This window comes from Polaromonas sp. AER18D-145, from assembly GCF_002379095.1.
GTDB lineage: Bacteria > Pseudomonadota > Gammaproteobacteria > Burkholderiales > Burkholderiaceae_C > Polaromonas.
This window is the reverse complement of the sequence record NZ_NBZV01000026.1, coordinates 1-54,689: the sequence shown is the minus strand read 5'-3', so window position 1 is coordinate 54,689 and position 54,689 is coordinate 1. Positions and strand designations below refer to the sequence as shown.

At 63.0% G+C, this 54,689-nt stretch carries 58 protein-coding genes, 1 tRNA gene and 1 pseudogene; 41 read left to right on the top strand and 19 right to left on the bottom strand.

Annotated elements, in window-relative coordinates:
* Nucleotides 1-4: 4 nt before the first annotated feature.
* Nucleotides 5-544, top strand: coding sequence for a polymer-forming cytoskeletal protein (locus B7G52_RS13955; RefSeq protein ID WP_096698160.1), 540 nt, complete (start codon nt 5-7; stop codon nt 542-544).
* Nucleotides 545-601: 57 nt separating this feature from the next.
* Nucleotides 602-2,443 (top strand): annotated as a pseudogene (locus B7G52_RS13950) (carboxyl transferase domain-containing protein); the annotation flags it as partial.
* Nucleotides 2,444-2,561: 118 nt separating this feature from the next.
* On the opposite strand, the gene B7G52_RS13945 reads toward B7G52_RS13950, so the two are convergent.
* From B7G52_RS13945 to purU, 5 genes are all read right to left on the bottom strand, one after another.
* Nucleotides 2,562-3,290, bottom strand: coding sequence for an LrgB family protein (locus B7G52_RS13945; protein ID WP_096698158.1), 729 nt, complete (start codon nt 3,288-3,290; stop codon nt 2,562-2,564).
* A complete protein-coding gene (locus tag B7G52_RS13940; RefSeq protein ID WP_096698157.1) occupies nt 3,274-3,627 on the bottom strand; it encodes a CidA/LrgA family protein in 354 nt (117 codons plus the stop codon). The genes B7G52_RS13945 and B7G52_RS13940 overlap by 17 nt, the downstream gene beginning before the upstream one ends.
* Before the next feature lie 2 nt (nt 3,628-3,629).
* Nucleotides 3,630-5,132, bottom strand: a complete 1,503-nt coding sequence (locus tag B7G52_RS13935; RefSeq protein ID WP_096698156.1) for an FAD-linked oxidase C-terminal domain-containing protein — start codon at nt 5,130-5,132, stop codon at nt 3,630-3,632.
* A 187-nt stretch (nt 5,133-5,319) separates the two neighbouring features.
* Nucleotides 5,320-6,204 (bottom strand): LysR substrate-binding domain-containing protein, encoded by an 885-nt coding sequence (locus tag B7G52_RS13930; RefSeq protein WP_096698155.1) that lies wholly within the window; start codon nt 6,202-6,204, stop codon nt 5,320-5,322.
* Nucleotides 6,205-6,349: 145 nt separating this feature from the next.
* Entirely contained in the window at nt 6,350-7,222 is an 873-nt protein-coding gene (gene purU, locus B7G52_RS13925; protein ID WP_096669256.1) for a formyltetrahydrofolate deformylase, read from the bottom strand.
* Between the two features lie 128 nt (nt 7,223-7,350).
* Here purU and B7G52_RS13920 point away from each other — a divergent pair, with 128 nt between their 5' ends.
* On the top strand, nt 7,351-8,691 hold the full coding sequence (locus tag B7G52_RS13920) for an aminotransferase class III-fold pyridoxal phosphate-dependent enzyme (RefSeq protein WP_096698154.1): 1,341 nt from the start codon (nt 7,351-7,353) through the stop codon (nt 8,689-8,691).
* Between the two features lie 22 nt (nt 8,692-8,713).
* On the opposite strand, the gene B7G52_RS13915 is transcribed toward B7G52_RS13920, so the two are convergent.
* On the bottom strand, nt 8,714-9,604 hold the full coding sequence (locus B7G52_RS13915; RefSeq protein ID WP_096698153.1) for a ChaN family lipoprotein: 891 nt from the start codon (nt 9,602-9,604) through the stop codon (nt 8,714-8,716).
* A gap of 107 nt (nt 9,605-9,711) precedes the next feature.
* Between B7G52_RS13915 and B7G52_RS13910 the strand changes: the two genes are divergently transcribed.
* Entirely contained in the window at nt 9,712-10,770 is a 1,059-nt protein-coding gene (locus B7G52_RS13910; protein ID WP_096698152.1) for an AbrB family transcriptional regulator, read from the top strand.
* A gap of 84 nt (nt 10,771-10,854) precedes the next feature.
* Here the strand turns inward: B7G52_RS13910 and B7G52_RS13905 are convergent, their stop codons facing one another.
* The 3 genes from B7G52_RS13905 to B7G52_RS13895 form a co-directional block, all read right to left on the bottom strand.
* Nucleotides 10,855-11,136 carry a DUF3567 domain-containing protein gene (locus B7G52_RS13905; protein ID WP_096698151.1) on the bottom strand — a complete coding sequence of 94 codons (282 nt, stop codon included), beginning with the start codon at nt 11,134-11,136 and terminating at the stop codon, nt 10,855-10,857.
* A 136-nt stretch (nt 11,137-11,272) separates the two neighbouring features.
* Complete coding sequence (locus B7G52_RS13900) at nt 11,273-12,349, bottom strand: DUF3108 domain-containing protein (RefSeq protein ID WP_096698150.1); 1,077 nt, start codon at nt 12,347-12,349, stop codon at nt 11,273-11,275.
* Nucleotides 12,346-13,179, bottom strand: coding sequence for an IclR family transcriptional regulator (locus B7G52_RS13895; RefSeq protein WP_096698177.1), 834 nt, complete (start codon nt 13,177-13,179; stop codon nt 12,346-12,348). Before B7G52_RS13895 ends, B7G52_RS13900 begins: the two co-directional genes overlap by 4 nt.
* Nucleotides 13,180-13,344: 165 nt before the next feature.
* On the opposite strand from B7G52_RS13895, the gene B7G52_RS13890 reads away from it, so the two are divergent.
* Nucleotides 13,345-14,361, top strand: a complete 1,017-nt coding sequence (locus B7G52_RS13890) for a fumarylacetoacetate hydrolase family protein (protein WP_096698149.1) — start codon at nt 13,345-13,347, stop codon at nt 14,359-14,361.
* 21 nt (nt 14,362-14,382) lie between these two features.
* On the opposite strand, the gene B7G52_RS13885 is transcribed toward B7G52_RS13890, so the two are convergent.
* From B7G52_RS13885 to B7G52_RS13870, 4 genes are read right to left on the bottom strand one after another with little or no spacing between them, the layout of a single operon-like run.
* Nucleotides 14,383-14,988 carry a MarC family protein gene (locus B7G52_RS13885; RefSeq protein ID WP_096698148.1) on the bottom strand — a complete coding sequence of 202 codons (606 nt, stop codon included), beginning with the start codon at nt 14,986-14,988 and terminating at the stop codon, nt 14,383-14,385.
* Between the two features lie 27 nt (nt 14,989-15,015).
* A complete protein-coding gene (locus B7G52_RS13880; protein WP_096698147.1) occupies nt 15,016-15,429 on the bottom strand; it encodes a VOC family protein in 414 nt (137 codons plus the stop codon).
* 60 nt (nt 15,430-15,489) lie between these two features.
* Nucleotides 15,490-15,864 carry a hypothetical protein gene (locus tag B7G52_RS13875; protein ID WP_096698146.1) on the bottom strand — a complete coding sequence of 125 codons (375 nt, stop codon included), beginning with the start codon at nt 15,862-15,864 and terminating at the stop codon, nt 15,490-15,492.
* Nucleotides 15,865-15,907: 43 nt separating this feature from the next.
* Complete coding sequence (locus tag B7G52_RS13870) at nt 15,908-16,276, bottom strand: TraR/DksA family transcriptional regulator (RefSeq protein WP_096698145.1); 369 nt, start codon at nt 16,274-16,276, stop codon at nt 15,908-15,910.
* A gap of 149 nt (nt 16,277-16,425) precedes the next feature.
* Here B7G52_RS13870 and B7G52_RS13865 point away from each other — a divergent pair, with 149 nt between their 5' ends.
* The 7 genes from B7G52_RS13865 to B7G52_RS13835 all read left to right on the top strand — a co-directional run bounded on the left by B7G52_RS13865 (nt 16,426) and on the right by B7G52_RS13835 (nt 25,214).
* On the top strand, nt 16,426-17,232 hold the full coding sequence (locus tag B7G52_RS13865; protein ID WP_096698176.1) for an enoyl-CoA hydratase/isomerase family protein: 807 nt from the start codon (nt 16,426-16,428) through the stop codon (nt 17,230-17,232).
* A 220-nt stretch (nt 17,233-17,452) separates the two neighbouring features.
* Entirely contained in the window at nt 17,453-18,310 is an 858-nt protein-coding gene (locus tag B7G52_RS13860) for a PhaM family polyhydroxyalkanoate granule multifunctional regulatory protein (protein WP_096698144.1), read from the top strand.
* A 52-nt stretch (nt 18,311-18,362) separates the two neighbouring features.
* Complete coding sequence (locus tag B7G52_RS13855) at nt 18,363-19,004, top strand: glutathione S-transferase family protein (protein ID WP_096698143.1); 642 nt, start codon at nt 18,363-18,365, stop codon at nt 19,002-19,004.
* Between the two features lie 36 nt (nt 19,005-19,040).
* Nucleotides 19,041-20,324: an FIST N-terminal domain-containing protein gene (locus B7G52_RS13850; protein WP_096698142.1), complete on the top strand. Its 1,284-nt coding sequence runs from the start codon at nt 19,041-19,043 to the stop codon at nt 20,322-20,324.
* A gap of 305 nt (nt 20,325-20,629) precedes the next feature.
* The gene (locus B7G52_RS13845) at nt 20,630-22,579 is read left to right on the top strand and encodes an MFS transporter (RefSeq protein WP_096698141.1); all 1,950 of its coding nucleotides are present in this window, start codon (nt 20,630-20,632) and stop codon (nt 22,577-22,579) included.
* Nucleotides 22,580-22,650: 71 nt separating this feature from the next.
* On the top strand, nt 22,651-23,751 hold the full coding sequence (locus B7G52_RS13840) for a zinc ribbon domain-containing protein (RefSeq protein ID WP_096698140.1): 1,101 nt from the start codon (nt 22,651-22,653) through the stop codon (nt 23,749-23,751).
* Nucleotides 23,752-23,870: 119 nt separating this feature from the next.
* Nucleotides 23,871-25,214: an Ig-like domain-containing protein gene (locus B7G52_RS13835; protein WP_096698139.1), complete on the top strand. Its 1,344-nt coding sequence runs from the start codon at nt 23,871-23,873 to the stop codon at nt 25,212-25,214.
* An 82-nt stretch (nt 25,215-25,296) separates the two neighbouring features.
* Here B7G52_RS13835 and B7G52_RS13830 read toward each other — a convergent pair whose 3' ends face one another.
* The 3 genes from B7G52_RS13830 to queA are packed head-to-tail and all read right to left on the bottom strand — an operon-like array spanning nt 25,297 to nt 28,551.
* Complete coding sequence (locus tag B7G52_RS13830) at nt 25,297-26,298, bottom strand: aldo/keto reductase (RefSeq protein WP_096698138.1); 1,002 nt, start codon at nt 26,296-26,298, stop codon at nt 25,297-25,299.
* A gap of 30 nt (nt 26,299-26,328) precedes the next feature.
* The gene (gene tgt / locus B7G52_RS13825; protein ID WP_096698137.1) at nt 26,329-27,492 is read right to left on the bottom strand and encodes a tRNA guanosine(34) transglycosylase Tgt; all 1,164 of its coding nucleotides are present in this window, start codon (nt 27,490-27,492) and stop codon (nt 26,329-26,331) included.
* Nucleotides 27,493-27,504: 12 nt separating this feature from the next.
* Nucleotides 27,505-28,551, bottom strand: a complete 1,047-nt coding sequence (gene queA / locus B7G52_RS13820; RefSeq protein ID WP_096698136.1) for a tRNA preQ1(34) S-adenosylmethionine ribosyltransferase-isomerase QueA — start codon at nt 28,549-28,551, stop codon at nt 27,505-27,507.
* 17 nt (nt 28,552-28,568) lie between these two features.
* Here queA and recG point away from each other — a divergent pair, with 17 nt between their 5' ends.
* The 5 genes from recG to ubiA all read left to right on the top strand — a co-directional run bounded on the left by recG (nt 28,569) and on the right by ubiA (nt 34,098).
* Nucleotides 28,569-30,800: an ATP-dependent DNA helicase RecG gene (recG, locus tag B7G52_RS13815; RefSeq protein ID WP_096698135.1), complete on the top strand. Its 2,232-nt coding sequence runs from the start codon at nt 28,569-28,571 to the stop codon at nt 30,798-30,800.
* 51 nt (nt 30,801-30,851) lie between these two features.
* The gene (locus tag B7G52_RS13810) at nt 30,852-31,355 is read left to right on the top strand and encodes a hypothetical protein (protein ID WP_096698175.1); all 504 of its coding nucleotides are present in this window, start codon (nt 30,852-30,854) and stop codon (nt 31,353-31,355) included.
* A gap of 220 nt (nt 31,356-31,575) precedes the next feature.
* Nucleotides 31,576-32,559 carry a LysR substrate-binding domain-containing protein gene (locus B7G52_RS13805; RefSeq protein WP_096698134.1) on the top strand — a complete coding sequence of 328 codons (984 nt, stop codon included), beginning with the start codon at nt 31,576-31,578 and terminating at the stop codon, nt 32,557-32,559.
* 113 nt (nt 32,560-32,672) lie between these two features.
* Nucleotides 32,673-33,191, top strand: coding sequence for a Dps family protein (locus B7G52_RS13800; RefSeq protein WP_096698133.1), 519 nt, complete (start codon nt 32,673-32,675; stop codon nt 33,189-33,191).
* Nucleotides 33,192-33,234: 43 nt separating this feature from the next.
* On the top strand, nt 33,235-34,098 hold the full coding sequence (gene ubiA, locus B7G52_RS13795; RefSeq protein ID WP_096698132.1) for a 4-hydroxybenzoate octaprenyltransferase: 864 nt from the start codon (nt 33,235-33,237) through the stop codon (nt 34,096-34,098).
* Nucleotides 34,099-34,182: 84 nt separating this feature from the next.
* Here ubiA and proC read toward each other — a convergent pair whose 3' ends face one another.
* The 3 genes from proC to glpK all read right to left on the bottom strand — a co-directional run bounded on the left by proC (nt 34,183) and on the right by glpK (nt 37,778).
* Nucleotides 34,183-35,019, bottom strand: coding sequence for a pyrroline-5-carboxylate reductase (proC, locus tag B7G52_RS13790; protein WP_096698131.1), 837 nt, complete (start codon nt 35,017-35,019; stop codon nt 34,183-34,185).
* Between the two features lie 6 nt (nt 35,020-35,025).
* Nucleotides 35,026-36,219, bottom strand: coding sequence for an esterase-like activity of phytase family protein (locus B7G52_RS13785; protein WP_096698130.1), 1,194 nt, complete (start codon nt 36,217-36,219; stop codon nt 35,026-35,028).
* A gap of 65 nt (nt 36,220-36,284) precedes the next feature.
* Nucleotides 36,285-37,778 carry a glycerol kinase GlpK gene (gene glpK, locus B7G52_RS13780; protein WP_096698129.1) on the bottom strand — a complete coding sequence of 498 codons (1,494 nt, stop codon included), beginning with the start codon at nt 37,776-37,778 and terminating at the stop codon, nt 36,285-36,287.
* Between the two features lie 287 nt (nt 37,779-38,065).
* Here glpK and B7G52_RS13775 point away from each other — a divergent pair, with 287 nt between their 5' ends.
* From B7G52_RS13775 to B7G52_RS13660, 24 genes are all read left to right on the top strand, one after another.
* Entirely contained in the window at nt 38,066-39,652 is a 1,587-nt protein-coding gene (locus B7G52_RS13775) for a glycerol-3-phosphate dehydrogenase/oxidase (RefSeq protein ID WP_096698174.1), read from the top strand.
* Between the two features lie 324 nt (nt 39,653-39,976).
* On the top strand, nt 39,977-40,345 hold the full coding sequence (gene rplN, locus B7G52_RS13770; RefSeq protein ID WP_007869247.1) for a 50S ribosomal protein L14: 369 nt from the start codon (nt 39,977-39,979) through the stop codon (nt 40,343-40,345).
* Between the two features lie 9 nt (nt 40,346-40,354).
* Nucleotides 40,355-40,675, top strand: a complete 321-nt coding sequence (gene rplX / locus B7G52_RS13765) for a 50S ribosomal protein L24 (RefSeq protein ID WP_096669198.1) — start codon at nt 40,355-40,357, stop codon at nt 40,673-40,675.
* Between the two features lie 2 nt (nt 40,676-40,677).
* Nucleotides 40,678-41,253, top strand: a complete 576-nt coding sequence (gene rplE, locus B7G52_RS13760) for a 50S ribosomal protein L5 (protein ID WP_096669196.1) — start codon at nt 40,678-40,680, stop codon at nt 41,251-41,253.
* A 7-nt stretch (nt 41,254-41,260) separates the two neighbouring features.
* Entirely contained in the window at nt 41,261-41,566 is a 306-nt protein-coding gene (gene rpsN, locus B7G52_RS13755; RefSeq protein WP_077592484.1) for a 30S ribosomal protein S14, read from the top strand.
* Nucleotides 41,567-41,584: 18 nt separating this feature from the next.
* Nucleotides 41,585-41,980: a 30S ribosomal protein S8 gene (gene rpsH / locus B7G52_RS13750; RefSeq protein ID WP_096669194.1), complete on the top strand. Its 396-nt coding sequence runs from the start codon at nt 41,585-41,587 to the stop codon at nt 41,978-41,980.
* A gap of 22 nt (nt 41,981-42,002) precedes the next feature.
* Nucleotides 42,003-42,536, top strand: a complete 534-nt coding sequence (rplF, locus tag B7G52_RS13745) for a 50S ribosomal protein L6 (protein WP_096698128.1) — start codon at nt 42,003-42,005, stop codon at nt 42,534-42,536.
* A gap of 11 nt (nt 42,537-42,547) precedes the next feature.
* Nucleotides 42,548-42,913: a 50S ribosomal protein L18 gene (gene rplR, locus B7G52_RS13740; protein ID WP_077592481.1), complete on the top strand. Its 366-nt coding sequence runs from the start codon at nt 42,548-42,550 to the stop codon at nt 42,911-42,913.
* 17 nt (nt 42,914-42,930) lie between these two features.
* The gene (gene rpsE, locus B7G52_RS13735) at nt 42,931-43,449 is read left to right on the top strand and encodes a 30S ribosomal protein S5 (protein ID WP_096669190.1); all 519 of its coding nucleotides are present in this window, start codon (nt 42,931-42,933) and stop codon (nt 43,447-43,449) included.
* An 11-nt stretch (nt 43,450-43,460) separates the two neighbouring features.
* A complete protein-coding gene (rpmD, locus tag B7G52_RS13730) occupies nt 43,461-43,643 on the top strand; it encodes a 50S ribosomal protein L30 (RefSeq protein WP_077592479.1) in 183 nt (60 codons plus the stop codon).
* Nucleotides 43,644-43,655: 12 nt separating this feature from the next.
* Nucleotides 43,656-44,087 carry a 50S ribosomal protein L15 gene (rplO, locus tag B7G52_RS13725; RefSeq protein ID WP_096698173.1) on the top strand — a complete coding sequence of 144 codons (432 nt, stop codon included), beginning with the start codon at nt 43,656-43,658 and terminating at the stop codon, nt 44,085-44,087.
* A 23-nt stretch (nt 44,088-44,110) separates the two neighbouring features.
* The gene (gene secY, locus B7G52_RS13720) at nt 44,111-45,430 is read left to right on the top strand and encodes a preprotein translocase subunit SecY (RefSeq protein ID WP_096698127.1); all 1,320 of its coding nucleotides are present in this window, start codon (nt 44,111-44,113) and stop codon (nt 45,428-45,430) included.
* Between the two features lie 5 nt (nt 45,431-45,435).
* Complete coding sequence (infA, locus tag B7G52_RS13715; RefSeq protein WP_077563621.1) at nt 45,436-45,654, top strand: translation initiation factor IF-1; 219 nt, start codon at nt 45,436-45,438, stop codon at nt 45,652-45,654.
* A gap of 28 nt (nt 45,655-45,682) precedes the next feature.
* A complete protein-coding gene (gene rpmJ / locus B7G52_RS13710) occupies nt 45,683-45,796 on the top strand; it encodes a 50S ribosomal protein L36 (protein ID WP_011481465.1) in 114 nt (37 codons plus the stop codon).
* A gap of 24 nt (nt 45,797-45,820) precedes the next feature.
* Entirely contained in the window at nt 45,821-46,186 is a 366-nt protein-coding gene (gene rpsM, locus B7G52_RS13705) for a 30S ribosomal protein S13 (RefSeq protein WP_096669186.1), read from the top strand.
* A gap of 17 nt (nt 46,187-46,203) precedes the next feature.
* Nucleotides 46,204-46,608 (top strand): 30S ribosomal protein S11, encoded by a 405-nt coding sequence (gene rpsK, locus B7G52_RS13700; RefSeq protein WP_077592475.1) that lies wholly within the window; start codon nt 46,204-46,206, stop codon nt 46,606-46,608.
* 129 nt (nt 46,609-46,737) lie between these two features.
* Nucleotides 46,738-47,361, top strand: a complete 624-nt coding sequence (gene rpsD, locus B7G52_RS13695; protein WP_096669184.1) for a 30S ribosomal protein S4 — start codon at nt 46,738-46,740, stop codon at nt 47,359-47,361.
* A gap of 95 nt (nt 47,362-47,456) precedes the next feature.
* Nucleotides 47,457-48,446, top strand: a complete 990-nt coding sequence (gene rpoA, locus B7G52_RS13690; protein WP_096698126.1) for a DNA-directed RNA polymerase subunit alpha — start codon at nt 47,457-47,459, stop codon at nt 48,444-48,446.
* Between the two features lie 83 nt (nt 48,447-48,529).
* Nucleotides 48,530-48,931 carry a 50S ribosomal protein L17 gene (rplQ, locus tag B7G52_RS13685; protein ID WP_096698125.1) on the top strand — a complete coding sequence of 134 codons (402 nt, stop codon included), beginning with the start codon at nt 48,530-48,532 and terminating at the stop codon, nt 48,929-48,931.
* An 18-nt stretch (nt 48,932-48,949) separates the two neighbouring features.
* Nucleotides 48,950-49,026, top strand: a tRNA-Met gene (locus B7G52_RS13680).
* A 509-nt stretch (nt 49,027-49,535) separates the two neighbouring features.
* Nucleotides 49,536-51,725 (top strand): type I secretion system permease/ATPase, encoded by a 2,190-nt coding sequence (locus B7G52_RS13675; RefSeq protein WP_096698172.1) that lies wholly within the window; start codon nt 49,536-49,538, stop codon nt 51,723-51,725.
* Complete coding sequence (locus B7G52_RS13670; protein WP_096698124.1) at nt 51,722-53,137, top strand: HlyD family type I secretion periplasmic adaptor subunit; 1,416 nt, start codon at nt 51,722-51,724, stop codon at nt 53,135-53,137. The genes B7G52_RS13675 and B7G52_RS13670 overlap by 4 nt, the downstream gene beginning before the upstream one ends.
* A gap of 177 nt (nt 53,138-53,314) precedes the next feature.
* Nucleotides 53,315-53,821 carry a response regulator transcription factor gene (locus B7G52_RS24390; RefSeq protein ID WP_305790842.1) on the top strand — a complete coding sequence of 169 codons (507 nt, stop codon included), beginning with the start codon at nt 53,315-53,317 and terminating at the stop codon, nt 53,819-53,821.
* A 77-nt stretch (nt 53,822-53,898) separates the two neighbouring features.
* A partial coding sequence (locus B7G52_RS13660; protein WP_141397467.1) for a retention module-containing protein occupies nt 53,899-54,689 on the top strand: 791 nt, incomplete at its 3' end.

The following is a 54,689-nucleotide window of genomic DNA, read 5'->3' as shown; positions in this document are numbered from 1 at the left end:
CCAGATGGCACTGCAATCACCGTTCTTTGGCAAGCGCGACAACGAACCTTCCAGCCTGCGTCATGGCAGCCCCAACCCCAATCCTTACGCGAACACTCCTGCTGCAACGAATGTGTCGAACAGCGCGCCCGCTGCGGCCGCGCCCAGCGCGCCGTCTGCCGCCCCGCGCGAGGGCGGCGGCAGCAAGCTGACCGTGGGTCCCAACATCAAGCTCAAAGGCGTCGAGATCACCGACTGCGACACCCTGGTGGTGGAAGGGCTGGTGGAGGCCACGATGGACTCGCGCGTGATGCAGATCTCCGAGCATGGCGAGTTCAAGGGCTCGGCCGAGATCGATATCGCCGAGATCCACGGCGCGTTTGACGGCAACCTGACGGTGCGCCAGAAGCTGGTGATTTATGCGACCGGCAAGGTCACCGGCAAGATCCGTTATGGCAAGCTGGTGATTGAAGAGGGTGGCCAACTCGCTGGCGAGATCCTGTTCGGCGCCGTGGGCAATTCGAAACCCGCACTGGCTGGAAAGCCGGGCCTGCAAGTCGCCTGAGTTTTACAGACGCGCACGCTGTCGCCGAGTTGACGACAGGGGTGCGCCGGGCGGGCGCAAAATGCGCCGATGTCCGCGGTTCATTCTCCCCTTCAGGCCCAGGTTGTTCAATGGCAGGTTGAGCCCGGCGCTGCCGTGCAGGCCGGCGACCTGCTGGTGATTCTCGAAGCCATGAAGATGGAGCACGAGGTGCGTGCGGCCATCGGCGGCCGTCTCGGCGACGTGTTTTTTGCCGCGGGCGAACTGGTGGAGTCGGGCGCGCTGCTCGCGCGCATCGAGCCCTTGGGGGCGACGGTGGCGCAGCCTGCTGCCACTGCGCCGACCGAAGCATCAGCCCCCGCGTCCGGCAGCTTGCGCGCCGACCTGCAGCGCACGCTGGATCGCCATGCGCCCACGCACGACGCCAGCCGCCCCGAAGCGGTGGCCCGGCGCCACGCCTTGGGCTTGCGCACTGCGCGCGAGAACATCACCGACTTGTGCGACGCGGGCTCCTTCATGGAGTACGGCGCGCTGGCCGTCGCGGCGCAGCGCAGCCGCCGCAGCGAAGAAGACCTGGTCAGGAACACCCCGGCCGACGGCATGGTCACCGGCATCGGCAGCATCAACGGCGCCCAGTTTGGCCCGCAAGCGAGCCGGGCCGTGGTGATGGCCTACGACGCCACCGTGCTGGCCGGCACACAGGGCATGCGCAACCATCAGAAAACCGACCGCATGCTGGGCATCGCGCTGCAGAACAAGCTGCCGGTGGTGCTGTTTGCCGAAGGCGGTGGCGGCCGGCCCGGGGACACCGACATGCCCATCGTTGCCGGCCTGCATGTCGGCACCTTTGCGAGTTTTGCCCGCCTCAATGGCCGGGTACCGGTGATCGGCGTTGTGGCGGGCCGCTGTTTTGCCGGCAATGCGGCGCTGCTGGGCTGCTGCGACGTGATCATTGCCGCCCGGGGCAGCAACATCGGCATGGGCGGCCCGGCGATGGTGGAGGGCGGTGGCCTCGGCGTGTTCAAACCCGAACAGATCGGGCCGGCCGGCGTGCAGCACGGCAACGGCGTCATCGACGTGCTGGTGGACGACGAAGTCCAGGCGGTGGTGGCGGCTCGGCACTATCTGTCTTTTTTTCAGGGTGCCACCACAGACTTCGCTGCGCCGGATGCCCTGGCCCTGCGCGCAGTGGTGCCCGAGAACCGCTTGCGCGTTTATGACACGCGCGCGGCGATCGGCGGCATCGCCGACGCCGGCAGCGTGCTGGCGCTGCGCGCCGGCTTTGGGCAAGGCATTCACACCGCGCTGGCGCGTATCGAGGGGCGGCCCGTGGGCATTCTGGCCAACAACCCGCTGCACCTGGGTGGCGCCATCGATGCCGATGCGGCCGACAAGGCCGCGCGTTTCATGCAGCTGTGCAACGCGCATGGCCTGCCGCTGGTCAGCCTGGTGGACACCCCGGGTTTCATGGTCGGCCCGGAGACCGAAGCGCAGGCGCAGGTGCGCCACGTGAGTCGCCTGTTCATTGCCGCCGCGCATCTGCGCGTGCCGTTTTTCAGCGTGGTGCTGCGCAAGGGTTACGGCCTGGGCGCCATGGCCATGACGGCCGGCAGTTTTCATGCGCCGGCCTTCAACGTGGCCTGGCCCACCGGCGAGTTCGGGGCCATGGGGCTGGAAGGGGCGGTGAAACTCGGCTACCGCAAGGAGCTGGAGGCGCAGCCCGCGGGTCCGCAGCGCGAGGCCTTGTACGAGACCCTGGTGGCGCAGCAGTATGACAAGGGCAGTGCGCTCAACATGGCGACCACGCTGGAAATCGACGCGGTGATCGACCCGGCGCAGACGCGCGACTGGCTGGTGCGCGGCCTGCAGTCGTCGCCCATCCGGCCCGCGGATGGCGCACTGGCCATCGATACCTGGTGAACGCTTATTGAGCGTTTCAAAACTCGAGACAGTCGGAACGCTCAATCCCTCACCCCGCCCCTCTCCCGGAGGGCGAGGGTGAGAGCAGTCCAATTCACGGTCGTGTATTTGGAAAAGATCAATAAAAAATGCGGAACAACAGGGGCAGCAGCAGCGAGGCCAGCACCACCTGCAGCCCCAGCGCCAGGCCGGCGTAGGCCCCGGCGTCGGCATTGACCTGCAGCGCGCGGGCCGCGCCTATGCCATGCGAGGCGGTGCCGAGCGCAAAGCCGCGCGCCGTCCAGCCGGCCGCATCCAGCGGGATCCCGAAGGCATCAAACAGGTATTTGCCGCTCAGCGCGCCGACCAGCCCGGTGATGACCGCAAACACGGCCGCCAGCGCCGGGATGCCGCCTATCTTTTCGGCAATGCCCATGGCCACCGGCGCGGTGACGGACTTGGGCGCCAGCGACAGCACCACCTCCAGGGGCAAACCGACGGCCCAGCCCAGCGCCAGCGCCGAGCCGCTGGCGGCAAAACCACCGGCCAATGCGGCCAGCAACAGGTGGCCCCAGCGCAGCCGCAGCTCGGCGCGGCGCTGCCACAGCGGCCAGGCCAGCGCCACCACGGCCGGACCCAGCAGGAAGTGGACGAACTGCGCGCCGGCGAAATAGGTCGGGTAGGACACGCCGGTGGCCAGCAGCACCGCGGCAATCACCAGCACGGTCCAGAGCACCGGGTTGGCCCAGGGTGCCTGCTGCAGGCGGGCGTAGACCGCCTGGGCCACGACGTACACCACCAGCGTGGCCGTCAGGCCGAACAGCGGCGTGGCGGAAAGGTAGACCCAGAGCTCAACGAATTTCGGCATGTTTGCGCCACAGGACATGCAGGGTCAGCACCGTCACGGCCAGTCCGATCAGCGTCGACAGAACAATCACCAGCAACATGCGGCCGCCGTATTGGCTGACCAGGCTCAGATGGGTCATGACACCGACACCGACCGGCACAAACAGCAGCGACAGGTGCGCCAGCAGAAAGTCGGCGCAGGCCGCCACCGGCTCGCGCACCACCGGCCAGCGCAGCGCGAGCAGCAGCAGCAGCATGCCGATGACCGGGCCGGGAAAGGGCAGGGACAGGCCGCGCGAGAGCAGCTCGCCGATGGACTGCAGCAGCAGCAACCAGGCCAGGCCGCGCAGACCTTGCATGGCTAGAACCGCGGGAGGTCGGGATGCGACATCTTGCCGCCGCGCACCAGCATTTTTCCGTACTCGGCGCAGCGCTGCAGCGTCGGGATCACCTTGCCGGGGTTGAGCAGGCCCAACGGGTCAAACGCGCGCTTGACGCCGAACATCTGCTCGTTTTCCGCGGCCGAGAACTGCACACACATGGAGTTGAGTTTTTCCACGCCGACGCCGTGTTCGCCGGTCACCGTGCCGCCCATGGCCACACTGGTTTCCAGGATGTCGGCGCCGAACAGCTCGCAGCGGTGCAACTGGTCGGCGTCGTTGGCGTCGAACAAAATCAGCGGGTGCAGGTTGCCGTCGCCGGCGTGGAACACATTGGCACAGCGCAGACCGTACTTGATCTCCATCTGCTGGATGGCCAGCAGGATGTCGGCCAGGCGCTTGCGCGGAATCGTCGAGTCCATGCACATGTAGTCGGGGCTGATGCGGCCGCTGGCCGGAAAGGCGTTCTTGCGCCCGCTCCAGAAGCGCAGGCGTTCGGCCTCGTTCTGGCTGACCGCAATCGCCGTGGCGCCGTGGTTGCGCAACACGGCGCTCATGCGGCCGATTTCTTCCTCGACCTCTTCCGGCGTGCCGTCGCTTTCGCACAGCAAAATCGCCTCGGCCGTCAAATCGTAACCGGCGTGCACGAAGTCCTCGACCGCCGCAGTCATGGGTTTGTCCATCATCTCCAGCCCGGCCGGAATGATGCCGGCAGCAATCACGGCCGCCACCGCGTCACCGGCCTTGCGCAGGTCGTCGAAGCTGGCCATGATGCAGCGCGCCAGCACCGGCCTGGGCACGAGCTTGACGGTGACCTCGGTGGTGACGGCCAGCATGCCTTCGCTGCCGATGACCACCGACAGCAGGTCGTAGCCGGCGCAGTCCAGCGCGTCGCTGCCGAACTCCACCACTTCGCCTTCAATCGTGAAGCCCTTGACCTTGAGCACGTTGTGCAGGGTCAGGCCGTACTTGAGGCAATGCACACCGCCCGAGTTTTCAGCCACGTTGCCGCCTATGGTGCAGGCGATCTGGCTGGACGGGTCGGGCGCGTAATACAGGCCCAGCGGGGCGGCGGCTTCGCTGATGGCGAGGTTGCGCACACCGCCCTGGACCACGGCCGTGCGGCTGGCCGCGTCCATCTTCAGGATCTTGTTGAACTTGGCCAGCGACAGGGTCACGCCCAGCTTGTGCGGCATGGCGCCGCCGGACAGGCCAGTGCCGGCGCCGCGAGCCACCACGGGTACTTCCAGCGCGTGGCAGGTTTTCAGCACGGCTTGCACCTGGTCATAGGTTTCGGGCAGGGCGACCACCAGCGGCCGCTCGCGGTAGGCGGTCAGGCCGTCGCATTCATAAGGCGTGGTGTCTTCGCTGTTCCAGAGCAGCGCATGGGCCGGAAGCACGGCCTGCAGAGCCGCGACGACCTGGGCCTGGCGTTCGGAGCGTTTCAGCAGCTGCTGCTGCCGGGAGTCAAGAGGAGCATTCATGGGCGGCCTTCAGGATGAAACACGGCTTGGCGCCGGGATGAAAGCACTTTAATGCAAAGCGCGCGCGGCCGGCGTGAAGAAAATGGCGGTCTTGTGTGAAAACCGAAATGCTATCAATTTTGCAGCTGTTTGCGCCCACCTTTCAAGGGCTGGAGCCATAAAATGCATCAAGAAGCGGGCGAGACGGCTACGCGACCGATTTTTTCAGCCAGTCGGCAAAGGCGGCACACTCCCAGCGGTCCATCATGCCGGTGCGCCAGCACAGGTAGTGGGCGTGCGGGCTGGGCACATTGCGCTCGTACAAACGCACCAGGGAGCCGTGTTCCAGCCATGGTGCGCCCAGCTTGAGGCGCACCAGTGCCACACCCATGCCGGCGGCGGCGGCGTCGCACATCAGGCCGATGTCATTGAACTGCGAGCCATCGACCGGCTCGGCCCAGTCCAGGCTGTGTGCCGCAAACCAGGTGCGCCAGGGCTCCAGCGGCGAGCGCAGCAGCGCTTCCCCGTCCAGATCCTCGGGAGCTTCAAAAGGCCCGTGCTCTCGCACATAGGCCGGCGACGCCAGCGGCGTGACTTCGTCCTTCATCAGGCAGACGTGTTCGACGTCGGCATAACGGCCGGTGCCGAAACGCACGATCAGGTCGGCGTCCTCGGCCACCACGTCGAGCAGGGGGATGGACACCTGCAGCGTCAGGTCGATCTCGGGGTAGGCATCGGTGAACTGGCGCAGGCGCGGGATCAGGATGGAGCGGGCAAAGGTGGGGGTGACCGCCAGGCGCAGCTTGCGCTTGCCGGGGCTGCCGCTCTGGCCGGCCGTGCCCGGGAACTTCTGCAGCGTCGCCAGGCCTTCGCGCACATGCGCCAGGTATTCGCTGCCTTCGGTGGTCAGTGAAAAGTCGGCCCGGCCGAACAGCTTGGTGCCGATGATCTGTTCGAGCTGCTTGACGCGGTGGCTCACCGCGCTGGGGGTGACGTTGAGTTCCTCGGCCGCCTGCGTGACGCTGCGCAGCCGCGCCAGCGTCTCAAAGGTGAGCAGGCATTGGATGGGAGGAATCCGGCTGGCTGTCCCCATTCCTAGACTGCTTCCAGAAATTCGAGCACCGGGATGCAGGGCAAGGCGCACGGAGCGCAGGACACCGGAATGCACTTCGGTGCATGAGGATTCCGAGCACCGCGCAACGCAGCCATGCGCCCGGCGATCGGATTTATGGAGGCAGTCACTTGAAGATCACGGTTTTGTGGCCATTGAGCAGCACGCGGTGTTCGCTGTGCCAGAGCACGGCACGCGCCAGCACCTGGCTTTCGGTGTCCCGGCCCATGGCGGTCAGGGCTTCCACGGTCTTGCTGTGGTCGGCCCGGGCCACATCCTGCTCGATGATCGGGCCTTCGTCGAGGTCGGCCGTCACGTAGTGCGCGGTCGCGCCTATCAGTTTCACGCCGCGGGCGTGGGCCTGGTAATAAGGCTTGGCGCCCTTGAAGCTGGGCAGAAACGAGTGGTGGATGTTGATGGCCCGGCCGGCCAGCTTTTTGCACAGGTCGTTGCTCAGTATCTGCATGTAACGCGCCAGCACCACCAGTTCGGCGCCTTCGGCCTCGATGATGTCGTACTGCTTCTTTTCAGCCTTGTCCTTGGTCGCGGCCGTGACCGGAATGTGGTGGAAGGGCACGTTGTAGCTGGCCGCCAGCTGGTAAAAATCGCGGTGGTTGGAGACGATGGCGCGGATGTCCAGCGGCAGCAGCCCCGACTTCCAGCGAAACAGCAGGTCGTTCAGGCAATGCCCTTCCTTGCTGACCATGAGCACCGTGCGCATGGGCTCGGCGGTCTGGTGCAGGCCCCAGCGCATGTCGAACAGCACCCCCAGCGTGCCGACCTGTTCCTTGAGATTTTCATAGGAGAGTTGATCACAGGCAAAACTGACACGCATGAAAAACAGGCCGGTGGCGTCGGCCGCCGGGTCGTCGCGCTTGTCGTCGCTGAACTGCGCCGCTTCCAGGATGTTGCCGCCGCGTTCGAACAAAAAACCGGAAACCGCATGAACAATGCCCGGGCGGTCGGGGCAGGACAGGGTGAGGATATAAGTAGGACTCATGGGGGATGAATTGTCGCAGGTGGCCGGCCGCCAGGTGCTTGCCGGAAGCACATTGTCGCCGGGAGTGCCAGAATGCATGACCTACCGCCAAAACCCGGCTGCCCCTTTTTTTAGCAGGAGATTTCGCCATGGCCTATCAAGACTTCAACATGGACCACCAGTGGTTGCCCTTCACACCGAACCGCAGCTTCAAGAAGGACCCGCGGGTTTTTGTGAAAGCCGATGGCATGTTTTTCACGACGCACGACGGCAAGCAGGTGCTCGACGGCATTTCCAGCCTGTGGTGCGTGGGCGCCGGCCATAACCGCAAGCCGATCAACGAAGCCATCAAGAAGCAGCTCGACACGCTGGACTACGCGACCGCCTTCCAGGCCAGCAACGACCAGGCCTTCAAGGCCGCCGACCTGATTGCCGGCATGGCACCCGGCGACCTGAACCAGGTGCTGTTCTGCAATTCCGGCTCGGAAGCGGCCGACACCTCGCTCAAGGTGGCGCTGGCCTACCACCGCGCGCGCGGCGAGGGCCACCGCAATGTCTTCATCGGCCGTGAAAAGGGCTACCACGGCGTCGGTTTCGGCGGCATGAGCGTGGGCGGCATTCCGGCCAACCGCAAGGTCTACGGCTCGGCCTTCCTGCCGCGCGTGGACCACATGCGTTTCATCCACGATCCGGTCAAACACGCTTACATTCACGGCGCCGAACCGGTGTGGGAAGAGGATATTCTGCTGGAACTCGAGCAGCGCATTTTGCCGCTGCACGATGCCAGCAACATCGCGGCCGTGATCGTCGAGCCGGTGGCCGGCAGCGCCGGCTGGTACCTGCCGCCCAAGGGTTACCTCAAGCGCCTGCGCGAGATCTGCGACAAACACGGCATCCTGCTGATTTTTGACGAGGTCATCACCGGCTTCGGCCGCATGGGCACCAACTTCGGCGCCGACTATTACGGCGTGGTGCCCGACATGCTGAACTTCGCCAAATGCGTGACCAACGGCGTGATCCCGCTGGGCGGCGTGATCTGCTCCGACCGCATCTACAACACCATGATGGACGCCAATGCCGACAGCCCGGCCCATGCGGTGGAGTTTTTCCACGGCTATACCTACTCGGGCCACCCGGTGGCCTGCGCCGCGGCGATCGCCACGCTGGGCCTGTTCAAGGAAGAAAAGCTGTTTGAACGCGCCGGACAGATGGGCACCGTGCTCGGCGATGCCATGCACAGCGGTTTCAAGGGCCTGCCCAATGTGGTCGGCATCCGCAGCCTCGGCCTGGCCGGTGCGGTGGAACTGGCGTCCATCGCCGGTGCACCGGGCAAACGCGCTTACGACATCTTCATGGACTGCTTCAAACACGGCGTGCTGGTGCGCCCGGCGGCCGACAACATCGTGATCTGCCCGCCCTACATCGTGGAAAAAGAGCACATCGAGCGCATCGTCAGTGTGGTGGCGGACTCCATCAAGAAGAACGCCTGAGCGCCTGACCGTGGCCCCGGGGCTACTTCCCGCCGAATTTGTCTTTCAGCGTTTCGCAGTAGTCCTGCGCCGGTATGGCCGGTGTCGGCCAGACGGCATCAAACGCCGGCCTGCTTTCGGCCTCCCGGCGCGCATCCGGCGCGCTTGTGGCCGGACCGGCGCGTAGCTGTACGGCCTTGGCATGGAGGCCGGGCGGCAGGTGCTGGGGCACGCCCAGCATGCGGTTGACATGGCCGCTGCCGGCCAGCAACACCACTGTTTTTCCGGGCAAGGCTGCCTGCTGCAGCGTGTTCGCCATGCGGATGTCGCGCGCGATCTGGATGCGTGTCATCGGGGAGATGCGGTCCTCCGGCAACAACCCGCAGTGGCCGATGCGTATCAGTTGCTGCTGGGCCTTGAGCGCCGGGCCGGGCAGGGGTTGGTCCAGCCGGCCGTCGGCCATGGCTTCGCGCATCTGCGCCGCCGGCAGGTTGGCCCCCAGCACCGGCACACCGGCCTTGACGGCAGCCATCACCGCCGGACCGTACGCGGCCCAGGGCCAGCTCTTGTTGTTCCAGCCCAGGGCGGCCTGCACCTGCAGCTGGGTGCTGTTCGATTTCAGGGCCGCGGTGCTGGTGCCGGCTTCGGCCATCTCCAGCGCCACGGCGGCCAGCCGGCCGCGCACCGCCAGGTACTCGATGACCTGACGCTGAATGTCCTGGTGTTCGGGCGCATCGTGCTGTTCGCCGAGCAGGATCACGTCGGCAGGCAGCAGGGCCTCGGTGCGTGCGGTGATGTCATTGGGCGCATGCGGAAACAGCCGGGGCTCGGGCACCCTGGCGCAGGCGGCCAGCAGTACGAGCAGCAGCGGGACCAGGACGGCAATGCGCCGGCGTGTGTTCTGAAGGGAGGGTGGGGTGGTGTTGATGGCCATGCTCAGGGCGATACTAGCCCCATCTGGAAACCGGCGGCTGTCTGCCGGCCGATGCCCCGCACTTCTTCCCTCTCCCCTCTTGCCTCTCACCCTTTTTTTTGCCCCGGATGCGTCTCAAGCCGTTTCATGTTGTTTTCACCCTGCTGCTGGCGCTGGCCGGCGCCTGGCTCTGCGTCTGGATCGGCACCCCTCTGCCGTGGATGATTGGCCCGCTGCTGGCCACGGCCTGCACCTCGATCGCTGGCCTGCCGACCGCCAGCTGGCGGCCGCTGAACAACACCGGCCAGTGGGTGATCGGCACGGCGCTGGGCCTGTACTTCACGCCGCAGGTGACCGCGCTGGTGGGCAGCCTGTGGTGGGCCATCGCGCTGGCGATTGTCTGGGCGCTGGGGCTGGGCCTGGCCTTTGGCGGCTGGTTGCACCGTGTCAACGCACCGCGCATGCCCGGTGTGCCGGCGCCGGCGATGCGTGCCACCAGTTATTTCGCGGGTGCCATAGGCGGCGCTTCCGAGATGACCCTGCTGGCCGAACGTGCCCATGCACGCACCGACCTGGTGGCCGCCTCGCACAGCCTGCGCCTGTTGCTGGTTACGGTGACCATTCCGTTTGCGATGCAATTCAGCGGGCTGCATGGCCTGGACCTGAACCCGCCGGTGCTGCGTGCGGTGAACGCGCCGGGCCTGGCCGCGCTGGGCCTGGCCACCGCCGCCGGCGCCTGGCTGATGCTGCGCCTGGGCCGGGCCAACCCGTGGTTCATGGGGCCGCTGCTGGTGACCATGGGCCTGACCATGGCCAGCCTGCATCTGTCGGGTATTCCGCCCTGGCTGACCAACGCCGCGCAACTGCTGATTGCCGTGGGGCTGGGCGTGCGGTTTTCCCCGACCTTCCTGCACGCCGCGCCGCGCTGGATGGCGTCGGTGGTGCTGGGCACCCTGGGCATGCTGGTGCTGTGCAGCGGCTTCGCCGCGCTGCTGGCGTGGACCACCGGCTTGCCGCTGGCCACGCTGATTCTGGGGACCTCACCGGGCGGCATTGCCGAAATGGCCATCACCGCCAAGGTGCTGCAGCTCGGGGTGCCGGTGGTTACGGCGTTTCAGGTGTGCCGGCTCGTGGCCGTGCTCATTCTGGTGGCGCCGCTGTACCGCTGGCTTTATCCGGCGGACTGAGTCCGCGCCTTCACGGCTGGCATTTGCCGGCGTTGTGCGGGCATGCCGCACCACGACAAGCGGGGCATGGCCCCTCAGGTCGCTTCAGTGCAGGCCCACCGGCGTGTGCGCCAGTTCGGCATAACTTTCGAGCATGTCCTCGACTTCTTCCTGCGTCGGCGTGTTTTTCTGCCAGACGTTCAGGCGCTGCTGGAACAGTTCGGCCCAGGAGCCGTCCAGGTAGACCTCCTTGCCGGAGCGTTTGTCGACAATTTCAAAGCCGTTGCGGGCCAACTGGGGCACGGCCGGGGCGGGCGCAGACGCCTCCGGGGCATTGGCATGAATCTGTACCACCGCAAAGGATTCGGAGTCGTAGAGCATTTGCATGGTGTGGTTTCCTTCTTGTACCTATATATCAACGGCCGGGCGGAGTTCAAGAGCCACAGGGTTAATCCCTGAAATGCCCCGAAATGCCAAAAAAATCACAGCGTGAAGGAAAGAGACGCGGTGGCGCCTGCGGATGTCAGGGTTTCTCGACCACGCGCAGTTGCTGGTCGATGAAGTCGCCGTTCTGCTGGGTGATGCGGCTGCGCACCGGCAGGTAGTCCATGGCGGGCGCGAACCAGATTTCAACGGTCTGGTCGTAGTCGCGCTGCGGCTTGCGCGTGAGCTTGAGCGTGGCGGCTTCGCCGGCGGGCAGCCTGAGGGTTTCCTCGGACTCGACCGTGAAGGTCCAGGTGTCGGCCTCGCGCGGGCCGGCGGTGTACAGCGACACGCTGCTGCCGACCGGGTAGCTGGCCGGGGCACCCGCCAGCAGGCTGCCCAGTTGCAAAAAAACGCTCAGGCGGTCCTGCGCGCCGCGCAGCCAGGGGGCGTCGGGCGTGTTGGCACTGAAGCTGATCTTGCCCTTGTCGGCCTGGAAATGGGCAGCGCGTTCGCTGCGGGACTTGTCCAGGAAACGCGTCGGCGCCAGGCCGTCGGCGGTGATGCGCCCGCTGCTGGTCATGCTGCGCGATCCCAGGAACAGGGCGCTGACCACCATTTTGGCGTCGTAGGTCTGGCCGTCCTGCAGCCAGTCGAGCTGGGCAAAGGCGCTGTAGTCCATGTTTTTTGATCGCCCCGTCATCGCGTATTTCAGGCGCACCGAGCCGGGGATGGTCAGGGCCGTGCTGGCGCCTGGCAAGGAAGGCGCCGCTGCTTCCACGGGTGCGGGCGCGACCGGTTCGGTGGTGGTCGCGGTAATTTCGGCCGGCGGGGTCGTGCTGTCACTGGCTGGTGGTGCTATGGATTCGATAGCTGGTGGCGCTTTCAGATCGGGGGCTGGAGCCCGATTTTCTTGTGAAACCGGGGCGCGGCGCCGGACCGGGCGCGGGCGCACCGGCGTGGCTGCGGGCGCACTGACCACGACCGGTTCGGGCTTGATTTCCAGCGTTCGCGTGATGAAGGGGCGTGGCGCCGTCGCCTGCGGGTCGGGCACCGGCCCCCATGCCAGCGGCGCCGCCTGCAGCAGCAGCACATGGGCCAGTGCCACCAGCGAGGTCAGGGCGATCAGGGGTCGCGCCGGCAGCGCTGGGGCCTGCCGGGCGGTCGGGGTGTTCATGCCCCTGTGAATCCCAGATCGGCGGAAAGTTGCCGCGCCGCCGTTGCCAGCGGCCGGGCCACGGCGCCGTCCCAGGCCGGGTCGAAGTTGGCCAGCGAGCCCATCGCCACCATGCCCAGCACCAGGTGGCCGTCGGCGTCGAACACCGGCGCGCAGAAGCCGGCCACGCCGGGCAGCAGGGTGTCCACCACGCGGGCCAGGCCACGCCGGCGCACCTCTTCCAGCAGCGCGGTGACCTCGGCCATGGTCTTGGGCACGTCCTTGCGGGCGAGTTTGTGCATGCGCGCGAGTTCGTCCCTGAGCAGCGGCGTCAGGCGATCTTGGGCGGGCGGCCGGGTTGTCGGGCTTTTTTCGCTGCGGCTGCCGGCGGGCTGCGCCATGAAGGCGGAGAAACACAGGCCGGTGGCCGAGGACAGCAGGGGCATCACATCGCCGAGGCGCAAATTGACGGTCACCGCCTGCGGCGACTCTTCCCAGTGCACGATGGTCGGCCCCTGGTTGCCCCACACCGCCAGCGCCAGGGTCTGGCCGATCTGCTCCATCAGTGGCCCCAGGCGCTGGCGCGCGAGCTTGACGCTGTCCAGCCGTGACAGCGAGGCCAGGCCCAGCTTGAGCGCCGCCGGACCGAGGTCGTAACGCGTGGTGCCCGGGTCCTGGGTCACTAGCTCCAGCCGCTGGAAACTCACGAGGTAGCGGTGCGCCTTGGCGGCACTCATGCCGGCAGCAAAGGCCAGGTCGCGCAGCATCAGCGCGCCCGGCGAGGCGCTGAGCACCTGCAGCAGGCTGAAACCCACTTCCACCGACTGGATGCCCGCTCGTTGCGCGGGCAGTGCGGGCAGGTCGTCCGCCAGAAGGTGTTGTCGCTCTTTCATGGAATTCGATTAAAATTAAAAATTACATTTAGGTAAACTGATTTCACTTATCGTAACTGTAATGCCGTGGGTCCGCCGTGTGCAATCAGGCGGACCCAGCCGCCCCCAGAACAGAGGAAACTGATGAAACTTGCTACCTACAAAGACGGCTCACGCGACGGCCAGCTCGTGGTTGTCTCGCGCGACCTGTCGACGGCCCATTATGCGACGGGCATCGCCACCAAATTGCAGCAGGTGCTCGACGACTGGAACTTCCTCGCCCCGCAATTGCAGGACCTGTACGAGACGCTGAACAACGGCAAGGCGCGCCACGCGTTTCCGTTTGAACCGGCGCGCTGCATGGCGCCGCTGCCGCGCGCCTACCAGTGGGCCGACGGCTCGGCCTACATCAACCATGTGGAGCTGGTGCGCAAGGCGCGCGACTCCGAGGTGCCCGACAGTTTCTACAAGGACCCGCTGATGTACCAGGGCGGCAGCGACGACTTCATCGGCCCCTGCGACGACGTGGTCTGCCCCAGCGAGGACTACGGCATCGACTTTGAAGCCGAAGTCGCTGTCATTACCGGCGACGTGCCCATGACCAGCACGCCCGAGCAGGCGCTCGAAGGCATACGCCTGGTGATGCTGGCCAACGACGTGAGCCTGCGCAACCTGATCCCCAACGAGCTGGCCAAGGGTTTTGGGTTTTTCCAGAGCAAGCCGGCCACGGCTTTCAGCCCGGTGGCTGTCACGCTGGACGAACTCGGCGAGGCTTGGGACCACGGCCGCCTGAACCTGACCGTGCAAAGCACCTGGAACGGCCGCAAGGTCGGCATGTGTGACGCCGGGCCGGAGATGACCTTCCACTTCGGCCAGCTGATTGCCCACATCTGCAAGACTCGCAATGTGCGCGCCGGCTCCATCATCGGCTCCGGCACCGTCAGCAACAAGGGTGTCGAGGTCAAGGGCAAGACCGACTGGCCCAAGGGCTACAGCTGCATCGCCGAAAAGCGCGCGATCGAGACCATTCAGGACGGCAAGCCCTCGACGGCCTTCATGAAATACGGCGACACCATCCGCATCGAAATGAAGGGCAAGGACGGCGAGCTGATTTTCGGCGCGATTGACCAGAAGATCGTGCCGGCCGCACCGGTCAAATAAGAGGCGGGGGCCGCGCGCCCCTCAGCCCGCAGCGCGCGTCTGGACGATGAACAGCTGGATGCCGCGCAGCAGCATCTCGACCGAAATCGCCACCAGGATCAGGCCCATCAGGCGCTCGAAGGCCGTCACCAGACGGTCGCCCAGCACCCGCTGGATGCGTTCGGCCAGCACCAGCACCACGGCGCACACGGCCATGGTGACGCACAGCGCCGCCACCCACTCCATGCGCCGGGCCGGTGCCTGCGACACCAGCAGCAGCACCGTGGCCAGCGCCGAAGGCCCGGCCAGCGCGGGAATGGCCAGCGGCACGATCAGGGGCTCGCCCTGCAGCGGCTCCGCCACCGGATGGTCGCCCGGAAAAATCATGCGCAAGGCGATCAAAAACAGGATGAGCGCGCCGGCGATTTGCAGCGACAGTTCGCTGAGGTTCATCACGCGCAGGAAACGGTCGCCGACGAACATGAAGGCCAGCAGCAGCAAAAAGGCGATCAGCACCTCGCGCAGGATCACGAAGGCGCGCCGCTCGGGCGCGACATGGCGCAGCGCATTGGCAAAAATCGGGATGTTGCCCAGCGGATCGGTGATCAGCAGCAGCAGGATGGTGGCAGAGGCAAAGGTGTAAGTCATCTGGCCAGCCACTGTGAAGGATGTGCCTCAGGCTGCGTAAACAGCGTCCAGCTCGCGGAAGCCCTTGATCTCCAGCGGGTTGCCAAAGGGGTCGCAAAAAAACATGGTCCACTGCTCGCCCGGCTGGTCTTCAAACCGCACCTGCGGCGCAAACAGGAAGTCGGTGCCGGCGGCCTGCAGGCGCTGCGCCATGGCCTGCCAGTCAGGCAGCGCCAGGACCAGCCCGAAATGCGGCATGGGCACCAGCGTGTCGCCGACATGGCCGGTGCGTTCGGTTTTGAAGGGCGGACCCAGGTGCAGCGAAAGCTGGTGGCCCATGAAGTCGAAATCGACCCAGGTCTCGGTGCTGCGGCCTTCGGCGCAGCCGAGCACGCCGCCGTAGAAACGGCGGGCCTCGTTGAGATCGGTGACGTTGAAGGCGAAATGAAACAGGCTGCGCATCCGGTCAAGGATAGCAGCCTGTGCGCCGTCGGGTGCTGCCCCGGCGAAAAAATCCGGAGCTCAGACGGTCGAAGGATCGGCCGCCATGTTGTCGAACTTCTTGAAGTACTGGCGGGCCAGCGCGACCAGCTGGGCGTCGCTCGGGTGGTCGGTGACCACCGAGTCCACCACGGCGTCGGCCACGGCCGGCAGGTGGCTGCTGCACCAGTCGCGGAACTGGTTGCGCACCAGGCCGGGGCCGGTGAGCAGCACTTCATGCGTGCCGTTCAGTGCCCGGGCGACGTCGGAAAAAAAGGCGGCGCTGTCGTCAACCTTGCCCTGGTGTTTATGGTGCGTGCGCGACTTGATGCGCTGCGCTTCCACGTGTTCGCGGTCAAACATCACCACATGGGCTTCGGACTGGTCAATCCAGACAACGGCGTGAAAAGTGCTCATGAAATCCTTTGTAGAAAAAGAGAGAAAAAGAAAGAAAAGGGGGTCAGGCAGGACGTGTTTGCTCGGCCTTTTCCTGGCAGGCGATGCAGCGCCACGCTTCGGGGCTGGCCTGCAGCCTGGCGGCGGGAATGGTGACGCCGCAATCGGTGCATAACCCGTAGGTCCCGGCTTCGATGCGGGCCAGTGCTGCGTCGATCGCGGCGAGTTCGGCTGTCTCGCGTTCGCCCAGGGCGAACTCGAGTTCACGTTCGGAGGCCACCTGGGCGCGCGAGTCCTCCGGCTGGCCGAAATGGTCGGCGGCGGCGTCAGCGCGGCTGACGGTTCCACCACGCTGCGCCGAGATCTGTGCGAGCAGGGCGGTGCGCATGGCCAGCAATTGCTGTTGGTAGGGCGCGCTGTGTTGTTTGTCCATGGGTCATTCCTTCTTGTGTTCGTTTTCATCATGCGCCATGGCGCCATGGCCCCGGTTGATGAAGGTCAAGCGGGCGGCCCCTGATCTGCGCAGGGCACAATTCGGGCATTCCTTTGCCAGCTGACGGAGACACCATGACTGCCCAGACGATGGACTACAGCGCCTACCAGACCTTGAACATCACGCGCCGCGGTGTCGGCGGGGCGGTGCTGGACATCCAGATGAAGGCCCTCAACGGCAAGTTGCCGACAGCCGGGCACGCTGGCCATCGCGAGCTCGCGCAGATCTGGCGTGACGTGGGGAGCGACGACTCGGTGCGCTGCGCCGTGTTGCGCGGCGAAGGCCTGGGTTTTTCCGGCGGCGGCGACTTGGCGCTGGTGCAGGACATGGCCGAGGATTTTGAAACGCGCACCCGCGTCTGGAAGGAAGCGCGCGATCTGGTCTACAACGTGATCAACTGCGACAAGCCGATTGTCAGCGCCCTGCATGGCCCGGCAGTCGGCGCCGGGCTGGTGGCGGGCTTGCTGGCCGATATCTCGATTGCCGCCAAAAGCGCCAAGATCGTGGACGGCCACACGCGCCTGGGCGTGGCCGCCGGCGACCACGCGGCCATCGTCTGGCCGCTGCTGTGCGGCATGGCGAAGGCCAAGTATTACCTGATGCTGTGCGAACCGATCAGCGGCGAGGAAGCCGAGCGCATCGGCCTGGTCTCGCTGGCGGTGGACGACGAACAGCTGTTGCCCAAGGCCTATGAGGTGGCCGACCGCCTGGCCTCCGGCTCGAAAACCGCCATCAGCTGGACCAAATACGCGCTCAACAACTGGCTGCGTCAGGCCGGGCCGGCCTTCGACGCCTCGCTGGCGCTGGAGTTCATGGGGTTTGCCGGCCCCGACGTGCGCGAAGGTGTGGCCAGCCTGCGCGAGCGTCGTCCGCCTTCTTACGCTCCCAAAGCCTGATTTGCTATTGAATCAATAGCTGGTGACGCCTGTCAGTCAAGGGCTGTCAGCTGATTTTCCTTGAAAATTCGCTGGTGAGGGCGAAGCGGCTAGTGAGCGGCCTTGCGTAAAAAAACGGGTTGACGCGCCGCCACGACCCTGCACAATGAAAGCACTGTGAACCGCAGATGAGTGCAGTGCACCAGGGCTTCGGACACTTCCTACAACACCAGGAGACAGCATGAGCGACGCAGACAACCCCTCTTTTGCCGGGTTCGGCAAACTGGTCCCGGGCTTTGACTTTTTGCAGAACCTTGCCAAGCAGGCTGCCGGCAGCGCGTCGCAAAGCATTCCCCAACTGCCCAACCTGGGCAGCTGGGTCGCACCGACGCTCAATGTCGAGGAGCTCGACAAACGCATCGAGGAGCTCAAGGCCGTCCAGTTCTGGCTGGACCAGAACGCCATGGCGCTCAAGGCCACCATTCAGGCGCTGGAAGTCCAGAAGATGACCCTGGCCACGCTCAAAGGCATGAACTTCAACATGGGCGACGTCGCCAACGCTTTCAAGCTCAAGGTGGCCGACACGGTGGCGGGCGGCGTACAGAAAGTCACCGACAAGGCCAAGACTTTCTCGGGGCTGGAGGTACCGCCCACCAGTTACCAGAATGAGAACAGCGAGACGCCCGCGAAGGCCAAAACCACCCGGCCCAAGGTTGAAAAAGCCGCCGAAGCTTCGCCCGGCGTCGTTGACCCCATGCAGTGGTGGGGCGCGCTGACGCAGCAGTTCCAGAACATCGCCACCACGGCCATGCAGGACGCCGCCAAAAAAACCGCCATGAGCACGACCAATAACATGGCCACCGGCCTGGCCAAGGATGCGATGAAAACCGCCACCGGCATGGCCACGGACCTCGCCAAGGGCATGGCCAACTCCGCCGGCAAGACCGTGGCCCGTGGCGCCCGCTCGGCAATAGACAGCGCCTTGCGCAGCAGCCAGGCCTGGCCCACCCCGGCGGTGGCCAAAACCGCGGCACAGGCTAAACCGAAGCCGAAAGCCAAGGCGCCGGTGCGCCGGGCGGCGCGCAAGACCGCGCGTTGAAACCCTGCCGCACCGGTGGCCGGCCGGCGGTCACCTGAAAGAAAGCGTCAACATGTACCGTCTTCATGGTTTCTGCCAGTCGGGCCCCACCTTCAAGGCGGCCTTTTTGCTGCGCGCCCTGGGCCAGCCCTGGGAGCCCGTCTTCGTGGACTTCATGAAAGGTGTCACGCGCACCGAATCCTGGCGCGAGCAGACCAACGAGATGGGCGAGGCGCCGGTGCTGGAAGACGGCGCGCGCCGCCTCACGCAGTCGGGCGTCATCCTGGGCTACCTCGCGAAGAAACATGGCGCGTATGAAGGGGCCACGGAAGACGACAGGCTGGAGGTGCTGCGCTGGCTGTTTTTCGACAACCACAAGTTCACCAGCTACTTCGCGACCTACCGTTTCATGAAGGCCTTCGGCCCCAGCGCACCCGACCCGGCCGTGATGGCCTGGCTGCGCGCGCGGATGGACGCCGCGTTTGCCATCGTCGACAAACATCTGGCCGCGCGCGAGTGGATGGTCGGCGGGGCGGCCACCATCGCCGACTTCTCGCTGTCCGGTTACCTGTTTTACCCGTCGGAGGAAAGCGGCTACGAGGTCGCCGGGCGATACCCCCACATCGAGGCGTGGCTTGCGCGCCTGCGTGGGTTGCCCGGCTGGGCCTCGCCGTACGATGTGCTTCCCGGAGAGCGATTGCTGCCCAAGTGGTGAGGCAGTGTGTCGGCGCCAACCTACCCTGACAACACCATGAAACTTTTCCCCTACGGCCATGCCACCCACCCGCAATGGCGCATGGCGGCCGGCCTGGTGCTGGCCCAGCTGCGCGCGCAGATGGCCCTGCACGGTTATGCCAGCTCGCCGGGCCTGGGCCTGCTTTACATCACCGACCACTACACCGCGCAGGCGCAGGACATCCTGGATTTCCTGGGTGCCGAGCTGCCTGAAATCACCGACTGGGCGGGCACGGTCGGCATCGGCATCGCGTCGAACAACGTCGAGTATTTCGACGAGCCCGCGCTGGCGGTGATGTTGTGCGAGTTGCCGTCAGACCAGTACCGCGTGTTTTCCGGCGTGTCGCCCCTGCCGCCGCCCGGCGCCAGCCATTTCCAGGCGCACACCGCGCTGGTGCATGCCGACGCCGGCACCCCCGACGTGGCCGAGCTGATCGCCGAGATGGCCCAGCGCACCAGCAGCGGCTATGTGTTTGGCGGGCTGGCGTCGAGCCGCAGCAAGGCGGTCCAGTTCGCGCTCAGCGGCAGCGGCAATGTGAAGGGGCAGGGCGCCGCCGGCGGGGTGTTCAGCGGCGGCCTGAGCGGGGTGGCTTTTGCCCAGGGCGCCGGCCTGATGTCGCGTGTGACACAAGGCTGCCAGCCAGTTTCGCGGGAGCACGAGATCACCGCCTGCGACGCCAATGTGGTGACGGAACTGGACGGCCAGAGCGCGCTCGACGTGATGCTGGCCGACCTCGGCGTGTCACTCGATGCGCCCCGTGAGGCGCTCGAAAAAGTGCGGACCACGCTGGTCGGCCTGCGCAGCGCCGACGCCGCCCTGCAGGACGGCCGGATCCGGCGTCCGGGCCAGTTCGGGGCCGATGTGCTGGTGCGACACATCATCGGCCTGGACCCGGTGCGCCAGGGCGTGGCCATTGCCGAGGTGCCCAGCCAGGGCATGAAGCTGGCTTTTTGCGAACGCAATGCCGAAGCGGCGCGCGCCGACCTGGTGCGCGTCTGCGCCGAAATCCGCGAGGAGCTGGAGCCGGAGGAGTTGACGCTGGAAGTCGCCAGTGCGCTGAGCGCGTCCGAGGCCGAATCGGCGCCGCACCCGGCCCGGCGCATCGCCGGTGCGATCTACATCAGCTGCGCCGGGCGCGGCGGCCCGCACTTCGGCGCGCCCAGCGCGGAGCTGCAGATTGTGCGGCGCGCCCTCGGCGACGTGCCGCTGGTCGGGTTTTTTGCCGGCGGCGAAATAGCGCGCCACAACCTCTATGGCTACACCGGCGTGCTGACGGTGTTTACCGCAGCGGCCGGCTAGAGATGTTTTCATCATTCATGACACCACACCGTTCGGGCTGAGCCTGTCGAAGCCTGCCCTGAGCCAGACGAAGGGCCCTTCGACAGGCTCAGGGCGAACGGAGTTTGGCCTGTCATGATTTATTGAAGTCTCAATAGTCTGCGCCGGACACAGTCCGCGCATTCCCTGCCGGCGGCCCGGGGCCCGGGCCAGCGTTGCAGCGGGACTGTCATGAAAATCAAGGCAGAATCCGCATCACCCTTGCGGGCGCAGACGGGCAACCGGGCGCGGGTCGCATCACCAGCTGAAAACAAGAGGAGTCCATCATGCGTGCCGAAACAGTTGTTCCGCTGCCCCCGCCGACGGTACATGGGCATCCGAACCAGTTCGCCCTCCTGAGGCAGCGCCGCTTCGCCCCCTTTTTCTGGACGCAGTTCTCGGGTGCTGCCAACGACAACCTGTTCAAGTTCGCCTTTACCGTGATGGTGACCTACCAGCTCAGCGTGAGCTGGTTGCCGCCCGCCTTGGCGGGGCTGGTCATAGGTGCGCTGTTCATCCTGCCCTTTTTGCTGTTTTCGGCGACCAGCGGGCAGCTCACCGACAAATACGAAAAGACGCGCGTGATCCGCTTCGTGAAGAACCTGGAAATCGTGATCATGGCCGTGGCGGCCGCCGGCTTTCTCAGCAGCGACGTGAACCTGCAGGTGCCGCTGCTGCTGGCCTGCACCTTTTTGATGGGGCTGCATTCCACGCTTTTCGGCCCGGTCAAGTTCGCCTACCTGCCGCAGGCCCTGAACGAGCGCGAACTGACCGGTGGTAATGGCATGGTCGAGATGGGCACTTTTGTCGCGATCCTGCTGGGCAACATCGTCGGCGGGCTGATGGTGGCCGTGCCGGGTGTCGGTCCGCTCTATGTGGCGCTGTCCTGCGTGTTGCTGGCCGTGGCGGGGCGGGTGGTGGCGCAATTCATTCCTTCTGCGCCCGCCACCGATCCTGGCCTGAAGATCAACTGGAACCCGGTCACGGAGACCTGGCACAACCTGCGGCTCGCGTACGGCAACATCGTGGTGTTCCGTTCCATGCTGGGCATCAGCTGGATGTGGTTTTTCGGTGCGGTCTTCCTGAGCCAGTTTCCGAGTTTTGCCAAGGAGGTGATGCACGGCAACGAGCAGGTGGCCTCCCTGCTGCTGGTGGTTTTTTCGATCGGCATTGCCACCGGTTCGCTGCTGTGCGAGGTGTTGAGCCGGCGCCATGTCGAGATCGGCCTGGTGCCGCTGGGCGCCATCGGCATGAGCGTGTTTGCGATCGACCTGTATTTCTCCTCGCGCGGACTGCCGCCGGCGCCCGTCATGAGCCTGGCCAGTTTTTTGGCGCAGCCCGCCCATTGGCGTGTGATGGCCGACCTGGCGCTGCTGAGCCTGTTTGCCGGCCTGTACAGCGTGCCCATGTATGCCCTGATCCAGCTGCGCAGCCAGCCTACCCACCGCGCCCGCATCATCGCTTCCAACAACATTCTCAATGCGCTGTTCATGATCGTCAGCGCCATCCTTGCGGGCGCCCTGCTCAAGGCCGACTTCAGCATTCCGCAGGTCTTTCTGTTCGTCGGTCTGGCCAATGCGGTGGTGGCGTTTTACATCTTCATGCTGGTGCCGGAGTACCTGCTGCGTTTTATCGCGCTGATCGCCTCGCGCTGCATTTACCGCTTCAGGGTCCAGGGCGACGACAACATCCCGGCGCAGGGGGCGGCCGTGCTGGCCTGCAACCACGTGAGTTTTATCGACCCCCTCCTGCTGATGGCGGCCAGTCCGCGGCCGATTTATTTCCTGATGGACCACCGCATTTTCAAAATGCCGGTGCTCGGCTGGCTGTTCCGCCTCGCCAGGGCGATCCCGATCGCGCCGCGCGCCGAAGACCCGGTGGCTTATGAAGGGGCTTTCGAGGCGGCCGCCAGGGTGCTGCGCAACGGCGACCTGCTGGCGATCTTTCCGGAGGGCGGCATCACCCGGGATGGCGAGCTCCAGCCCTTCAAGGGCGGCATCATGAAGATCCTGGAGAACGCCAAACGTGATGGCCTGAACGTGCCGGTGGTTCCGATGGCGTTGACGAATCTCTGGGGTTCCTTTTTCAGCCGCATCGAGCAGGGCGGCGCCATGGTGCGGCCGTTCCGGCGCGGCCTGCTGAGCCGGGTGGGCCTGAACGCCGGGCCTGCCATGGCGGCCGCCCAGGTGCAGCCCGACAGCCTGCGCGCCCGCGTGATGGCGCTGCAGAAGGCCTGAAGCGGCCGGCCTGCCCTCGTCCGATTGCCACCACCCCCGTTACTTATTTTTTTCCAGGAAATGGAGCCTCCGTGAGCAAAGCATTACGCCTGTCCGAAAAATGGTTTCAGCGCGGCCTCTGGCTGGTTGCCTTTGTCTTTGCCGCCTTCCTCATCGGGCTGGGCAGCACGATCGTGGGCGACCTGCCGCAGGTCGAGAAAACCCTGTCTCTGGACGATTTCATCGAGCAGCCCGCCGCTACCCAGGCGCGCGAGAACCTCAAGACGGCGGAACGCCAGGGTCGCCAGGCGCAGGAAGCGCTGGATCAGGCCAGGCTCAAGCTGCGCGTGGCGCAGGCCAATTCGCGCTCGGCCAGCGAGACCTTCAGCAACTGGCTGGCGACGCGGCGGGCGACCGAACGGGCCGAACAGGACCCGGAGCTGATCGAACGGACACGCGCGCTGGATGGCCTGAAGGCGGCCGAGCGGCAGGCGCTGGCCGCGATGGAGGCCGAGCAGCAGAAGGCACTGGACGCCAGCCAGGGCGCCACGCGCACGCGTGAACGCATCGCTGAGCTGGAGCGCGCGGCGCAGGACAAGTGGCAGAGCGCGCGGCGCGCCCAGGAGCTGCGCGTGTTTTTGTACCGGCTGGCCCTGACCCTGCCGCTGCTGGTGGCGGCCGGCTGGCTGTTTGCCAAAAAGCGCAAAAGCACCTACTGGCCCTTTGTCTGGGGCTTCATCTTTTTTGCACTGTTCGCTTTTTTTGTGGAGCTCGTGCCCTACCTGCCCAGTTACGGCGGTTATGTGCGCTACATCGTCGGCATCCTCATCACGGTGCTGGTCGGGCGGCAGGCGATTGTTTCGCTGAACCGCTACCTGGAAAAGCAGAAACTCGCCGAGCAGCTGCCCGATGCGCAGCGCCGTGAGGAGTTGAGCTATGACACGGCGCTCACCCGCCTGTCCAAGGGGGTGTGCCCCGGCTGCGAGCGGGCGGTGGACCTGAAAAACCCGGAGATCGACTTCTGCCCGCACTGCGGCATCGGCCTGTTCGACCATTGCCCGCAGTGCACCGCGCGCAAGAGTGCGTTTGCCAAGTTCTGCCACGCTTGCGGTGCCGATGGCAAGCGGCCGAGGCCGCTTCCCGAGCCTGCCCCCGGCGCTGCCGCGCAGGCAGGCCCGATACCCATGGGCTGACGGCGTCTTGTCCTTGGTGCTTCCCGCTGGCCGCCTACGGCCGGCGATCCCCGGCGCCTACAGGTTTCGCGCTGCGCTGCCATCACAGTGGGCAAACCCATTTACAAGGTTTGAACATCATGAAAAAACAGATACGCAACCAGGTGGCAGCCTTTTTCCTGCTGCTTCCCGCCGCCACGGCCCTGCTCGCCCTGCCGGGCACCGCCATGGCGCAACCAGCCGCGCCCGAGTTGCGGTCGCTGGAGGTGGACTCTGATGGTGGCCTCACTGCCGGGGCCGATCTGGAGTTCACTGTGGAAGCAACGCCGCGTGGGAAAGTCAGTGTCAGCGTGCGCGGCGTTCCGCGCACAATTGTGCTGAAGGAAACCTCCCGCGGCGTTTATACGGGAAGCTACACCATCCGGCGCCAGGACCGGATTGCCGAAAACAGTCCCATCCGCGCCACGCTGCGCGTGCGCAACCGCAGCGTCGTGGCCAACTACAGTTTCCCGGCCGGCATTGCAGGCTCGAACGCTCCCGTGGCTCCGCCGGTTGCTGTAGCCCCGCCCCCCGGCCTGAAAATCGACCGCTTCTCGGTGGCGCCGGTCGACAAGCTCGAGCCTGGCGCTGAACTGCGCTTCACGCTGAACGGCGCGCCGGGCGGTACGGCGGAGTTCGACATTCCCGGTGTCATCAACAATGTCGCGATGCGCGAAGTGCGACCCGGTGTTTATGAGGGCGCCTACACCATCCGTCGCCTGGACAACCTGGCGCCGTCACGGCCTGTCGTCGCCACCCTGCGTGTCGGCGACCGCGCGGTCACCTCGACCCTGACCCAGCCGCTGATGGCCGATGCGAAGCCGCCGGTGATCCGCAACCTGTCGCCACGCGACGGTGAGTCGATCACGCGCAGCGCCAACACCTCGGTGTCCGGCACCTTTGACGATGCAGGCGGCGTGGGCGTGGACCCGAAAAGCGTGCGCCTCATGTTGGCGGGGCGCGATGTCACCGCCGCCACCCAGATCACGCCGCAGTTCTTCACCTACCGCGCAGACCTGCCCGCTGGCCGCTACGCGGTGGACGTGACGGCCAAGGACATGGTTGGCAATGCCGTGCGCCAGACCTGGACCTTCGACGTGGCTGCCGCCGTGAGCGCCGCGCCTGCCACCGTGCTGTTGCAGGTGACCAGCCACGCCAACAACGCTTCGGTGGAAGGCAGCCCGGTGGTGGTGCGCGGCCGCACCGCCCCAGGCGCGGTGGTGGATGTCAAGGTCAGCGCCGTCGGAACGCTCGCCGGCCTGTTTGGCATGAACCAGGATTTGCTGACGCAGCGGGTTCAGGCCGATGGCAACGGCAACTTCTCGTTCAGCTTCTCGCCGCAGTTTCCGCTGCCCGGCACGCGTTACGAGGTGTCGATGACGGCCGGCAAGGACGGCATGGTCGCCACCCAGACCAAGCTGGTGCTGTTCCAGAAGCAGGGTTAAGCCGGAAATTCTCAGTAAAAACTGCCTGCAGCCCTTATGCAATGGGCGCAGGCAGCTACTGATTCAATAGCGGTCTTCCGGCTCAGACCGGGCGACCGTAAAAGGGGTAGCTCGGGTCGTTGTAGCCGTGGCTGGAGGCGTGGCCCGGAATCACCAGCTCATCGATGAAGGCCTCGTCGTCGCTGTCCAGCACCAAGTCGGTCGCGCCATAGACATCTTCCAGGTGCGAGAGCAGGCGTGGCCCGGCAATCACCGAACTGACCAGCGGATTGGCCAGCACCCAGGCGGCGGCAAACTGCCCCGGCACCCAGCCTTTGGCTTCGCAGCGCGCCTTGATCTTCTGGGCGATCACCAGTGACTCTTCGCGAAACTCGGTTTCCAGGATGCGTTTGTCGCCGCTGCCGGCGCGTGTGCCCTGGGCCGGCGGCTGGCCCGGCGGGTACTTGCCGGTGAGCACGCCGCGCGCCAGCGGACTGTAGGGCACGACGCCCAGGCCGTAGTGGCCGCAGGCCGGCAGGATTTCGACTTCGGGGCCACGGTTGAGCAGGTTGTAATAGGGCTGGCAGACCACCGGCTGCGGCACGCCGGTTTTCTCGCAGATGCGCATGATCTCGGCAATGCGCCAGCCGCGGAAGTTGGACAGGCCAAAGCTGCGAATTTTCCCGGCGCGTATCAGGTCGCCCAGCGCGCGCACCGCCTCGTCGAGGTTTTCGCCGTGGAAGTCGCGGTGCAGGTACAGGATGTCGAGGTAGTCGGTGCCCAGCCGCGCCAGGATGGCATCGGTCTGCTGCATGATCCAGCTGCGCGAATAGTGTCCCTGGTTCACGCCTTGGCCGGCCTGGTTGCCCAGCTTGCTGGCCAACACCCAGTGCGGGCGCTGTCCGGCCAGCAGTTTGCCCAGCAGGGTTTCGGACTTGCCTTCGTTGTAAACGTCGGCCGTGTCGATGAAATTGATGCCGTGCTCCTTCGCCGAAGCGACGATGCGCGCCGCCTCGCCGTCCGGTGTCTGCTCGCCGAACATCATGGTGCCCAGGCACAGGACGGACACCTTCAGGTTGCTGTTTCCAAGGCGGCGGTATTTCATGGGAGTTCCTTGTCTTTGATGGACAGCGGGCTAGACGCCGCGTTGCCGGTCCTGTTTGAATTGCAGCACAAAGGCGCCGAAGCGGCCGGCGTCGAGCGCGTCGCGCACTTCCTGCATCAGGTTCAGGTAGTAGTGCAGGTTGTGGATGCTGCTGAGCATGGGGCCCAGCATCTCGCCGCAGCGGTCCAGGTGGTGCATGTAGGCACGGCTGAAATTTTTGCAGGTGTAGCAGCTGCAGGTGCTGTCCACCGGCTGCTCGTCGGTCTTGTAGCGCGCGTTGCGTATCTTCAGGTCGCCGAAACGCGTGAACATGTGGCCGTTGCGCGCATTGCGCGTCGGCATCACGCAGTCGAACATGTCGACGCCAGCGCCCACGCCTTCGACCAGGTCTTCCGGCGTGCCGACACCCATCAGGTAACGCGGCTTGTTGGCGGGCAGGCGGTGCGGCGTGTGCGCCATGATGCGCTGCATTTCCTCCTTGGGCTCGCCGACGCTGACGCCGCCGACGGCATAGCCGGGAAAGTCCATTTCGACCAGCGCATCGAGCGACTCCTGGCGCAGGTTTTCAAACATGCCGCCCTGCACGATGCCGAACAGCGCGTTGGGGTTCTCCAGCCGGGCAAACTCATCCTCGCAGCGCTGGGCCCAGCGCCGGCTCAGCTCCATCGAAAAACGCGCCTCGTCCTCGGTCGTGATGTGGCCCTTGGTGTCGTAAGGCGTGCATTCGTCGAACTGCATGACGATGTCGCTGTTGAGCACGGTCTGGATCTGCATCGAGATCTCGGGCGTCAGGAACAGCTTGTCGCCGTTGACGGGCGAGGCGAACTTCACGCCTTCCTCGGAGATCTTGCGCATCTCACCGAGCGACCAGACCTGGAAGCCACCGCTGTCGGTGAGGATGGGCTTGTGCCAGTTCTCGAATTTGTGCAGGCCGCCGAACTGGCGCAACACGTCCAGCCCCGGGCGCATCCACAGGTGAAATGTGTTGCCCAGAATGATCTGCGCGCCCATCTCGTGCAGCGACTGCGGCATCACGCCCTTGACCGTGCCGTAGGTGCCGACCGGCATGAAGATGGGGGTCTGCACCACGCCGTGGTTCAGGGTGAGGGTGCCGCGGCGGGCAAAGGAGCCGAGGTAGGGGCCCTCGGGGCCGGTGGTGGCCGTGTCGGTGGTCAGGACTTCAAATTTCAGCATGGGGTGATTGTCTCAGGGGCGTCGTTGCAGCAGCATGGCGTCGCCATAACTGAAAAAGCGGTAACGCTGGGCGATGGCGTGGCGGTACAGCGCCATGATGTGTTCGTAGCCGGCAAAGGCGCTGACCAGCATCATCAGCGTGCTTTTGGGCAGGTGGAAATTGGTCAGCAGCAGGTCCACCACCTGGAACTCGAAGCCCGGGGTGATGAAGATGTTGGTGTCCTTGCAGTCGGGTCCGAATCTGGCCGCCGACTCGAGGGCGCGCACGCTGGTGGTGCCGACCGCGACCACGCGGCCGCCGCGCGCCTTGCACTCCCGGATGGCCTGCAGCGTCGCTGGCAGCACTTCGAAGCGCTCGAAATGCATCTGGTGATCGGCGATGTTCTCGGTCTTGACGGGTTGGAAGGTGCCGGCACCGACGTGCAGGGTCACGCTGGCGCGCTGGATGCCGCGGGCTTCCAGCCGGGCCAGCACCGCGTCATCGAAATGCAGCGCGGCGGTTGGTGCGGCGACCGCGCCCGGATTTTTGGCAAACACCGTCTGGTAACGCTGCTCGTCCACGGCCGAGTCGGTGTGGGTGATGTAGGGCGGCAGCGGCACATGGCCGTGGCTGGCCATCAGCGCATACGGATCGCTGCTCAGGGCGAAGCGGTACAGCGGCCCGTCCTCGTGGGGCCAGCGGCCCAGCAGCGTGGCGGTGAAGCCACCGTCCATCTGCAGCACCGCGCCCGGCAGCGGCTTCTTGCTGACCTTCATGTGGGCGGCGACTTCATGGCCGGCCTGCGGCGTGGGCGAGAGCACCCGCTCGATCAGTAGTTCCAGCCGGCCGCCGCTGCTTTTCTGCCCGAACAGCCGCGCCTTGACGACCTGGGTGTCGTTGAGCACCAGCAGGTCGCCGGGCTGCAGCAGGTCCGGCAGATCGGTAAAACGCCGGTCCACAGGGGTGTCGCCCCGGCCGTCCAGCAGGCGCGAGGCGCTGCGTTCGGCGGCCGGGTGCTGGGCGATCAGTTCGTCGGGGAGTGTGAAATCAAAATCACTGAGCTTGAAAGGCGTGTTCATGAAGGCACAATTGTCCCATGCCCACCCGGTCTGTCCCCGCTGCTTCTCCACCCAAGGCGCCGCCGGCCGTGGCTGGCACGGGCAGCGCGGTTGCGCCCAAGTCCCAGCCGCAGAAAGCCCTGGAAAAGCTGGGTCTGCGCCGTGACATCGACCTGGCACTGCACTTGCCGCTGCGCTACGAGGACGAAACCCGCATCACCCGGCTGGCCGATGCACGCGACGGTGACATGGTGCAGATCGAGGCCCAGGTCACCCATAGCGAAATTGCGTTCCGCCCGCGCCGGCAGCTGCGCGTGACGGTGGACGACGGCAGCGACACCTGCGTGCTGCGTTTCATCAATTTTTACCCGGCGCACCAGAAGACCCTGAGCGTGGGGGCGCGCGTGCGGGTGCGCGGCGAGATCCGCGGCGGGTTTGTGGGCCGCGAAATGGTGCACCCGAGTTTTCGCGCCGCCGGCGGTGAACTCGCGACTGCCCTGACGCCGGTGTATCCCACGGTGGCCGGTTTGCCGCAGGCCTATCTGCGCAAGGCCGTGCTCGGCGGGCTCGCGCGGGCCGACCTGGCGGAAACCCTGCCGGCCGAATTTTTAAGCAAAAATCTGCCTCAGCCCTTGTCCAGCCTGCGTGAGGCGCTACAGTTTTTGCACCACCCGACGCCGGACGTGATGCTGGCCACGCTGGAGGACCGCAGCCACCCGGCCTGGCAGCGCCTGAAGGCCGAGGAGCTGCTGGCCCAGCAACTGTCGCAGCTGCAGGCGCGCCGTGTGCGTGCGGCCATGCGCGCGCCGGCGCTGGCGCCGCCCGCGATGCGCGGCCCCCAGTGCACGCTGCAGGAGCAACTGTTGGAGCGCCTGCCCTTTCGCCTGACGGCCGCGCAGCAGCGCGTCGGCACCGAGATCGCCGCCGACCTGACCAGGCATGTGCCCATGCACCGCCTGCTGCAGGGTGACGTGGGTTCCGGCAAAACCGTGGTGGCGGCGCTGGCCGCGGCGCGCTGCATGGACGCCGGCTGGCAGTGTGCGCTGATGGCGCCAACGGAAATCCTGGCCGAGCAGCACTTTCGCAAGCTGATCGGCTGGCTCGAACCGCTGGGCATCCAGACCGCCTGGCTCACCGGCAGCCAGAAGGCGAAAGAGCGGCGCGAAGCCCTGGCCATGATCGAAAGCGGCGCGGCCGGCCTGGTGGTCGGCACCCATGCGGTGATCCAGGACAAGGTGATTTTCAAAAACCTGGCGCTGGCCATCATCGACGAGCAGCACCGCTTTGGCGTGGCCCAGCGGCTGGCCCTGCGCAGCAAGATGACCCAGCATGCCGTTCGGGCTGAGCTCGTCGAAGCCTCGGGCTCCCCTTCGACCCTTCGACAAGCTCAGGACAGGCCAAGCTCAGGGCGAACGGGAGAGGGGGCGCGAGGCGAAGAGCCGCATCTTTTGATGATGACCGCCACGCCGATCCCGCGCACCTTGGCCATGAGTTATTACGCCGACCTCGATGTGTCGACGATTGACGAACTGCCACCGGGCCGCACGCCCATCGTCACCAGGGTCGTCAGCGAGGCACGGCGCGATGAGGTGGTCGAGCGCATACGCAGCCAGCTCGCCGAGGGACGGCAGGTCTACTGGGTCTGCCCGCTGATCGAGGAAAGCGAGTCGGTGGACCTGATCAACGCCACGCAGACGCACGAGGCCCTGAGCGCCGCCTTGCCCGGCACCCCCGTCGGCCTGCTGCATTCACGCATGCCGCCGGCCGAGAAAAAGGCGGTGATGGCGCTGTTCACCAGCGGCCAGCTCGGCGTGCTGGTCAGCACCACCGTGATCGAGGTCGGCGTGGACGTGCCCAATGCCTCGCTGATGGTGATTGAGCACGCCGAACGTTTCGGCCTGAGCCAGTTGCACCAGCTGCGCGGCCGGGTCGGGCGCGGCGCTGCGGCCTCGGCCTGTGTGCTGCTGTATGCCACCGGGGACGCGCCACGCCTGGGCGAGACCGCACGCGCCCGGCTCAAGGCCATGGTGGAGACACAGGACGGCTTCGAGATCGCCCGGCGCGATCTGGAGATCCGCGGGCCGGGAGAGTTTCTGGGCGCGCGGCAGTCTGGCGCGCCGCTGTTGCGCTTTGCCGACCTGGCGACGGATACCGCGCTGCTGGCTTGGGCGCGGGCCCTGGCGCCGGTGATGCTGGACAGGTACCCTGAGCTGGCGCACCGGCATATCTTGCGGTGGCTGGGGGGGAAGGCGGAGTTCTTGAAGGCTTGATGGGGGCATTTCAAATGGGCGGAGCCCATGCGGCGCTGCTACCATCTTCTGATGAAAATATTCTTGCGCCTGTTTGCCTCCATCCACGTCCTGATCGCGGTTCTTTTTGCCATCGCTTCCCTGGTGATCGTGGGCATTGCTGCACGTACCGGCTGGACGGCGCTGGCCGGCGGTCTCAATGCATCGGCCGCACAGGGGATTATCGAAGCGATTGGCCTGATCGCGGTGGCCGTTGTTGCGCTGCAAATTGCACAGACCATTCTCGAGGAAGAGGTGATCCGCGAAGTGCAGGTCAGCGCGCCAACACGGGTGCGCCGCTACCTGTCGCGTTTTCTGGTGGTCATCGTCATTGCGCTTGCCGTGGAAGGGCTGGTTGCAAGCTTCAAGGTGATTCATGATGACCCGGCAGAGCTCGCCAGCGTGGCGGCCTTCCTGGTCGCCGTTGGCGTCTTGCTGGCAGGCTGGGGTGTTTTTATCCGGCTGAACACCTTTGCCGAGCATCTGGAGCCGGAGGCCATGGCCGAAGCCAAGAGCGAGGATCAAAAACTGGAGTAGCTGTTGAGCGGTGTGTACTGTTGCCTCCCACCAGGACGGGCGGTACTGGCGCCATTGCGGGGGAAAAGCCGCACAATAAGCCCATGACGCTCACCGAACTCAAATACATCGTGGCTGGGATCTTGGGAGGGACAGGGCGAGGGGCCCCGCTTGTGGGGATCGACCCCCGGACAAGATCGTTGGCGACGGCCGCAGGCGCTTGCAGAAATGGTGAACCAGGATGACTCTCACAGAGCTCAAATACATCGTGGCCGTCGCCCGCGAGAAACATTTTGGCAGGGGCGCCGAGGCCTGCCATGTGTCGCAGCCGACCCTGAGCGTGGCGATCAAGAAGCTCGAAGAAGAGCTGCAGGTCAAGCTGTTCGAGCGCAACGCCAACGAGATCACGGTGACGCCGCTGGGTGAAGAGATCGTGCGCCAGGCGCAAAGTGTGCTGGAGCAGGCCGACAGCATCCGCGAGATTGCCAAGCGCGGCAAGGACCCGCTGGCCGGTGCCTTGCGCCTGGGGGTGATCTACACCATCGGCCCCTACCTGCTGCCCGACCTGGTGCGTCAGGCGATTGCGCTCACGCCGCAGATGCCCTTGATGCTGCAGGAAAACTTCACCGTCAAGCTGCTCGAAGAGCTGCGCACCGGCGAGATCGACTGCGCCATCCTGGCCGAACCTTTTCCCGACACCAACCTGGCGATTGCGCCGTTGTATGACGAACCCTTCATGGCGGCCGTGCCGAGCAACCACCCCTTGGCCGCACGCAGCAACATCACCGCCGAAGAACTGAAGAAAGAAACCATGCTGCTGCTCGGCACCGGCCACTGCTTTCGCGACCACGTGCTTGAGGTCTGCCCCGAGTTCGCCCGGTTTTCGAGCAATGCCGAGGGCATACGCAAGAGTTTTGAAGGCTCGTCGCTGGAGACCATCAAACACATGGTGGCGGCCGGCATGGGGGTGACGCTGGTGCCGCGGCTGAGCGTGCCCAAGGAGGCCCTGCTGCCGCCGGCGCCTGCCAAAGCCGTTTCAAAAGCCAAAAGCCGGGAAGTGCCGGAGTTGCCCTCTTACATCCGTTACCTGCCGTTTGAGGGCCATGTGCCGACGCGGCGTGTGGTGCTGGCCTGGCGCCGCAGTTTCACCCGTTACGAAGCGATCGCCGCCTTGCGCAACGCGATATACGCCTGCGAACTGCCGGGCGTGACACGCCTGTCCTGAGCGGCGCCCGCAGGCATTTCATGATGCCTATCAGGGCGATGCAGTTTGACTGTTGCCTTGCGCTTGCCGATTGCTTAGAGTGAAGTCCAGACTCTTTCAATCAAGGACACACCATGGCCAAAACGTCTCCCAAGGTTTCCGCCGGCCGCACTGGCGCGCCGCCCATCAACATCGGCATCGGCGAAAAAGACCGCGCCGCGATCGCCCAGGGCCTGAGCCGCTTGCTGGCGGACACCTACACGCTGTACCTGACCACGCACAACTTCCACTGGAACGTGACCGGGCCGATGTTCAACACCCTGCATGCCATGTTCATGACGCAATACACCGAGCTGTGGGCGGCGGTGGACCCGGTGGCCGAACGCATCCGTTCGCTGGGCCATCCGGCGCCCGGTTCGTATGCGCAGTTCAGCAAGCTGGCCTCGGTGCCCGACGCGCCCACCACCCCGCCCAAGGCGCTGGAGATGGTGCGCATCCTGGTGACGGGCCATGAGGCGGTGGCGCGCACGGCCAGGGAGTTGTTCCCGGTGGCCGACAAGGCCGACGACCAGCCGACCGCCGACCTGCTGACCCAGCGCCTGACCGTGCACGAGCAGACCGCCTGGATGCTGCGCTCCCTACTGGAGGAATAAGGGCTGGCATTCGGGGCGGGGGAGTGGTGCCAGAATTGAGGGCTTGAAAAACAAACTCGCCCTCTACCTGCAACTGATCCGTTGGGACCGACCCGCCGGCTGGTTGTTGCTGCTCTGGCCCACGCTGTCGGCGCTGTGGGTCGCGTCGCACGGTTTCCCCGGCTGGCACCTGCTGACGGTGTTCACCTTGGGCACCATCCTGATGCGCAGTGCCGGCTGCTGCCTCAACGACGTCGCCGACCGCGAGTTTGACCGGCATGTCAAACGCACGGCGCAGCGCCCGGTGACGCGTGGCGCGGTGTCCGTCCGGGAAGCCTTGATCCTGGGGGCGGTGCTGGCGCTGCTGGCTTTTGGCCTGGTGCTGACCACCAACACCGCCACCATCGCCTGGTCGTTTGCCGCGCTGGCGGTGGCCGTGGTCTACCCCTATGCCAAGCGTTTTGTGTCCATGCCGCAGGCGGTGTTGGGCGTGGCCTTCAGCTTCGGCATTCCCATGGCGTTTGCCGCGGTGCAGTCGCGCGTGCCGGCGCTGGCCTGGCTGCTGTTGCTGGGCAATCTCTTTTGGGTGATTGCCTACGACACCGAATACGCCATGGTGGACCGCGATGATGACCTCAAGATCGGCATGAAAACCTCGGCGATCACGCTGGGTCGCTTCGACGTGGCGGCGGTCATGGCGAGTTACCTGATTTACCTGTCTATTTGGGCCTGGGCCCTGATGGATATTTCGCAACCAGCTATTTATTTCATAGCGATTGTGGTGGCGCTGGGGCAGGCGTTGTGGCATGGCTGGCTGATCCGCCGGCGCGAGCGCGACGACTGCTTCAGGGCTTTTCGCCTGAACCACTGGCTGGGGTTCACGGTGTTCGCCGGCATCGCGTTGTCCTACGCCTTGGCCGGCTGGTGATCACACAGGTCGCTGATCTGCTATTAAAACAGGAGCTGTTGGCGACTGTAGAGCAAGGGCTACGGGCCTTTTTTGTTAAAAATATCAGGCCGCACCAAACTCGTCACCGAGTTCCGCAGCGCGCTGGCGGGCGGCGTGCATGGCGCGCATGAACTGCTGCTTGACGCCGGCCTGCTCCAGGGACGTGAGCGCCGCGTAGGTGGTTCCCCCTTTGGAGGTCACGCGTTCGCGCAGGGTCTCCGGTGGCTCGCTGGACGCTTTGGCCAGGGCGGAGGCGCCGACAAAAGTCTGCACCGCCAACTGCTGCGCCTGTTCGCGGCTCAGCCCCATTTCGGCGCCGGCCTGCACCATGGCTTCGATGAAATAAAACACATAGGCCGGGCCGGAACCGGACAGGGCGGTCACGGCGTCCAGCTGCTCTTCCTGCGCCAGCCACAGGTGGTCGCCGGTGGTCCGGATCACGCGCTCGACCGCCTGGCGCTCGGCGGCGGTGACGGCGGGACGGGCGAAGAGGGCGGTCATGCCCTGGCCGACGAGGGCCGGCGTGTTGGGCATGGCGCGCACGATGCGTTCGGTCGCCAGCCAGGAGGCCATGCTGTCCGAGCGGATGCCGGCCGCCACGCTCAGGTGCAGGGCCTGGCCGGTGTACGGGCCGGCTTGCAGGGCGGCTTCCCGGAAGGTCTGGGGCTTGACGGCCCAGACCACCAGCCCGGCGGAGGCCAGCGCCGCGCCGGGCGCCGCCTCGGCGGCGATGCCGAACTGTGCCTGGAGCTTGGCGCGCTGCTCGGCCCAGGGCTCGACGATCTGGATCCGGGCCGCGGGTGTGCCTTGTTGGAGCAGGCCGCCAATGATGGCGCTGGCCATGTTGCCGCCGCCTATGAAGGCAATGGCGCTGCTGTCTAGGGAAAGGGGTGAAGTCATGAAGGTTCAGTCAAAAAATTCAAAAGCCAGCCATTGGGTGATTTGCCGCGAATTGAAATTGTCGTCGCTAATGAAGTGCAGGCTGCGGTTGCCATTGGGAAGCCGCGGACCCCAGCACATGCCTTCGGTGTTATCGAGGCGGGCCAGCCTGTGGCCGGGACCTGCGCCGGTGAAGGCAGAAAAATCGGCGAGCAGCGTCTTGGCAACCGGCTGGTAAGCGCCAGGCTGCAGTGTGGTCAGATTCAGCGTGTCCGTTCCCTCGCGCAGGTCGATCAGGTAAAGGCGCAGCGAAATGCCCGAGAGGGCGTCATGCCCGGCCATGTAGGCCCGCTCCAGCACCAGCATGCGGTCGGCGTCCAGCATCAGGATTTCAGTGACGCCGTTGTCGGCCTGGGTGGCCGGCGGGACCGGTGCGCGTGGAATCGCGTCGGGGATGTAGGCGATTTGCCGCACGACCTGCCCGCTGGCCAGGTCCAGGTGGGTGAAGCGGCAGGACCCGCCCGGCGCCTGCACGGTGGGCAGGGGGCCATCCTGGCGCAGCGCGCCTTCCATGGCGATCCAGGCCTGGCGGCCATCCGGGCTCAGGGCGAGGCCCTCCAGCGCCCGATTGATACGCGGCCCCCGGGTCAGCTGAAAGTCGAACATGGCCGGCAGCGCCAATTCGCGCACCAGCGTGCCATCGGTGCGGCTTTCGCGCAGCGCGGGTGCAGCGCCTGTCAGGGCGTGCCCCTCGCTGGTCCACAGCAGGGTCTGGCTGGCCGGGCGCCAGCGGATCGCCTCCGGGTCGGGAACCTGGATGCCTCGCAATGCTGCTGGGTAGGTGCTGCCATCGGCTTGGCGCAGGCTGGTCACGCCCGTCAGGACGGGCTCACCCAGCCGGTCTGTTTCCAGAGGAAGGCGTGCCGTGTAAAACCGCGCCGGGCTGATGTTCGAGCCATCATCACTGAGCAGGTAGTACAGGCCGCTGGCCGCGTCGTAATCCACACCCGACAAGCCGCCGACGGTGGTGCCCTGAAACTGGAGCCGGTGCGGCAGACGGGCTTCGCCGATCAGTCGCAGGCGGGATGACGCCGGCGATGCCAGAGTCGGCCTGGGGCGCGTCAAGCCCGCCAGGGCCAGCGCAGCGGCAGCGCCGTAACCGAGCGCCCGGCGCCGTGTCAGTGCAAACGTTGCTGTGGCGGGCGGAGGTGGGCAGAGCATCAAGCGAGTCTAGCCTTCCCATCTGTACGCGTTGTGACAGAACGGGGACGTCTGCCGGCTCTGGGTTACAAGGCCACGGTCTGCCGCACCGCATGCTCCCACTGCGCCATCAGGCCGGCCGCGCGGTCGGTGCTCAAGGTGGGCAAAAAGGTGCGTTCTGCGCGCCACATGGCCGAGAGTTCAGCGGTGCTGGCATAGACGCCGCTGGACAGCCCGGCCAGGTAGGCCGCGCCCAGCGCCGTGGTTTCGGTCACGGCCGGCCGGACCACCGGAATGCCCAGCAGGTCGGCCTGGAACTGCATCAGGAGGTCGTTGATGCAGGCGCCGCCGTCCACCCGGAGTTCGGCCACCGGCGCGGCCCCGGCCGCCACCGCATCGCGGCTCATGGCCTGCAGCAGGGCCGCGCTCTGGTAGGCAATGCTTTCCAGCGCGGCCCGCGCAATGTGGGCCACGGTGGTGCCGCGGGTCAGGCCGGTGATGGTGCCGCGGGCGTCGGGTTTCCAGTAGGGGGCGCCCAGGCCAGTGAAGGCCGGCACCATCATGACGCCGCCGGAATCGGGAACGCTTTGCGCCAGCGCCTGCACCTCGCCGCTGCCCTGGATCGCGTGCAGGCCGTCGCGCAGCCACTGCACCACGGCACCGCCGACAAACACGCTGCCTTCCAGCGCGTATTCGGTTTGCGGCGTGACCTGCGCCGCGCTGGTGGTGAGCAGGCCGTTGTGCGAGGTCTGGAATTTGTGGCCGGTGTGCACCAGCATGAAGCAGCCCGTGCCGTAGGTGTTCTTGGCCATACCTTCCCGGAAGCAGGCCTGGCCGAACAAGGCGCTCTGCTGGTCGCCCGCCACGCCGCCAATCGGGATGGCCCCGCCCAGCAGGTCCGGCAGCACATCGCCATAGTGCGTGCTTGACGGCAACACCCGTGGCATCAGGCTCTCGGGAATGTCCAGCAGCGCCAGCAGGTCGGCATCCCATGTGTTGGCATGCACATTGAACAGCATGGTGCGCGAGGCATTGGTCACGTCTGTGGCATGCAGGGCGCCGCCGGTGAGTTGCCACATCAGCCAGCTGTCGATGGTGCCAAAAGCGAGTTCGCCGCGCGCTGCCTGCTGCCGCGCCTGCGGCACGTTGTCGAGCAGCCACTTGAGTTTGGTGCCGGAAAAATAGGCATCAACCAGCAGCCCGGTTTTTGCCTGAATGAGGTCGGCCTTGCCATCCTCGCGCAGCCTGGCGCAGGTGGCTTCGGCGCGCCTGTCCTGCCAGACGATGGCGTGGTGGATCGGCCGGCCCGTCCTGCGGTTCCAGACCACGGTGGTTTCGCGCTGGTTGGTGATGCCCAGCGCGCGGATGTCGGCGGCCTTGAGTCCGGCTTTGGTCAGAGCCTCGCGCGCCGTGCCGAGCTGGGTGCGCCAGATCTCCATCGGGTCGTGTTCGACCCAGCCCGGCTGGGGGTAGATCTGCGGCAGCTCCTGCTGCGCGAGCGCCACGATGTGACCTTGCGCGTCAAACACGATGCTGCGGGAGCTGGAGGTGCCCTGGTCCAGGGCAAGCAGGTGGGTCATGGCGATGATCGCAGGAGGCGGGTGGGAGGTTTCAGGAGGGAGTTGGCCCTGCAGCTTACCTTGATCGCGGCCAGCCGCTACGGGGAAGTACGGGGGCGCTGGCGGGCTTGCCGGCCAGAGGAGATAGCGGCAAACCGGGAAAACAGAGGTGGTCCGACGGCCCCATCTGGTCTGCGCGCCATTCCCTGGCTCACTTGGATCACCTGCGTTTGCCTGCAAGAAAGAGCCGGTCAGGCGAAACTACTCAGGGGTTTCTTGCAAATCAATGGCGATGGACAATGGAGTTCATGATTTTTGATTCTCCCCCGTTGCCGACGCGACGCGCAGACCTGATAGAACGCCTGAAGGCGCCCCATACCTACGACATTGCGATCATCGGCGGCGGGGCCACCGGCCTCGGTGTTGCGCTGGATGCCGCGGCACGCGGATTCTCCGTCGTGGTGGTCGAATCGCACGACTTTGCCAAGGGAACTTCTTCCCGTGCGACCAAGCTGGTCCATGGCGGGGTCCGTTATCTGGCGCAGGGCAACATTTCCCTGGTGCGCGAGGCCCTGCACGAACGGACGCGCCTGCTGGCCAATGCGCCGCATCTGGCGCAGCCCCTGCCTTTTGTGATGCCTTCCTACAAGTTCTGGGAGGCTCCGTTTTACGGCGTCGGACTCAAGATGTATGACGCGCTGGCCGGCAAGGCCGGCCTGGGTCCCACCGAATTCCTCAATCGCGCTGAAACATTGCAGCTCCAGCCGACGGCCCGCCAGGCCGGACTCCGGGGCGGGGTCAAGTACTGGGACGGCCAGTTCGACGATGCGCGGCTGGCACTGGCGCTGGCGCGCAGCGCCGCGCGCGCCAGCGCCTTGCTGGTCAATTATTGTGCTGCGACCGGTCTTGTTCATGAGGGTGGCAAGCTGGTGGGCTTGCATGTGGCTGACCGTGAAAGTGGGCAAGCACTTACGCTGCGAGCCAAATGTATTGTGAATGCGGCGGGGGTCTGGGTCGATCAGCTGCGACTGCTCGACGGCCAGGCCATAGGCCGCGAGGCCAAACCCATGGTCGTGCCCAGCCAGGGTGTTCACATCGTCGTGGATCGCTCGTTTTTGCCCACCGACCACGCGCTGCTGGTTCCCAAAACCGCCGACGGGCGGGTCCTGTTTGCCGTGCCGTGGCTGGGCAAGACCATCCTGGGGACCACCGACACGCCGCGCAACGATCTGGCGCGCGAACCCCTGGCCTTTCGCGAAGAGGTCGACTTCATCCTCGGTGAGTCGGCGCGTTACCTGAGCCGGGCACCCGGTCCGGCTGATATCAAGAGCATCTGGGTGGGGTTGCGCCCGCTGGTCAAACCACCGCAAGACGAGGGCGACAGCACACAAGCGCTGTCGCGTGAACACACGGTCCTGGTCAGCAAGAGCGGTCTGGTCACCGTGACCGGCGGCAAGTGGACGACCTACCGCGCCATGGCGGAAGACGTGCTGGACAGCTGTTTCGGTGCGCAATTGCTGGAAAAACGCCCGGGTGGCGTCACAGCCAGCCTCCCGCTGGTGGGCGCCCAGCCATCCGTCCACAAGATCAGCGATGCACCGGGGCTGCATTTGTACGGGGGCGAAGCGGCTGTCGTCCAGGCCCTGCCGGGGGCGGAGAGGATGCTGGGCGGCGGCCTGACGGAGGCGATGGTGCGTTTTGCGGCCCGGCACGAGTACGCCCGCACAGTGGAGGATGTACTGGCGCGCCGCTCCCGGCTCCTGTTTCTGGACGCCGCGCTCGCCAGGACCCTCGCGGCGGCGGTGGCTGAGTTGCTGGCGCAGGAAACCGGGGTGGATCCCCGGCTCGCCGATTTCCTGGCCTTGGCCGATCAGTACCTGACTTTGCCGGCCTGAGTCCATCCCGTCGCTGCGCCCAGCGCCGGAGAGCTGGCTGCCTGCGCTTCATTTTTGATAGCTGCTTGCGCCCGACCATCAAGGGGTTGACGCTGTTTTTGCATATGCCTCTGATGGGGAGGCGTACTTGGCGAACAATTTACAGCATCAGGTGTTGACAGCCGGGGGAAATTTGTTAATAATCGTGGGCTTCGCTGTAAAAAGCTGAGAATTCTGCCTAACGGAAGCATCGCAAGTGGTTTGTGGTGTGGACGACGGGCCCAAGACTGACTGGCAAGTCTTCCCTCTGGGAAAAGGCGCTGGTGCAAGTTGGGACTAATTTAAATGATTCAAACGCAATCCAAACTCGATGTTGCTGACAACACGGGTGCCAAATCTGTGATGTGCATCAAGGTGCTGGGCGGGTCCAAGCGCCGCTATGCCAGCGTCGGTGATGTCATCAAGGTGAGTATCAAAGAAGCCGCTCCACGTGGCCGCGTCAAAAAAGGCGAGGTTTACAGTGCTGTGGTGGTTCGTACTGCCAAGGGCATCCGTCGTGGCGATGGTTCACTCGTCAAATTCGATGGCAACGCAGCTGTGTTGCTTAACGCCAAGCTGGAGCCTATCGGCACCCGCATCTTCGGACCGGTCACGCGCGAGTTGCGTACCGAGAAGTTCATGAAGATCGTGTCCCTGGCTCCTGAAGTTCTGTAAGGACGCGCCATGAACAAGATTCGCAAAGGCGACGAGATCATTGTGATCGCAGGTCGTGACAAGGGTAAGCGCGGCACGATTTCGCTGCGCAAGGACGACAGCTATGTGCTGGTGGACGGGATCAACCTGGTGAAAAAACACACCAAGCCCAACCCTCTCAAGGGGGCCACTGGCGGCATCGTCGAAAAAAGCATGCCGATTCACCAGTCCAATGTCGCCATTTTCAATGCCGCGACGGGCAAGGCGGATCGGGTGGGCATCAAGTTGTTGGCTGACGGCAAAAAAGTGCGCGTCTTCAAATCCAGCGGCGAAGAAATCAAGGCTGCATAAATATGGCAAAGACCGCACCTACCCAAGCTGCACCTGCCCAGGCTCGCCTGCAGGCCCAGTTCCGCGAAAAAATCGCGCCTGCGCTGATGGAGAAATTCGGCTACAAATCGCCGATGCAGGTTCCCCGCATCACCAAGATCACCCTCAACATGGGTGTGAGTGAGGCTGTGGCCGATAAAAAGGTCATGGAGCATGCCGTCAGCGACATGACCAAGATTGCCGGCCAGAAGCCGGTGGTGACCAAGGCCAAGAAGGCTATCGCCGGTTTCAAGATCCGCGAAGATCTGCCGATTGGCTGCATGGTCACGCTGCGTGGCGTCCAGATGTATGAGTTCCTGGATCGTTTTGTCACGGTGGCCCTGCCCCGTGTTCGCGACTTCCGTGGTATCTCTGGTCGGGCCTTTGATGGTCGCGGCAACTACAACATCGGCGTGAAAGAGCAGATCATTTTCCCTGAGATTGAGTACGACAAGGTTGACGCCTTGCGTGGTCTCAACATCAGCATCACCACCACGGCTAAGACCGACGAAGAGTGCAAGGCGCTCCTCACCGGCTTCCGTTTTCCGTTCAAGAACTGAGGCGGGCATGGCAAAACAGGCTTTATTGCAACGTGAACTGAAGCGCGACAAACTCGTGGCCAAGTTCGCCAAGAAACACGCTGAACTCAAGGCAACGTCCAACGACGCCAAACGCTCCGATGAAGAGCGCGCACTGGCCCGTCTGGAGTTGCAAAAGTTGCCCCGCAATGCGAATCCGACACGCCAGCGCAATCGCTGTGCGATCACGGGTCGTCCGCGTGGCACATTCCGTCAATTTGGCTTGGCTCGCGCCAAGATCCGCGAGTTGGCTTTTGCTGGTGATATCCCTGGTATCACCAAGGCAAGCTGGTAAGCAATAGGAGAACCGCAAATGAGTATGAGTGATCCTATTGCCGACATGCTGACACGCATCCGCAATGCACAAATGGTTGAAAAAGCTGTTGTGCTGGTGCCGTCTTCAAAAGTCAAAGTCGCCATTGCGCAGGTGTTGAAGGATGAGGGCTATATTGATGGCTTTTCCGTCAGCGCCAACGATGGCAAGCCCCAACTGGAAATCGCCCTGAAGTATTACGCAGGACGCCCGGTGATTGAGCGCATTGAGCGCGTCAGCCGCCCCGGCCTCCGCGTCTACAAAGGCCACGGCGCCATCCCCCAAGTCATGAACGGCCTGGGCGTCGCCATTGTCACGACTCCCCAGGGTGTCATGACTGATCGTAAGGCGCGCGCTACCGGTATCGGTGGTGAAGTGCTTTGCTATGTGGCCTAACGGGCATTGAGGAGTAACTGAAATGTCTCGTGTAGGAAAAATGCCAGTCGTCTTGCCCCAGGGTGTGGACGTGGCGATGAAAGACGACCAGATCAATGTCAAGGGTGCCCTCGGCGCCTTGGCGTTGACGCAAAATGCCCTGGTGACCATCAAGAATGATGCTGGCCAGCTGACTTTTGCGCCGGCCAACGAGTCGCGTGAAGCCAATGCCATGAGTGGAACCATGCGTCAGCTGGTCAACAACATGGTGACGGGCGTCACCAAGGGCTTCGAGAAAAAGCTGAACCTGGTTGGTGTGGGTTACAAGGCCCAGGCGCAGGGCACCAAGCTGAATTTGACGGTAGGTTATTCGCACCCTGTGGTGATGGATATGCCGGCTGGTATTCAGGTTGCAACACCTACGCCCACCGAAGTGGTGATCAAGGGTGCGGATCGTCAGCGCGTCGGCCAGATTGCTGCCGAAGTTCGTGCCGTCCGCCCTCCCGAGCCTTACAAGGGCAAGGGCATCCGTTATTCGGATGAGAAGATCACGATCAAAGAAACCAAGAAGAAATAAGGAGCTGCACCATGTTGACCAAAAAAGAGCAGCGCCTTCGTCGTTCACGCCAGACCCGCATCCGCATTGCCACGCAAGGTGTTGCCCGTCTGACGGTGAACCGCACTAATTTGCATATTTACGCCAGCGTCATCTCTGGCGACGGCACCAAGATCCTGGCATCTGCCTCGACTGCAGAAGTCGAAGTTCGCAAGGACCTCGGCGCTTCGGGCAAGGGTGCCAACGTTGCTGCTGCGCAGGCCATTGGCAAGCGTATTGCCGAAAAGGCAAAAGCAGCAGGTGTGGAAAAAGTAGCGTTTGACCGCGCTGGTTTTGCGTACCACGGCCGCGTTAAAGCGCTGGCCGAGGCAGCTCGCGAAGCTGGCTTGCAGTTCTAAGCAGACTGGAATTAAGTATGGCTAAGTTTCAAGCAAAACAACAAAACGACGCTCCAGACGATGGTCTGAAGGAAAAAATGATCGCGGTGAACCGCGTGACCAAAGTTGTCAAAGGCGGCCGGATTTTGGGTTTTGCCGCCCTGACCGTGGTTGGCGATGGCGACGGTCGTGTCGGTATGGGCAAGGGCAAGTCGAAAGAAGTGCCTGCGGCCGTGCAAAAGGCCATGGAAGAAGCGCGTCGCAACATGACGAAAGTGTCCCTGAAAAACGGCACGCTTCACCACAATGTGTTCGGCCATTGGGGTGCTGCCAGCGTCATGATGATGCCAGCCGCCAAAGGTACTGGCATCATTGCCGGCGGCCCGATGCGTGCGGTGTTTGAAGTGATGGGTATCACCGATATCGTCGCGAAAAGCCATGGTTCCAGCAATCCGTACAACATGGTGCGTGCAACGATGGACGCCCTGAACAACTCCACGACGGCTTCGGACATCGCAGCCAAGCGTGGTAAATCCGTCGAAGAAATCTTCGGTTAAGGCGATACGCAATGACGACAGAGAAAAAACTCACGGTGACGCTGGTTCGCAGCCCGATTGGCACCAAGGAATCCCATCGCGCCACGGTGCGCGGTCTGGGCCTGCGCGGTATCAACAGCAAGAGCGAACTGCAGGACACGCCCGCTGTGCGCGGCATGATCAACAAGATCAGCTACCTGGTCAAGGTGCTGTAAGCGGAGCTTATGATGGAATTAAACGGAATCAAGCCTGCCGCAGGCGCAAAACATGCCAAACGTCGCGTTGGTCGCGGTATCGGTTCGGGCATCGGCAAAACAGCCGGTCGTGGTCATAAAGGCCAGAAATCCCGCGCCGGTGGTTATCACAAGGTGGGCTTTGAAGGTGGTCAGATGCCTTTGCAGCGCCGCTTGCCCAAGCGCGGCTTCAAGTCGCACAACCTCAAGTTCAATGCGGAAGTGACCTTGACTGCTCTTGAGCAGCTCGGCTTGGCCGAAGTGGATCTGCTGGCGCTCAAAACAGCTGGCCTCGTGGGTCAGCTGGCAAAGAACGTCAAGGTCATCAAGTCGGGTGCGCTGACCAAGGCTGTCAAGCTCAATGGTATCGGTGCGACTGCGGGTGCCAAAGCCGTGATCGAAGCCGCTGGCGGCGTGATCGCTTAATACTCATACACGGATAACGACCAGTGGCAACCAGCTCTGCACAAATTGCAAAAACCGGCAAGTTCGGTGACCTGCGCAACAGGCTTGTGTTTTTGCTGCTTGCGCTGGTGGTGTATCGGGTTGGGGCGCACATTCCGGTTCCCGGAATTGACCCCGGACAGTTGCAGCAGCTGTTCAAGGGGCAGCAAGGCGGCATATTGAGTTTGTTCAATATGTTTTCCGGCGGCGCCCTGTCGCGGTTCACGGTGTTTGCGCTGGGCATCATGCCTTATATCTCGGCTTCCATCATCATGCAGCTGCTCACCTATGTCGTTCCGACATTCGAGCAGATGAAAAAAGAAGGTGAAGCTGGTCGCAGGAAGATCACGCAGTACACTCGTTACGGAACCTTGGGTCTGGCGCTGTTTCAGTCCATGGGGATCGCGATTGCGCTGGAGAGCTCCCCAGGTCTGGTGCTGGCTCCAGGCTTTGGTTTTCGCATGACGGCGGTGGTCAGCTTGACTGCAGGCACGATGTTTCTGATGTGGCTCGGCGAGCAGATTACCGAGCGTGGACTGGGTAACGGCATTTCGATTCTGATTTTTGCCGGCATCGCAGCAGGTCTGCCCAGTGCACTTGGCGGTTTGCTTGAACTTGTTCGCACCGGTGCCATGAGTATTCTGGTGGCCATCGTGATTGTTGCGGTTGTCGTGCTGGTGACTTATTTTGTTGTGTTTGTCGAGCGTGGGCAGCGAAAGATTCTGGTGAATTACGCCAGGCGGCAGGTGGGCAACAAGGTCTATGGCGGTCAATCCTCCCATCTGCCCTTGAAGCTGAACATGGCCGGTGTGATCCCTCCGATTTTTGCATCGTCGATCATTCTGTTGCCGGCGACCGTGGTTGGCTGGTTCAGTACGGGCGAAGGCACGCGCTGGCTCAAGGATATCGCCGGTACATTGACGCCGGGCCAGCCGATCTATGTGTTGCTGTATGCCAGTGCGATCATCTTTTTCTGCTTCTTTTACACGGCCCTGGTTTTCAACAGCCGCGAAACGGCTGATAACCTGAAAAAGAGTGGCGCTTTCATCCCTGGTATTCGTCCTGGTGACCAGACGGCGCGTTACATTGACAAGATTCTTGTGCGCTTGACTCTGGCTGGCGCCATTTACATCACTTTTGTGTGTTTGCTGCCGGAATTTCTGATTTTGAAGTACAACGTGCCGTTTTATTTCGGTGGAACCTCGTTGCTGATTATTGTGGTTGTCACCATGGATTTCATGGCACAGGTACAGAACTACATGATGTCCCAGCAATATGAATCCCTGCTGAAGAAAGCGAATTTTAAAACGTCACCAGGTGGTTGATTGGGATGTCGAAGGATGATGTTATCCAGATGCAGGGGGAGGTCGTGGAGAACTTGCCCAATGCGACGTTTCGCGTAAAGCTGGAAAATGGTCATATTGTTTTGGGTCACATCTCGGGAAAGATGCGAATGCACTACATCCGCATTCTTCCTGGTGACAAGGTGACGGTTGAGTTAACGCCTTATGATTTGTCGCGAGCACGCATCGTGTTTCGCGCCAAGTAAGTACAGTTCAGAAGTTTAGGAGAAAGAAATGAGAGTTTCAGCTTCGGTCAAGAAAATTTGCCGCAACTGTAAAATCATCCGCCGCAAGGGCGTTGTACGCGTGATTTGCACAGACCCACGCCACAAACAGCGTCAAGGCTGATTTCAAGAGTTTTAGAGGACGCACATGGCTCGTATCGCTGGTATCAATATTCCGCCGCAGCAGCACGCCGAAATCGGCTTGACTGCTATTTTCGGCATCGGCCGCACTCGTGCTCGCAAAATTTGCGAAGCATGTGATATTGCGTATTCCAAAAAAGTCAAAGATCTCACAGACGGTGACTTGGAAAAAATTCGTGACCAGATCGCGCAATTCACCATTGAAGGTGATCTGCGTCGTGAAACCACGATGAACATCAAGCGTTTGATGGATATCGGCTGCTACCGTGGCTTTCGCCATCGTCGCGGGTTGCCCATGCGCGGTCAGCGCACACGCACCAATGCGCGCACCCGCAAGGGTCCGCGCAAGGCGGCACAGTCCTTGAAGAAATAATTGAGTAAGAGGTAGTTATGGCAAAAGCCCCCAGCAGTAACGCAGCACAACGCGTTCGCAAGAAAGTACGCAAGAACGTCGCCGACGGCGTCGCTCACGTTCACGCGTCTTTCAACAACACCATCATCACGATCACAGATCGTCAGGGCAATGCCTTGTCGTGGGCCTCTTCTGGCGGTCAGGGCTTTAAAGGTTCGCGCAAGTCGACTCCCTTTGCCGCTCAGGTCGCTTCCGAGGTCGCTGGTCGCGCAGCCATTGAGCAGGGCATCAAGAATCTTGATGTCGAAATCAAAGGCCCTGGTCCAGGACGTGAGTCATCGGTTCGCGCGCTGGCAGCGCTTGGCATCCGCATCAATTCGATTGCTGACGTCACGCCAGTGCCGCACAACGGCTGCCGACCCCAGAAACGCCGTCGAATTTAAGTTCTGCTTTCCCGGTTTGGTCCTCGTTTTCACGCAGGCCAGCCGGGCGAGTTTTTATCAAGCCCACCGCCGTCAGGTTGCTATCTGCGGCTCCTGCAGTTTCTGCAGCAGATGACATAAGGAATTCAAGTGGCACGTTACCTCGGCCCCAAGGCCAAACTTTCCCGCCGTGAAGGCACCGACCTGTTCCTGAAGAGCGCTCGCAGAGCCATCGGTGACAAGGCCAAATTCGACTCCAAACCCGGCCAGCATGGCCGCACCTCCGGTACCCGGACCTCAGACTTCGGTCTGCAGCTTCGTGAGAAGCAGAAGGTCAAGCGTATGTATGGCGTGCTGGAGAAGCAGTTCCGCCGTTATTTCGAAGAGGCTGATCGTCGCAAGGGAAACACTGGCGCCAATTTGCTGTTTATCCTGGAATCGCGCCTGGATAACGTGGTTTACCGGATGGGGTTCGGTTCTACCCGCGCCGAAGCGCGCCAGCTGGTGTCGCACAAGGCGATCACCGTCAATGGCAGTTCGGTCAACATCCCGTCTTACATGGTTAAAACGGGTGACGTGATCGCCGTTCGTGACAAGTCCAAGAAGCAGACCCGCGTGGCGGAAGCTCTGCAGTTGGCGCAGCAAGTCGGCATGCCAGCGTGGGTGGATGTCAGCATAGACAAAGGCGAGGGCATTTTCAAGAAAGTGCCGGATCGCGATGAGTTTGCTGCAGACGTCAACGAGTCGTTGATCGTCGAACTGTATTCACGTTAATTTTCGTTCCTGCGCATACGGGGCACTGTATGCGCAGGGTCGCTTCACCCGGCCTTATCGGTGTAACGAGCCGAGGGTATTGAGAGGAAGAATGCATGCAAACTAATTTACTGAAACCAAAAACTATTAACGTTGAGCAGCTTGCCGCCAATCGCGCCAAGGTGACTCTGGAGCCTTTCGAGCGTGGCTATGGCCACACGCTCGGCAACGCCCTGCGCCGCGTTTTACTTTCGTCCATGGTGGGTCACGCCGCAACTGAAGTCACGATCGCCGGTGTGTTGCACGAGTACTCGTCCATTGATGGCGTTCAGGAAGATGTTGTCAATATCCTTCTGAACCTCAAAGGCGTGGTTTTCAAGCTGCACAATCGCGATGAAGTCACGTTGAGCTTGCGCAAGGAGGGTGAAGGCCCCGTAACCGCTGCCGACATTCAGACGCCCCATGACGTCGAAATCATCAATCCAGAGCACGTCATTGTCAATTTGTCGCACGGCGGCAAGATCGACATGCAGATCAAGGTCGAAAACGGCCGTGGTTATGTTCCTGGCACCATGCGTCGCTATGGCGACGAATCCACCAAATCGATTGGCCGGATTGTCCTGGATGCGTCGTTTTCGCCTGTCAAGCGAGTGAGCTATACCGTGGAAAGTGCCCGCGTCGAGCAGCGTACCGACCTTGACAAGCTTGTTCTGGAAATCGAGACCAACGGTGCGGTGACTGCGGAAGACGCTGTCCGTGCCTCGGCTAAAATCCTTGTTGAGCAGCTTGCTGTATTTGCACAGCTCGAAGGCAATGAACTGGCTGCTTTTGATACTCCTGTGCAGCGCAGCTCTCAGCAATTTGATCCGATTTTGTTGCGTCCCGTCGACGAACTCGAATTGACAGTGCGTTCTGCCAATTGCCTCAAGGCGGAGAACATTTATTACATCGGTGACCTCATTCAGCGTACGGAGAACGAGCTCCTCAAGACGCCGAATTTGGGCCGCAAGTCGCTTAATGAAATCAAGGAAGTATTGGCATCCCGGGGGCTGACACTTGGCATGCGCCTGGAAAGCTGGCCTCCCGCTGGTCTTGACAAGCGTTAATTGAAAATTGGCCTCCTTCGGGAGGCAGTGCACAGGTAGTACCTGATACGGCTATCTGAATTAAAAAATGAAAGGACAGCACCATGCGTCACGGACACGGACTTCGTAAACTCAATCGCACCAGCTCACACCGGCTGGCCATGTTACGCAACATGATGAATTCCCTTATTCAGCATGAAGCGATCAAAACGACCTTGCCCAAGGCCAAGGAACTTCGCCGCGTCGTCGAGCCCATGATCACGCTGGCAAAAGAGCCTACGCTCGCGAACAAGCGCCTCGCATTTGACCGCCTGCGTGACCGCGACATGGTGGTCAAGCTTTTTGCCGAGCTTGGCCCTCGCTACAAGGCCCGCCCTGGTGGTTACACACGTATCCTGAAGATGGGTTTTCGTGTGGGTGACAACGCGCCCATGGCATTGGTTGAATTGGTGGATCGCCCTGACCTCGCCGAAGAAACTACTTCTGACATTGCCAAGTCAGAATAGGGTATAATTAATACTTAACGCGCGGTGGAGCAGCCTGGTAGCTCGTTGGGCTCATAACCCAAAGGTCGTAAGTTCAAATCTTGCCCGCGCAACCAATTTACCGGCTAATCATGCCGAGACCAAAACGCCCACATCAAGTGGGCGTTTTGCTTTTCGCCATCCGTTTTTTGGAGCCACCGGGGTATTTTCCCCCGTTGCGGGCAGGTCAATTGGGCTCAGGATCTTGACTCGCGGTTTCTCATGGTTTGCTTGGGGATTTCCATGAGAAGCCGGTGTCTTGTGACGCTGTTGGGTTGCCCTTGGCGGGGTAACATACTTGAGCAACAGTACTTTTATCTTCGAACGACGCAATTGGCGAATCTGTACGTCCCTGTGTCGCGTAGACTCCTTGTATGTTCTCAAACCGGGGACAGCGGGCCAGATAGGTCGGTGGTGATGGGGTCAAGCCACCACACTACGCAGGCAATGTCACCAAAATGGCACCAACTCACAAAATCTGACTTGCAGATGTAGCGGCAAGTGCTTGATTTTATTACAATTGGTTACTTCGGGTGTCGGCTTCAATTTTGAAGGAGCTGATCTTAAAGATCGAGAAATGAGTGACATGAACGTGCCATTGCAGACCAGTCCTACGAGCGAGGCTAGCCACTTGGCCCAAGGCTTGCGCGAAGACTTACTGCATCACGATCCCTTGCTCGATTGCCTGGTGGAGCTGACGCGCATACACGGCCGTCCAAGCACCCGGGCCGCTCTGTCTGCGGGCCTTCCTCTGCCCAAGGCGGGTCTTCCTCCCTCCCTCTTTTCCCGCGCTGCAGCGCGCGCGGGTCTGTCATGCAAGATATTGCGGCGCCCCCTGGAAAAAATCGATTCAGCGCTGTTGCCTGTTGTCCTGCTCCTTGAGGGAGATGGCGCCTGTCTTTTGCTGGGTTGGGATGATCGGGGGCAAACGGCAAACCTGCTTTTCCCGGAGGCCGGGCAGGGTGTTGTGCAGCTGTCACGTGAACAGCTGCTTGGTCGATATGTCGGTATCGCGATTTTCTCGCGGCCGAACTTTCGTTTCGATCAGCGTGCGCCTGAGCTGGCTGACATTCCACAGCGCCATTGGTTTTGGGGCGCTTTTCGCGACCAGTTTCCGCTTTACCGGGATATCCTGGCGGCAGCGCTCCTCATTAATTTGTTTGCGCTCGCGTTGCCGCTTTTCTCGATGAATGTCTATGACCGCGTTGTACCCAACTTCGCGGTTGAGACACTCTGGATGCTGGCTTTCGGCCTGTTGCTGGTGCTGGTCATTGATTATTTCCTTCGCGTCATGCGAGGTTATTTTGTGGATCTCGCGGGCTCGCGTATAGACATCAAGCTCTCCACGCTGATCATGGAGCGGGTGCTCGGGATGCGTCTTTCCGAGCGGCCGGCTTCGGTGGGTTCCTATGCCGCGACACTGCGCTCCTTCGAATCGGTGCGCGACTTCATTGCGTCGGCCACAGTCACTGCTGTGGTTGACCTCCCGTTTGCCCTGCTCTTTTTTCTGGTTCTCGGCTGGATATCCTGGCCGCTGGTCATTCCACCCCTTGTTGGCGTCATGGTGGTTGTTATCTACAGCTACATCGTTCAGCACAAGATGCACCTGCTTTCCGAGACCACTTTCAGGGCCTCTGCAATGCGCAATGCCACGTTGGTGGAGACACTAACAGCCATGGAGGCCATCAAGGCCCACGGGGCAGAAAGTCAGATGCAGGCCAAGCTCGAGGACACCGCAGCGTTTCTGGCGCGTGTGAGTGCCCAACTGCGATTGTTGTCGTCTTCCGTGATCAACGTCGTCTCGAGCCTGCAGCAGCTGATCAATATCGTGATGATCGTGGCTGGCGTTTACCTGATTCATGAAGGCAGGCTGACCATGGGGGGGTTGATCGCGGCTACGATGTTGTCCGGACGCGCCATGGCGCCACTGGGGCAAATTGTGGCACTTTTGATGCAATACCAGAATGCCAGAACGGCCTTGGCTTCGCTTGAAGACACGATGAAAAAGCCGGGTGAACGTTCCGATGAAATAAATTTCGTGCACCGACCTGACATCGCAGGGGAAATCGTGTTTGACAATGTGCACTTCAGCTATCCCGGGCGTACGCAGGAGGCGTTGCGTGGAGTTTCCTTCAGGATCAAGCCAGGGGAAAATGTGGTCGTGATTGGCCGCGTCGGCTCGGGCAAGACGACCCTGCAGAGATTGATTCTGGGTCTTTACACCCCTTCTGAAGGTGCGATCACCATGGATGGCATCGACCTTCGGCAGCTCGATCCCGCAGATTTGCGTCGCAACGTCGGTTATGTTGAGCAGGATGCCATGCTCTTTTACGGCACCTTGCGCGACAACATTGCGATCGCTGCCCCCTATGCTGACGACGGTGCCATTCTGGCGGCCGCCGAGGTGGGCGGTTTGATCGAGTTTGCCAATCGCCATCCCCAGGGCTTTGACATGATCATTGGCGAGCGGGGAGAGTCGCTTTCCGGCGGCCAGCGACAAGGCGTGGCAATCGCCCGTGCAACGTTACTGGAACCGCCTGTGTTGTTGCTGGATGAGCCGACGGGAGCCATGGATTTTTCTTCAGAAGCGCAATTCAAGGAACGCTTGCGCAGCTATGCAAAACACAAGACGATGGTTGTGGTGACTCATAGAAACACATTGCTGGATCTTGCAGACCGCATTATTGTTATCGACGAGGGCCGCATCGTTGCCGATGGTCCCTATGAGCAGGTTATCGAGGCGCTGAAGGCCGGCCGCATTGGGAAAGCCTCATGAAGCCGCGATGGATAGCGTGGGCTCGCCCCTTGATTTCGGGCCTGGAGTCTGTCCGGCGCATGTTGCAGCCTGGTCTTGATCGCACACTTTCGTCCTGGCGGGAAGACGATCGTCGCATGGACGCAGGATTTGGTGGCGACGCAGACCGCGCCATGCTTGCCCAGGAACCACTGCGAGCCAGGATGCTCGTGAATAGCCTCGGCGTGGTTTTCGTTCTGGCGGTTTTGTGGGCCGGACTTTCTGAAGTCGATGAAATTACTAAAGGCGAAGGCAAAGTCATTCCCTCCAGGCAATTGCAGATTTTGCAGAGCCTGGACGGCGGTATTGTTTCCGAGATTCTTGTGCAGGAGGGGCAGGTTGTTGAACCCGGGCAGGTGTTGGTGAACATCGATACGACGCGTTTCGATTCTTCCGTGAAGGAAAACCGCGTCCAGTACCTGGCCCTGCTGGCCAAGGCGGCCCGACTCCGTGCTCTTGCCGAAGGGGTGCCTTTTGTACCGCCCCCTGAAGCCGTTGCCGAGGCGCCAAAAACAGTCGGAGAAGAACTCCAAGCCTACGAGGCCAGCACATCAACATTGAATGCACAGCTGGCCATCGCCCGGCAGCAATTGGCTCAGCGTCAGCAGGAACTGGTTGAAGTGCGCGCGAAGCGGGAGCAGGCGTCGCGGGCGTACGAGTTGACCGCCAGGGAACTGGGGTACACCAAGCCCTTGCTCAAGGATGGTGCTGTATCAGAGGTCGAATTGCTGCGGCTGGAGCGGGAAACCGGTCGTTTTCTGGGTGAGCGGGAAATGGCCTCTGCCCAAATTTCAAAAACACAGTCGGCGATCGAAGAGGCCTCACGCAAGATTCAGGAAATTACCCTGAATTTTCAGAGTGAAGCCCGCAAGGAGTTGTCCGATACCCTGGCAAAACTAAACGTGAGTTCAGCCGGCGGGGTTGGGCTGGCGGACAAGGTCGATAAATCCTCTCTGCGTTCGCCTGTCAAAGGCACGGTCAAGCGTCTTCTTGTCAATACGGTGGGGGGGGTGGTCCAGCCTGGCAGGGACATCATTGAAATTGTGCCGCTCGAGGAAAACCTGCTGCTCGAAGCCAAGGTGCTGCCAAAAGACATCGCTTTCTTGCGACCAGGAGATCGGGCCCTGGTGAAATTCACCGCCTATGATTTTTCCATTTATGGCGGTCTCGAGGCCAAGCTGGAATTTATTGGCGCCGATTCGGTCACTGACGAGCGCGGCAATACCTTTTATACCGTGCGTGTTCGTACGGAAAAATCCAAGCTGGGTGAGGGCTTGCCCATCATTCCGGGGATGGTCGCTGAAGTGGATATTATTACCGGTCAAAAATCCATCCTGTCCTATCTTCTCAAACCTGTATTGAAGGCAAAACAAGCCGCCTTTACAGAGCGCTAGATCGAGACGGCAGTGGGAATTCAGGACTCGGGACATCTATTTCTTTGCCCGCACGGACGCATGCTTCCTCGCTGGAGTGAGGCTTTCAAGACGGGAAGAGCCGGCAAAGTCCACACTGCGAGACCCGGTTCAGATGCGGGCAGGGTAGACCTTGTGTGGCTGCGGCTGGAGCAGGGTATGTCGGTGGCTATGCAGATAGAACGTCTTGCCCCGCGTTTGAAGCTGGTCCCATGCGTGGTATTAAGTGATCTGCCGACAGATGAGGAGGCGATTGCCGCTTTTTCGGCAGGTGCACGGGGGTATTGCAATACGCACGCCGTTGCCCAGGTTTTGATTCAGGTAGCTGCAGTCGTGTTGCAGGGTGGGCTCTGGATTGGCGAGTCATTGATGCAGAGACTGGTCAGCGCTACCAGCCGCGTTCAGGCGCAGGCCAGCGGGGCTGCCGCCGCAGTGGGGCCGAGCTGGTCGAAAGGGCTCACTGACCGGGAGAAAGAGGTTGCCACCACGCTGGCCGTCGGGGCCAGCAACAAGGAAATTGCCCGGGCACTCGGCATTACAGAGCGCACCGTCAAGGCGCATGTGGGTGCCATTCTTGAAAAACTCCATGTACGGGATCGCCTCCAGTTGTCGCTGGTCGTGAACGGCCAGGCGCCTGGACGCCCCGAAAGTCCGGGTTCGACCTAGTACCTCAGTACAGTTCCCCCGGCCAGGCAAACGGACTACATTGAAACTCAATGTAATAACTCCGTCTGGAATTCGCTATGGCAAAAGAAGCCAACGTCGTCGGCAATGTCGTTTTGATTGAAGGCATAGCTTTCGCTCAAAACAGCGATGGTGAGCGGCGCCCTCTCAAGTTTGGCGATCCTGTTTTTGAAGGGGAAGTGATTGTCACGGCTGCTGGCGGCCGTGTGGAACTCGCCTTCGATCAGGGGGGGAAGTTTCTTCTCCGCTCCAGGGAAACCGTAACACTTGATTCAACGGTCTTTGGCAACGTCTTGCCGGATGCCAACAGCGGCGCCCTTTTGCCACGTGTCGGAGAGCTCACAAGCATTCTTAATGCCATCAACGAAGGCAGTAGCCTTGACAGGCTGTTACAGGAAACGTCATCCGGGGTGAATTCGGCTTCCGACGTCGGCGGCACCAATATCAGGGCGGACGATGGCAACAATTTTGTCCAGCTGTTAAGAACGGTTGAGGAGCTTGCACCGCTGGCGTATGAATACGCCTCGCTTGGCAGGCAATCTTTGGGGTATTTGCCAACTGGCGGCACGCAGCGATCCGACAATGCGGCGGGTGCGTCTGATCTGGGTGATCAGGGCCTTTCCGCTGCACTTCCCGCGACTGGCGCTTCTGTGACTTCGGCGGCGGCGCCTGTGTCGGGCGCCACTGCTCTCGGGTCAGTCTCGACCTTGAGCAGCGCGACGGCCAACCTGAGCGAGACCAACGCGGTGCTGAGCACCGGCGGCACCTTGACGCTGAGCGACCTGGACGCGGCGAGCGCGACGGTGGTGGCGCAGACCGGCACGGCCGGCAGCTACGGCAGCTTCGTGAT

Bases quoted from the DNA above. Each gene is read 5' to 3' on its own strand.
- rplQ (WP_096698125.1), top strand. From the start codon at position 48,530: ATGCGTCACGGACACGGACTTCGTAAACTCAATCGCACCAGCTCACAC.
- B7G52_RS13835 (WP_096698139.1), top strand. From the start codon at position 23,871: ATGAAAAAACAGATACGCAACCAGGTGGCAGCCTTTTTCCTGCTGCTT.
- rpmJ (WP_011481465.1), top strand. From the start codon at position 45,683: ATGAGAGTTTCAGCTTCGGTCAAGAAAATTTGCCGCAACTGTAAAATC.
- B7G52_RS13800 (WP_096698133.1), top strand. From the start codon at position 32,673: ATGGCCAAAACGTCTCCCAAGGTTTCCGCCGGCCGCACTGGCGCGCCG.
- B7G52_RS13860 (WP_096698144.1), top strand. From the start codon at position 17,453: ATGAGCGACGCAGACAACCCCTCTTTTGCCGGGTTCGGCAAACTGGTC.
- B7G52_RS13890 (WP_096698149.1), top strand. From the start codon at position 13,345: ATGAAACTTGCTACCTACAAAGACGGCTCACGCGACGGCCAGCTCGTG.
- B7G52_RS13920 (WP_096698154.1), top strand. From the start codon at position 7,351: ATGGCCTATCAAGACTTCAACATGGACCACCAGTGGTTGCCCTTCACA.
- B7G52_RS13955 (WP_096698160.1), top strand. From the start codon at position 5: ATGGCACTGCAATCACCGTTCTTTGGCAAGCGCGACAACGAACCTTCC.
- infA (WP_077563621.1), top strand. From the start codon at position 45,436: ATGTCGAAGGATGATGTTATCCAGATGCAGGGGGAGGTCGTGGAGAAC.
- rpsN (WP_077592484.1), top strand. From the start codon at position 41,261: ATGGCAAAACAGGCTTTATTGCAACGTGAACTGAAGCGCGACAAACTC.
- B7G52_RS13930 (WP_096698155.1), bottom strand. From the start codon at position 6,204: ATGGGGACAGCCAGCCGGATTCCTCCCATCCAATGCCTGCTCACCTTT.
- B7G52_RS13885 (WP_096698148.1), bottom strand. From the start codon at position 14,988: ATGACTTACACCTTTGCCTCTGCCACCATCCTGCTGCTGCTGATCACC.
- recG (WP_096698135.1), top strand. From the start codon at position 28,569: ATGCCCACCCGGTCTGTCCCCGCTGCTTCTCCACCCAAGGCGCCGCCG.
- rpmD (WP_077592479.1), top strand. From the start codon at position 43,461: ATGACGACAGAGAAAAAACTCACGGTGACGCTGGTTCGCAGCCCGATT.
- B7G52_RS13940 (WP_096698157.1), bottom strand. From the start codon at position 3,627: ATGCAAGGTCTGCGCGGCCTGGCCTGGTTGCTGCTGCTGCAGTCCATC.
- B7G52_RS13935 (WP_096698156.1), bottom strand. From the start codon at position 5,132: ATGAATGCTCCTCTTGACTCCCGGCAGCAGCAGCTGCTGAAACGCTCC.
- rplX (WP_096669198.1), top strand. From the start codon at position 40,355: ATGAACAAGATTCGCAAAGGCGACGAGATCATTGTGATCGCAGGTCGT.
- B7G52_RS13830 (WP_096698138.1), bottom strand. From the start codon at position 26,298: ATGAAATACCGCCGCCTTGGAAACAGCAACCTGAAGGTGTCCGTCCTG.
- rpoA (WP_096698126.1), top strand. From the start codon at position 47,457: ATGCAAACTAATTTACTGAAACCAAAAACTATTAACGTTGAGCAGCTT.
- rplO (WP_096698173.1), top strand. From the start codon at position 43,656: ATGGAATTAAACGGAATCAAGCCTGCCGCAGGCGCAAAACATGCCAAA.
- B7G52_RS13910 (WP_096698152.1), top strand. From the start codon at position 9,712: ATGCGTCTCAAGCCGTTTCATGTTGTTTTCACCCTGCTGCTGGCGCTG.
- B7G52_RS13905 (WP_096698151.1), bottom strand. From the start codon at position 11,136: ATGCAAATGCTCTACGACTCCGAATCCTTTGCGGTGGTACAGATTCAT.
- purU (WP_096669256.1), bottom strand. From the start codon at position 7,222: ATGAGTCCTACTTATATCCTCACCCTGTCCTGCCCCGACCGCCCGGGC.
- B7G52_RS13810 (WP_096698175.1), top strand. From the start codon at position 30,852: ATGAAAATATTCTTGCGCCTGTTTGCCTCCATCCACGTCCTGATCGCG.
- rplE (WP_096669196.1), top strand. From the start codon at position 40,678: ATGGCAAAGACCGCACCTACCCAAGCTGCACCTGCCCAGGCTCGCCTG.
- B7G52_RS13900 (WP_096698150.1), bottom strand. From the start codon at position 12,349: ATGAACACCCCGACCGCCCGGCAGGCCCCAGCGCTGCCGGCGCGACCC.
- B7G52_RS13850 (WP_096698142.1), top strand. From the start codon at position 19,041: ATGAAACTTTTCCCCTACGGCCATGCCACCCACCCGCAATGGCGCATG.
- glpK (WP_096698129.1), bottom strand. From the start codon at position 37,778: ATGACCCACCTGCTTGCCCTGGACCAGGGCACCTCCAGCTCCCGCAGC.
- B7G52_RS13945 (WP_096698158.1), bottom strand. From the start codon at position 3,290: ATGCCGAAATTCGTTGAGCTCTGGGTCTACCTTTCCGCCACGCCGCTG.
- rpsE (WP_096669190.1), top strand. From the start codon at position 42,931: ATGGCTAAGTTTCAAGCAAAACAACAAAACGACGCTCCAGACGATGGT.
- proC (WP_096698131.1), bottom strand. From the start codon at position 35,019: ATGACTTCACCCCTTTCCCTAGACAGCAGCGCCATTGCCTTCATAGGC.
- B7G52_RS13670 (WP_096698124.1), top strand. From the start codon at position 51,722: ATGAAGCCGCGATGGATAGCGTGGGCTCGCCCCTTGATTTCGGGCCTG.
- tgt (WP_096698137.1), bottom strand. From the start codon at position 27,492: ATGCTGAAATTTGAAGTCCTGACCACCGACACGGCCACCACCGGCCCC.
- B7G52_RS13675 (WP_096698172.1), top strand. From the start codon at position 49,536: ATGAACGTGCCATTGCAGACCAGTCCTACGAGCGAGGCTAGCCACTTG.
- B7G52_RS13775 (WP_096698174.1), top strand. From the start codon at position 38,066: ATGATTTTTGATTCTCCCCCGTTGCCGACGCGACGCGCAGACCTGATA.
- rplF (WP_096698128.1), top strand. From the start codon at position 42,003: ATGTCTCGTGTAGGAAAAATGCCAGTCGTCTTGCCCCAGGGTGTGGAC.
- B7G52_RS13785 (WP_096698130.1), bottom strand. From the start codon at position 36,219: ATGCTCTGCCCACCTCCGCCCGCCACAGCAACGTTTGCACTGACACGG.
- B7G52_RS13875 (WP_096698146.1), bottom strand. From the start codon at position 15,864: ATGAGCACTTTTCACGCCGTTGTCTGGATTGACCAGTCCGAAGCCCAT.
- rpsH (WP_096669194.1), top strand. From the start codon at position 41,585: ATGAGTATGAGTGATCCTATTGCCGACATGCTGACACGCATCCGCAAT.
- rplN (WP_007869247.1), top strand. From the start codon at position 39,977: ATGATTCAAACGCAATCCAAACTCGATGTTGCTGACAACACGGGTGCC.
- rpsK (WP_077592475.1), top strand. From the start codon at position 46,204: ATGGCAAAAGCCCCCAGCAGTAACGCAGCACAACGCGTTCGCAAGAAA.
- queA (WP_096698136.1), bottom strand. From the start codon at position 28,551: ATGAACACGCCTTTCAAGCTCAGTGATTTTGATTTCACACTCCCCGAC.
- B7G52_RS13915 (WP_096698153.1), bottom strand. From the start codon at position 9,604: ATGGCCATCAACACCACCCCACCCTCCCTTCAGAACACACGCCGGCGC.
- rpsM (WP_096669186.1), top strand. From the start codon at position 45,821: ATGGCTCGTATCGCTGGTATCAATATTCCGCCGCAGCAGCACGCCGAA.
- B7G52_RS24390 (WP_305790842.1), top strand. From the start codon at position 53,315: ATGTCGGTGGCTATGCAGATAGAACGTCTTGCCCCGCGTTTGAAGCTG.
- B7G52_RS13845 (WP_096698141.1), top strand. From the start codon at position 20,630: ATGCGTGCCGAAACAGTTGTTCCGCTGCCCCCGCCGACGGTACATGGG.
- B7G52_RS13855 (WP_096698143.1), top strand. From the start codon at position 18,363: ATGTACCGTCTTCATGGTTTCTGCCAGTCGGGCCCCACCTTCAAGGCG.
- B7G52_RS13865 (WP_096698176.1), top strand. From the start codon at position 16,426: ATGGACTACAGCGCCTACCAGACCTTGAACATCACGCGCCGCGGTGTC.
- rplR (WP_077592481.1), top strand. From the start codon at position 42,548: ATGTTGACCAAAAAAGAGCAGCGCCTTCGTCGTTCACGCCAGACCCGC.
- B7G52_RS13880 (WP_096698147.1), bottom strand. From the start codon at position 15,429: ATGCGCAGCCTGTTTCATTTCGCCTTCAACGTCACCGATCTCAACGAG.
- B7G52_RS13870 (WP_096698145.1), bottom strand. From the start codon at position 16,276: ATGGACAAACAACACAGCGCGCCCTACCAACAGCAATTGCTGGCCATG.
- B7G52_RS13805 (WP_096698134.1), top strand. From the start codon at position 31,576: ATGACTCTCACAGAGCTCAAATACATCGTGGCCGTCGCCCGCGAGAAA.